We start from the raw sequence: 54709 nt of genomic DNA on the forward strand, positions 1-54709 counted from the left end.
CGAACACCTGCGCGGCTCCGCACTCGGGTTCCGCAACCTGACCAACTACATCGCCCGAAGCCTGCTCGAGACCGGCGGCTTCAGACCCCAACTCCTACACCCCCGATTGGGATGAGCCAGTTTGAGTTGCAGGGCGCCGTTGACACTGCGCAGGGCCATAGGTTCGGTGAAGCGTTGGGCTGCCGATGGGACAAACCCGGTATTTTCGGTCCAGAAAAGTCCGGCGCCGCCGGCGACGATGCTGACTGTTCCGAGACCACCGAGGATCAGGGCGTGTCGTCGGCTTATGGGCTCCATCAGGTTCCGTCACCGAGAACACGGATTCGTTCCTGATATTCCTCCGTCGTCAGATCCCCTCGGGCATACCGCTCATCGAGCAGCTGTCGGGCGCTGCTACTTTGCCTTGGCATGTTCTGCTCGTCGCGGCGGTCGCGCTTCACGCCACCTCCGAGGGAGCGAACCAAAAGAATGATCAGCAGAACGATCCCGGCGGCGATGAGCACCCCGAACAGCCATCCGCCACCCATCCCGATCCCGTTCATCATGATACGTTCGCCTTTCCTTGATTTTGCTTGGGCTCACCAGTCGGATGGTGGTTTTGCGGGAGCACCGCCATCGTGCTGGCCGGAGCCGAAGCCGAAGCCGAAGCAGGCGTGGGCCTGCTGAGCACCCGGTTCTCGTTCTTGCCCCTTATGGGGTGTGAAGTCTTGATCGGCAACTCGGCTCGGGTATCCGCATCCTCGAGCGCGTGCCCAGGATCGGTCGGGTGATCGCGGCCTTGTGAACGATCGTCGTGGTGACTTGGGCCGTGCCACTTTGATCCGCCGCCGCCGACGAACCGCACAGCCAGAATAGTCAACAGCACCACTGCGACTGCCACAAGTAAGCCGGCTGGCCAAAGACCGTTAATCGACAAGCCCTCAATCATGAGGCGTCTTCCTTTCGGTGAGTTTTAGCTAGGGGCGCACATATGCCCATCTCTCCCATTGGCCGCTGCCCGAGGTAAGCAACGGCGGAGGGCATAACGTCGATGCCAGGGCTCAGCCCGAAAGTGTCGACTCCAGCTGCCGCCATGCCGTTTTTACAGACCAACTCGCAATACCGCCGAAAGAGCGGACGAGTTTCGCCGAAAGCATGAATCAGGAAATGTTCCTTTGGCATGCGATCAGCTACGCCAGGGTAAGAAACAGTTTTTCGAGCTCATCAACGGTCAGGGGCTCGGCCGGGTCATCAGGCGAGGCGATACAGCGTTGCATCGCCGAGGACACAATAGTGAATCCGGCACGGTCGAGGGCTTTTGAGACGGCGGCCAGTTGGATGACGACGTCCCGGCATTGCCCTCCCGATTCGACGGCCGCGATCACGGCGCCGAGCTGGCCCTGTGCCCGGCGCAACCGGTTGAGCACCTTCCGCTGATTTTCTGCGGCGGTTGCCCCGGAAATGGTCATTGTCGCCGGCTGGTTCATGTTGTGCCTTTCGTCGGGTTGGGGTTAGCGGCCGGAAAAGAGCCGGGCGAAGAAACCACCCTTGGCAGACGGTTCGTTTTCATGGCCGCGGCATCGTTGAGCACTCGCAACGCCCCGCATGACCTGGTCAACGTGCTGCCCGCATCCTGCCCACGTTGTTTTCCCGCACTTCTTACACGTAACAGCCCTACACATGCGTTTCCCTTTCGCCTTGAAGTTCGCTCTGCGAATGAACGCGAGCAGAGCGTGAGATGGAGGACGCTCAACCTTTGATGAGGGCGACGCCCGCCGAGGCAGCGTCGGCGAACAGGGCATCAATATGCACAGGATCCTTGCCGCCTCGTTGCAGCAGGCTGGCTGCGATGCCCGCGCGGTAACCGGATCCGCAGTGCACCCAGAGCCGGCCGGCGGGGACCTCCCCGATCCTGGCCAGCAGTTCATGCAACGGGATGTTCACGGCTCCGGGGATGTGCGCGGCATCGTATTCGTCGGTGCGGCGCACATCGAGGATCGTCTCCTCCTCCGGCCGACCGGCGAGCATGCCTTGCCAATCGACACGCGGGTAGGAGGTGACACCGGCCATGGGTGCCAGAGAGGCCGGATCGGTGCCAATGGCGGTGTCCGGAGAATCGATGCCGATGCGGGAAAGATCGCGGATCGCGTTCTCCACATCTTCTCGGGCGCCGACGAGAGTGAGCTTTTTATCCCACGGCAAAATCCAGCCAAGATAGGTGGTGAAATTCGAGCCGTCGCCGTATTCGAAGCTCACCGTGCCCTCCAGATGAGTGCTGGCAAAAGCGACCCGATTGCGGAGATCGACCACCCATTCGTCGTCATCCAGACGACGACTAAGCTCATCCGGATCCAGTGACTCGGGAAGAGTCAGCTCCGCCGGACCGGGGCCCTGCGTGTTGGCCGGGCTCATGTGGGCATAGTACGAAGGGTATGCAGTAAGGTTCGCGATCAATTCCCGCACGAAGTGCTCTTCGTCAGGATCGGTGAGAGCATGATTGGCTTCGATCTGCTCGGCCACCGTGGAGGCGGACGCGCCCGTGGAGGGCCCGGAGGAGCAGAAGGATCCGAAGCCATGTGTCGGGTACAGTGCGGCCTCACCCGCGGCCTCCTGGGCCAGGCGGCGTGCCGAGGCGTATTGGTCGTGGGTGAGCGCAACGGTGTCATCGGCGCTGACCAGATCGGTGCGGCCCACCGATCCGTAGAGCAGGCTGCCGCCGGAAAATACCGCCTGCTCTTCCCCTGCTGTGACGATGTAGGACAAATGAGTGTGGGTGTGTCCGGGGGTCGCGACCGCCGTCACCCGCAGAGAGCCGACCGGGATTGTCTCGCCGTCCGTGATTGGCTGATGCTCAAACTGAACTTCATCCGCTGCGTTGACGAGGTAGACAGCATTCTGGCTTCGTGCCAGCACCAAACCGCCGGTCAGGTAGTCATTGTGCAAATGGGTTTCCGCGACGTGCGTGATTCTCACACCAGCATCCGCCGCAGCTTGCTCAATCCGGTCCGTATCACGTTGAGGATCGACGACCAACGCCACCTCCCCGTCATGCACGAGATACGAGCGGTCTCCAAGCTGAGGAGTATCAATCACAACCACATCCATAAGTTCCTTCTCCTCAACATGCACGAGCGGCCGGGGCAAGCATTGGTCTTTACAGGAAAAACGTTACCCCCCGGGGTATAGCGCTTCCTGTGAACAACAACCCCTACATCAAAGCGGGCTATTCCTGCAATGAAGAAAATCATCGTCGATTCGGTCCGCGACCGAATTCCGTGCACGACCGAAGGCAACGTCGGTGGTTCGGCTTATAGCACAGCGGACCGACCGGCGGCACCGCCATGGAAAGCCGAAAGAACACCGCCATCATTTGGCAAAAGCCACAGGGACAGCCCGCCAGGCGTGCCGTCGTTCCTCTCGATAAGTAGCGGTGGTGTCCGGTGAGGGTTCCCCTTACGGGCATGCAATCTGGGCTGACGCCTGTGACCGAGTGTTCAGTGCGCGCTGTATAGTTCAGTCCATGCTGACTATTGCTTCGCGTCTCGACGTGATGAACCGCCTGGGTCGTGCACTGGCCGACCCCACTCGATCCCGGATCATCTTGACCCTGCTCGACCATCCCGCTTACCCGGCGGAACTGGCCCGAGATCTGGACCTGACACGCCCGAACGTGTCCAACCACCTGGCATGCCTGCGCGATTGCGGGATCGTCGTCTCCGAGCCCGAGGGCCGTCGGACACGATATGAGATCGCCGATTCGCACCTGGCGCAGGCGCTGACGGCACTGGTCGATGCCACCCTGGCAGTGGACGAAGACGCCCCGTGCATCGATCCCGCCTGCTCGCTTCCCGGATGCGACGCAGCTGGGGAGGGCGCATGATCCTCACCTCGGTCTTGCAGGCGATGGGCCTGTTCGCAGCGACCAACATCGACGACATCATCGTGCTCTCCCTCTTCTTCGCGCGAGGGGCAGGCCAGCGCGGCACTACCGCCCGCATTCTGGCTGGCCAGTACCTCGGATTCGCAGGCATCCTCGGTGCCGCGGTCCTGGTGACCATCGGTGCCGGAGCATTCCTGCCCTCGGCAGCCATCCCGTACTTCGGTCTCATCCCTCTGGGCCTCGGCCTCTGGGCCGCATGGCAGGCCTGGCGCGGAGACGATGACGACGATGACGACGAGGCCAAGGTTGCCGGCAAGAAGGTCGGCGTGTGGACAGTCGCAGGCGTCACCCTTGCCAACGGCGGCGACAACATCGGCGTCTACACCCCTGTCTTCCTCAGCGTGGAACCTCTCGCAGTAGTCGCCTACTGCATCGTCTTCCTCGCGCTCGTCGCGGTCCTGGTGGCCCTGGCAAAGTTCGTCGCCACCCGCCCCCCGATCGCCGAAGTGCTCGAACGCTGGGAGCACATCCTCTTCCCCATCGTTCTCATCGGCCTCGGCATCGTGATCCTCGTCAGCGGCGGAGCCTTCGGACTCTGACGTAGCGGCAGCGATCCAAACGGCCCCGACCGGGCGCACCCCTCTCGGTTCAGACCGCGACACCTACCTGCAGCCAGTCCTGCGTGATCGCGGCAACAAGACCGCCACGGAGCGCTGCAAAAACCCCGCCACCAAGCGAACGAAGCCACAGGTCATGCCCTTGAACTCCGGATCCCGCGGCGGAGCCAACACGATCCGGGTCGCGAGGGTCCCCGCGAACGCGGCTGCCGCCGCGGTGACCTTCCCCTTCCCACCGATCGCGGCCTCCCGGTCCCAGACCAGCGTCTTGGACACCGCGCCGACCTGCGAGATCAGCTGCCACATTCCCGCTAGCAGATCCCCGGCCTGACGCGAGGGCAACATCACCGCGGTGAGGAACCGAGAAAACGTGAGCGTCATCACCAGAACCGGCAACATTGCCGCCTGCCCGAACCCGACCGGGATCCGCGGCTCAGGGAACCACAGGTCCATCTGCGCCGCGACGCCGGGCTCGTGCACGAGCCGGTCGGCCGGATCGACACCGACATACTCTGGACGGATCTGCCGCAGCCGGTCCTTGAGGATCGTGATCGAGTGTTCCCACCCGATCCGCTCCGCGATCACCGTCGCCGGCATCTTCGCGTCCACCATCAGCAGCTTCCGCACCTCCGGCTCCACGGCATCAACCAGCGACCCCCTCGAGGGCCGCTGATACGACGGCGGCCCCTCGGACGCCAACGCCGCACGCACCGTGTTCCGAGCGACCCCGAGATACCGCACGATCGCCTTGATCGGCATGCCCTCGGCCTTATGCAGTCGGCGGATCTCCGCCCAATCTTCCACTGAAATCACCCTCCAAGAGTGTCGGAGGGGTCAACATTCACCCGTCGCCACCGGGTCAGTATTCACGCGACGTCGACACCTGGTCCTGCCTCAATGGCTCGCCGGGTTTGGAGGAGACGGTGGGCGGGTGTTCGATGCGGTCGCGCTCGTTATTGGGCACGGTGTGCTCCTGTTCTTGGAGCACGGTGCTCCAAGTACTGATACGCCGTAGGAGCCGGAGTCACCACCTTGGTCTTCTCTGGCGCGGGGTGTTTAGCGCGCCCGCCCTCGAAGAAGGCCCGCTCCGGGCCTTCCGCGTTTAGCGCAGGCCTCGCTGTTTAGCGCGACGAGGCTTCAGCGTTCAGCGCATACGGAACACGTTTAGCGCGAACAGCGCCGAACCCCTGAGCAGGCAACTGCGCTTCGCTGATCCCGTGCCACCGGCGTGCCTTGAGAGATGGCACGACCCGGGTAAGCTGAACACTGCAAGAGGCCTGATAAATCAAGAAATAAGGCCCTTCGGGGATGTAGTTCAATGGTAGAACTTCAGCTTCCCAAGCTGATAGCGCGGGTTCGATTCCCGTCATCCCCTCTGACCCGCCGACAGTCATCTCGGCACACTGCTCGACGCGCAGACGCTCACCGCGTCTGCGGGGTTCGATTCCCGTCATCCCCTTTGTGTTTGCTTCTGGCTGCGCCGCCGCTCCTGCGGCTCAGTACGCTGCGGGCAAACCGATTCCGCGGGGGCACCGAATGACGGATGTTAGGGGAGGTCACCATGTCCAGGAGCACCGCACGCATCGTCGCCGGTGTTCTGGCTGTGCCGGCGCTGCTGTGGGGAGTCGCGCTGGTGGTGATCGTGACGGCGGACCTGCCGCCGCTCGGGGGAGCGGCCGCAGGCCTGCCGATCGCGAGCGTCGCACTTATGTCGCTGTCGGGAGCGATCGTTGCGGCCATCGTGGCGAGGCGGGGGCGTGAGCATCGGGGGGATGCTCCGCCCCGGCCCTTCGCCGCTGCGACCATCACGGCGAGCGCCGTCGTCGTCGCCTCGGCGATCGCCCTCGCGCTCGGGCCGGTGGTGACACCCGCTCCCGCCGTCGCCGACCCCGGGATCGGGACCGAGCAGCGCATCGTCTTCGGCGACCACAGCGGGCACGTCGGCTACGAGCCCTAGGCGCGAGAGTCCGCGCACGGGTCACCGCTACGCGGCGGGGCCGTCCACCGCTCGACCTATGAGGGGCTCGACGTCGGCCATGAAGCGGCGCACGTTGTCGTCGACGATGATGTCGCTCGGGCGCAGCGGGCGCGTGAGGTGCAGCCCCTCGAGCGATCGGATGCGGCTGAGCGCCACGTAGGTCTGGCCGGGAGCGAACGCGCGCGGGCCGAGGTCGACGATCGCCTGGTCGTAGGTGGAGCCCTGCGATTTGTGGATCGTGACCGCCCACGCGAGACGCAGGGGAAACTGCGTGAACTCGGCGATGACGTCCTTGCTCACCGACTTCTTCGCCGAGGAGTAGGTGTACTTGTACTTCTCCCACGTCGCCGGCAGCACCTCGTGGCTCTCGCCGTCGACTTCGACGCGCACCGTGCGACCGATGCTCTCGACCGTGCCGAGCGTGCCGTTCACCCACCGCGGCGGCCCGTCGCCGCTCGTGTCGTTGCGCAGGAACATCACCTGCGCTCCCACCTTGAGCTCGAGCTGCTCGTCCGCCGGGTAGCCGCCCGCCCCGCCGAACTCGCCGATGATCTCGGCACGGGCGGTCTTGGAGTCTCCGGGCAGGCGGCGCAGGGCATCCCGATTGATGCGCGTGACGGTCGCGTTCGTCGTCGCGAGGGTCAGCACGCCCTCCTCGGGTGCGGGGCGCGAGCCGGCCTCGTTGAGGGCGCGCCCGATCTCGGGCGTGACGGTGCCGTGGCGCACGGCGGTGAGCATGGCGCGAAAGTCGGCGTCCTGCTGACGGTGGATGGTCTGCAGCTCGACGATGCGCAGATCCGTGTACTGCCACACGGCCGCATCGAAGAACCACATCGAGCGGTAGTGGTCGGCGTAGTAGGCGCGCTCTCCCTCATCGCGGCCCGGCACGGGGGGGAGCTGGTACGGGTCGCCGAAGAGCACGACCTGAGCCCCGCCGAAGGGCTCGTGGCGACGGGCGCGCGACTGGCGCAGGCGACGGTCGATCGCGTCCATGAGGTCGGCGCTCACCATCGAGACCTCGTCGATGACGACGGTGTCGACGCTCGCGAGCAGCCGGCGCAGCTCCGGCGGATCGTCGAGGTCGTGATCCGCGATGAGCCCGATGGGCAGTCGGAAGAGTGAGTGGATCGTCTGCCCGCCCACGTTCAGTGCGGCGACCCCCGTCGGCGCGCACACGATCGCCGTGCGGTCCGTCGTCGTCAGGTAGGTCTCGAGCAGGGTCGACTTGCCGGTGCCCGCGCGGCCCGTGACGAAGACGTGGTCGCGCGTCGACTCAATGAGCTCGAGCACGGCGGACTGCTCGGGGCTCAGCGTGGTGCCGTCGGGCGAGCGCCTCGCGCCGTCCGCTACCGCGTCGGGTGCCGCCATGACGCTCCTGCCTGCGTTCGGGAGCCTCCACTGTATCCGGCGAGCTGCTGCACGAACCGTAGGCTGAGGGCATGAAGCGGGCACCCCTGGTCTGGGGAGGAGCGGTGGCGGCAGTGGCCGCAGCGGGCGCGGGCCTGCTCGCCCTCGTCATCGGCGCCACGGCCACGCCGGAGGCACACGTCGAGCGTTATCTGCAGGCGCTCGCGGCCGATGACCTCGTGACCGCCTCGCGCCTCGCCGGACTCCCCGAGGGGTCGCCCACCCCGGTCGGCGACGCCGGCGAGCCCGCCGTGCTCGCCGTGCTCGGCCGCATCGAGCGCGGAGACGACCGGGTCGCCATCATCGCGGAGTACGGGGGCCCCACGGATGCGGCCACCGTCATCCTCACCCTCGCCCCCGCCGAGCCCCTGCTCGGCATCATCCCGCAGTGGAGCTTCACGACCCCTCCCGTGCGCAGCCTCGAGGTCGGCGTGGACCAGCACGACGAGTTCCTCATCAACGACGAGCGCCTCGCCGCTGCCGCCGCGGGCGAGACCGCCCGCGTCACCGGGTTCGTGCCCGCGCGGCTCGAGATCGGCATCGCCGACCCCTACGTCGACGGTCGGTCGGTGAGCGTGCGCCTCACCGGTGCCGCGCCCCGCGTCGTCGTGCTCGAGGCCGAGCCGACCGCGCGGCTCGAGCGCGGCGTGCTGCAGGAGGTCGAGGCGTTCCTCGCCGACTGCGTCGAGCAGGAGGTCCTGCAGCCGGCCGGCTGCCCCTTCGGCCGAGCGATCGACGACCGCGTGCTCGGGCTGCCGCAGTGGGAGCTCGTGAGCGACCCGGTCGTGTCTCTCACCGCATCGTCGACTCCCGGCACGTGGGAGGTGCGTGCTCTCGCCGAGGTGGGCCTGCGCGTGACGGTGCAGCGCTTGTTCGACGGGCGCATCTCCGATGTCGACACGACCCTCACGGCCACAATCACGGGCGAGGTGGTCATGCGAGACGGCATGCCCCGGCTGACGATCGCCCCGCCGCGCAGCTAGATGATGCGCTGCTAGGAGGCGTCGAGCCTAGGAACGGGTGCGATCGGCGCGTTGCGCGAGCATGTCGTTGTAGGCATGCAGCTCGGCGTCGCCGTCGCGCTCCGCCTGCCGGTCGCGCCGCTTCGACTCGCGACTGTCGGATCGGCTCCACGACAGCATGACGAGCAGCGCGAGCGCGAGGGTCGGAATCTCGCCGACGCTCCACGCGATGCCACCGCCGGTCTGCTGGTCGGCGAGCGGCGCCTGACCCCACTCGCGGCCCATCGCTCCGTACCACTCCGGCAGCAGGAGGCCCGTGCCCGTGAGCAGGAAGAGTCCGAAGAAGGCGTGGAACGCCATGGTCGCCATGAGGATGAGCAACCGGATCGGGTACGGCGGCCGAGAGGGGGCGGGGTCGATGCCGATGAGCGCATTGACGAAGAGGAAGCCGCTCAGCAGGAAGTGCAGGATCATCCACTGGTGCCCCACATGATCGGTCACAGCCCACGAGAACAGGGGCGAGTAGTAGAACGCGAGGAGCGACACGGCGAACACGACGGCTGCGACGAGGGGGTGCCCGACGACACCGGCGAAGCGCGAGTGGACGATCGCGAGAATCCACTCCCGCGGCCCCCTCGACCCGTCGGTGCGCGCGTGGATCGCGCGCGCCGCGAGAGTCACGGGCGCGGCGAGCACGAGCAGCACGGGAATCGCCATGCTCAGCAGCATGTGCCCGAGCATGTGCACGCTGAACAGGTACGGCTCGTAGACGGCGAACCCTCCGCTCGTCACCGCGAACAGCATCGCCATGCCCGCGACCCACAGGATCGTGCGGTGCACGGGCCAGCGGTCGCCACGCCGGTGGAGTCGCCACGCGCCGGCCAAATAGAAGAAGGCGCCGAAGACGGCGAGGAGCGCCCACAGCAGGTTGAGATCCCACTCCGTCGCGAGTCGCCACGGCTCGAACGGCGGCGGCAGGGGCGAGCCCGTGAGCAGCTCGGCGGGCGTCGGGTCGGCGAGTTCCTCGGCGGGTACCTCCTCGACGGGAGGCGCGGTGCGCGCGAGCGCCGTGGCGATGCCGGAGGCCGCGCCCATGACGACGAGCTCGGCGACGACGATCGCCCACAGGGATGCTCGGGGCCGGACCGCGCGCTGCACGCGAGCGATGAGCACGCCGCGGTAGGCGGCGCCGAACGCCCCGAGTGCGACGAGCGAGACGACCTTGGCGATGAGGAGCGCGCCGTACGGCGTTGCGAGACCCTCGAGCGTGCCGACGCGGATCTGCGCGCTCACGAGCCCGGAGACCGCGACGACGATGAAGGCAATGAGGGCGAGGGTCGAGTAGCGCGCGAGCACAGCGCCGAGTCGATCGCCGAGAGCGCGGCGCGCGAGCACGAGAGTGAGCAGGCCCCCAACCCAGACGGCCGCGAAGACGCTGTGCAGGTACACGGCCGTGACCGCCGCGTCGTGGTCGGCCGTGCCGCCCGCGTGCCCCGTCTGCGCGACCGGCCACACGGCGGCGACGGCGAGCACGAGCACACCGGCCAGGAGCGCGGGCGAGCGCACGGCGAAGCACAGCACCGTGACGACGGCCGCCATGAGCGCGGTCGCGAGCCACGCCTGCCCGAGCTCGCGCTCGGTGAAGAATGAGGCGAGCAGCTGGCCGAAGCGGTCGTCGAGCGTGATCGGCTCGAGGAAGACGCTGAGGAAGATGAAGAACCCCGTGGCGCCGGCCCCGAGTGCCCACAGGGCCGCGCCCGCCGCCGCCACGTCGAGTGCGCGATCGTAGGCGGGCGTGTCGCGCGCGAGCGCGAGGAGTGACAGGAGGAGCGCGCCGATCGCGGCGGAAGCGCCGAGCGTCGTCGCGAGCTTCGCGATCGGCAGTCCGTAGCGCACGACCGGTCCGGGGTCGAGCACGAGGGGAGCCTCGGCGGCCCCACCGACGACGAGGGAGACGAGGAGGGCGAGGAGAGCGGCGGCGCCGAGGGCGACGATGGCGAGCACTCCCCACGGGAGGCCCTCGCGCTCGACAGGGCCCGAACCGGGGCCGCCGGGGGCGCGGCGCGCGGCAGCACTCTGCGTCGTGCGGGTCGCGGGTGGCGACGTCGTCATGCGGGCGGCCTTCCTACTCTCCTCGAGGCTAGACGACGCCGCTGAGGACGAGGCGAGCCGAGCATCCCGTCTCGCCGTCGTGAGCCGCCCGGCACCGCTGGCCACAGACTGCGCCCACACAAAAAAGGCGGCCCCGCGCGATGCGCGGAGCCGCCTGATCGTCAGGTACGGGGGTGAACCCTACTTGGCAGCGGCCTTGAGCTTGCTGCCGGCGCTGACCTTCACGCCGTAGGACGCGGCGATCTGGATCGTCTCACCCGTCTGGGGGTTGCGGCCCTGGCGCGCCGAGCGGTGGGTGCGCTCGAAAGCGATCCACCCGGGGATCGAGACCTTGGTGCCACTGGCGACGGCGCCGGAGACGACCGAGAACAGGGCGTCGACGGTGCGGTTGACGTCAGCCTGGCTCAGGCCGGACTCAGCGGCCACTGCGGCGACGAGCTCGGAACGGTTCATGGTGTCCTCCTCGGACCTCAGTTGTGCTGGAGACGACTCTCCAGCAGTGTGTGCTGTCGAGCCGCCTTGACGCTACCAGCTTGACTTGGTGATTCCGGGCAACTCACCACGGTGAGCCATATCCCGGAAGCGGACGCGCGAGATGCCGTACTTGGTGAGGACACCGCGCGGGCGGCCGTCGATCGCGTCGCGCGAGCGGACGCGGACGGGGGACGCGTTGCGGGGCAGCTTCTGCAGACCCTTGCGCGCGGCCTCGCGGGACTCGTCGGTGCCGTTCGGGTCGACGAGGGCCTTCTTCAGCTCGAGTCGCTTCGCGGCGTAGCGCTCCACGACGATCTTGCGCTGCTCGTTGCGCGCGATTTTGCTCTTCTTCGCCATGACTTAGCGCTCCTCGCGGAATTCGACGTGCTTGCGGATGACCGGGTCGTACTTCTTGAGCACGAGGCGGTCGGGGTCGTTGCGACGGTTCTTGCGGGTCACGTAGGTGTACCCGGTGCCGGCGGTCGACCGAAGCTTGATGATGGGACGGACGTCCTGCTGCTTGGCCACTAGATCTTCTCCCCGCGGGCGATGAGGTCCTTGACGACGGACTCGATGCCGCGCGCGTCGATCACCTTGATGCCCTTCGCCGACAGGGTCAGCGTGACGTTACGGCGAAGCGACGGCACGAAGTACGTCTTCTTCTGGATGTTCGGGTCGAACCGGCGCTTGGTGCGGCGGTGCGAGTGCGAGATGTTGTGTCCGAAACCGGGAACGGCTCCGGTCACCTGGCAGACGGCTGCCATGGCTCCTCTTTTCTTCTGGGCTACCGTGCGGCGAACGCCGCACCCAAGGTCACTTGTCGGCACGCAGATCTGAACCGGTTCCGGTCGTGTAGCGGGTGACCGGGGAACAGTGCGCACAAGGACGAGCGGATGTCCGCTCGGCACAATCGCCTAGCTTACGTCCTGCAGGGCCCGTGTCGCAACGCGGAGGCCGGGGCGCTCGGGGGCGCGGCTACTGCTGCCGGGCATCCGCGGTGCACTGCGGGCACAGGCCGAAGACATCCACGACGTGCTCGGCCGCCGTGAAGCCGTGCTCGGTCGCGACGCCGCGCGCCCACGACTCGACCGCGGCGGCCTCGATCTCGACCGTCATGCCGCAGCGGCGGCAGATGAGGTGGTGGTGGTGGCTGCCCGGCGTGCACGCGCGGTAGAGCGCCTCGCCCTCCTGCTGCAGCGAGTCGGCTTCGCCCTCCTCCGTGAGGTCGGTGAGCGCCCGGTAGACGGTGGCGAGGCCGATCGTCGAGCCCGAATCGCGCAGCGAGCCGTGCAGGGCTTGAGCGCTCACGAAACCCTCGGCCGTCGAGAGGGCCGTGCGTACTGCCTCGCGCTGCCACGTGTTCCGCTTCATGTCGCCTCCAGCGTACGCCGCGACGGTGCTGACAGGCGGCGCGAGGTCGCCGAGAGGCGACGGGAGCCGACGATGCGGCACACGACGTAGATCGCGAACGAGATGGTCGTGATGTAGGGGCTGATGGGGAGCGAGCCGCCGATCGCGAGCAGGATGCCCCCCACGGCCGAGACGAAGCCGAAGACCATGCTGAGCACGGGCACGAGCACGGGGGAGCTAGAGACGCGCAGAGCGGCGGCGGCCGGCGTCACGAGCAGGGCGAGCACGAGGAGCGCCCCGATGACCTGCACCGAGACGGCGACTGCGAGGCCCAGGAGCACCATGAAGATGAAGGAGAGCGGGCGCCCCGGCACCCCGCGAGCGTGGGCGACCTCGGGATCGAGGCTGTCGAACGTGAGAGGGCGCCACACGACGATCAGCACGAGGAGCACGAGCACGCTGATCGTGATGAGCAGTCCGAGCTGCGGGATGTCGACGCTGATGATCTGGCCCGTGAGCAGCCCGAACTTGTTGCCGCTGCGCCCCGGGTAGAGGGCGAGGAAGAGGATGCCGAGCCCGAGCCCGAAGGGCATGAGCACGCCGATGATCGAGTTGCGGTCGCGCGCCCGCGCGCCGAGGAGTCCGATGAGCGCGGCGGCGACGAGGGAGCCGACGAGGGAGCCCGCGACGACGTTGAGGCCCAGAAGGAGGGCAGCGGCAGCGCCTGCGAAGGAGAGCTCGCTGATGCCGTGCACCGCGAACGCCATGTCGCGCTGCATGACGAAGACGCCGATGAGCCCGCCGAGGATGCCGAGGACGGCGGCGGCGATGATCGAGTTCTGCACGAGCGCGAGCAGCTGCACGTACGTCTCCCAGTCGACCGTGATCATGCGATCACCTCGTGGTGGTGGTCGCCGTCGGGCACGCCCACGACGATGACACGGCCCCGCGAACGGATGACCTCGACGCTCGTGCCGTACAGGCCGCTCAGCACGTCGTCGCGCAGCACCTCGTCGGGAGTGCCGATCGTGAAGCGGCCCTGGGCGAGGTACAGGATGCGGTCGACCATGCCGAGCACGGGGTTCACATCGTGGGTGACGAAGACGACGGCTGTGCCGTGGTCGCGCCGACGCGCGTCGATGAGCTCGCTCACCTCGCGCTGGTGGTGCAGGTCGAGGCTCATGAGCGGCTCATCGCACAACAGCAGCACCGGGTCGTCGGCGAGAGACTGGGCGACCCGCAGGCGCTGCTGCTCGCCGCCCGAGAGAGTGCCGAGGGGTCGGTCGGCATAGGCGTCGGCTCCGACCGCGGTGAGCAGGGCATCCACGCGATCGTGGTCGGCGCGCGTCGCGATCGGCGGACCCCAGCGGTGACCGTTGACGCCCAGCATGACCAGGTCGCGGCCGCGCAGGGGAGTGCCCGGCGGCACGATCTTCTGCTGGGGAATGTAGCCGACGCGGCGTGCGCCACGACGAGCGGGATGCCCGGCCACGAGCACCTCGCCCGCGTCGAGCCGCTGCTGCCCGAGCATCGCGCGCAGCAGGCTCGTCTTGCCCGAGCCGTTCGCGCCGAGGACGGCGAGGAACTCGCCGGGCGCGATGTCGAGGTCGAGCCCGCTCCACAGCCCGCGGCCGCCGAAGCCGAGAGCCCCACCGCGGATGCTGAGAACCGGGGCGGGGCGTTCGGAGCCGAGAGTGTCGGGTGTCACGCGGCCGTCAGCGCCGACTCCACGGCCTCGACGTTCGCGCGCATCCATGACACGTAGTCTTCCCCCTCCGGGAGGGTTTCGACGAACGAGACCACCGCGATGCCCGCAGCCTCCGCGGCGTCGCGCACGCGCTGGGTCTCCGGGCTCTCGGTCTGCTCGTTGTAGGCGAGCAAGCGCACGTCTCCCGAGTCGATGAGGTCGAGGGTCTGCTGGAGCGCGAGCGGGGGTACGTCGGCACCCTCCTCGATCGCCTCGGAGAACTCCTCGGGCGTGCCGTCCTCGAAGCCGAGCTCGGCCAGCAGGTACACGGGCACGGGCTCCGTCGCGGCGACGGTGCCGCCCCCGAGGAAGCCGGCGAGCGCCTCCATGTCGGCCTCGAGGGACTCGAGGTCAGTCAGGAAGGCGGCGAGGTTGCTCTCGTAGGAGGCCGCGTTGTCGGCGTCCGTCTCCACGAGCGCCTCGGTGATGGCCTCGGCCACGTGCGCGATGCTGTGCACGTCGTACCAGACGTGCTCGTTGAGGCCCTCGATGTGGCCGTGGTCGTCGGCGTGATCGTCGGCGTGGTCGTCGCCGGCGTGGTCGTCGCTGTGGTCCTCGCCCGCGTGCTCCTCCTCGGCGTGGTCCTCGTCACCGTGAGCTTCCTCGGCGTGGTCCTCCTCGAGGAGTCCGCTCGCCTCGACGGCGGAGATGACGATCGCGCTCGAGCCGGAGCCGTCGACGAGCACGTCGACGAAGGGGTCGTAGCCGCCGCCGTTCTCGATGACGATGTCGGCGTTGGCGATCGCCAGCTGGTCTTGCGCACTCGCCTCGTAGCTGTGCGGGTCGATCGCGGCGCTCTCGATGATGCTCGTGACGGTCGCGAGGTCCCCCGCGAGCGACTGCGCGATGTCGCCGTACACGTTCGTGGAGGCGACGACGGAGAGGCCTTCGGCGTCGTCCGCGGGGGCGGGGCTCGCACAGCCGGCGAGGGCGACCGCGACGATGCCGCTCGTGAGGAGGGCGGGAAGGGAACGGGCGGAAGAGGTCATGGGAAGAGAGTAGGGCTTATCGAGAACGGTTGTCAAAACCATTCTCAATAGGGTTGTGCGATATTCGTCTGGGCGCTGCCTCAGGGTGCGCAGCTAGCGTTCGGGCATGTCCAACCGCCGGCTCATGCTCTCCCTGACCGGACTGCACCGCGCGCTCCTGCGCCTGACGGGCGGGCGCCTCGGCTCCAGGCTCGGCGCGATGCCCGTCATCGAACTGACGACGCGCGGCCGCCGCACCGGCGCCGAGCGCACGACGTTGCTGACCATCGCCGCGCGCACCGGCAACACGTTCGTGGTCGTGGCCTCCCGCGGGGGCGACGACGCGCATCCGGCCTGGTACCTGAACCTCGTCGACGACCCGAACGTGCGCGTCGGCTCGCCGGGCAAGGAGGCTCGCCCCATGCTCGCGCGCATCGCCGACGAGGCCGAACGCGAGCGACTGTGGCCCGAGGTGGTGCGCGCCTATCGCGGCTACGCCGAGTACCAGCGCAAGACGAGGCGGCAGATTCCGCTCGTGATCCTCGAGCCGCTCGCCCGCTCGTCGAGCACGAGCTAGTCGAGCAGCAGCGCCGGCTCCTCGATGATGCTCGCGACGTCGGCGAGGAAGCGGCTCGCGACATCCCCGTCGACCACGCGGTGGTCGAAGCTCGCCCCGAGCGTCGTCACGAAGCGCGGGCGCACCTCGCCGTCGACGACCCACGGCTTCTTCTTGATCGTGCCGAGCGCGACGATCGCGACCTCACCCGGGTTGAGGATGGGGGTACCGGTGTCCATGCCGAAGACGCCGATGTTGGTGATCGTGATCGTGCCGTCGGCCATGTCGGCGGGCTGCAGCTTGCCGTCGCGCGCCGTGAGCGTCATCTGCTCGATCGACTGGGCGAGCTCGCGCAACGTGAGATCCTGCGCGTTCTTGATGTTCGGCACGACGAGCCCGCGGGGCGTCGCCGCGGCGAAGCCGAAGTTCACGAAGTGGTGCACGATGATCTCGGTGTCGGTCCACGTCGAGTTCACGGTGGGGTTGCGGCGCACCGCCCACATCATCGCCTTCGCCATGACGAGCAGCGGCGAGACCTTGATGCCCGCGAAGTCGGGGCTGGCCTTGAGCCGCGCCACGAACTCCATCGTGCGCGTCGCATCGACGTCGACGAAAACGCTCACGTGCGGTGCGCTGAACGCGCTCTTGACCATGCCCGCGGCGATCGCCTTGCGCACGCCCTTGACGGGAATGCGATCCTCGCGGTCGCTCGGCCACTCGGGCGTCTGAATGTTGCGGAAGACGCTCGCCTGCTGCGCGTGGCGGATGACGTCGTCACGCGTGACCTCGCCCGCGAGGCCCGTGGCCGGCACCTCGGCGAGGTCGACATCGAGGTCTTTCGCGAGCTTCCTGATCGGCGGCTTCGCGATGACCGGCGCGGCGTCCGAGGCGGGCACGGAGCGCGGGCGGGGCGGTGCATCCTGCGCGGGCGGGGCGGACGCCGTCGCCGGAGCGGGTGCTCCGCTGCGGCGGCGGCGGGAGGCGACAGCACCCTTCGTGCCGTAGCCCACGAGCACGGCGCCGGGCTTCTCGTCTGCCTCGCGATCGATGGTCGAGGCGGTGTCGGCGACGGATGCTGCGCTCGCGTCGTCCGCGGGCGCTGCGGGAGCATCCCCCTCGCCCTGCGCCCCCCGCACCGTGATGATCGCCGTGCCGACCTCGACGGTCTGCCCCTCGTCGACGAGGAGCGACTCGACCGTGCCGGTGAACGGCGAGGGCAGCTCGACGAGAGACTTCGCCGTCTCGATCTCGACGAGCACCTGGTTGACGGTCACCGTGTCGCCCGGCTTGACGTGCCAGGAGACGATCTCCGCCTCGGTCAGGCCCTCCCCGACGTCGGGGAGCGGAAACTCTGAAACGCTCACGGTGCCTCCAGGGGGTTCGACGCGGCTTCGGTGCGCGGACTCGTGATCAGGCTAGTAGGCGAGCGCGCGGTCGACGGCATGCAGGATGCGATCGACGTCGGGCAGGTACGCGCCCTCGAGCTTCGCCGGCGGGAAGGGGGTGTCGTATCCGCTCACGCGCAGCACAGGCGCCTCGAGCGAGTAGAAGGCCTGCTCGGTCACGGTCGCCGCGATCTCCGAGCCGATGCTCACCGAGCCCGGCGCCTCCTGCGCGACGACCAGGCGGCCCGTGCGGCGCACCGACTCGAGCAGCGGGGCGTAGTCGATGGGGGAGAGCGACCGCAGGTCGACGACCTCGATGCTCGTGCCCTCCTCCTCGGCGAGCGCCGCCGCGTCGAGCAGCATGCTCACGATCGCGCCGTGCCCGACGACCGTGATGTCGGTGCCGACGCGCACGACGCGCGAGGCGTGCAGGGGCGCGCCCGCGTCGGAGAAGTCGACCTCGCCCTTGGGCCAGTAGCGGCTCTTCGGCTCGAAGAACATGACCGGGTCGGGGCTCGCGATGGCCTCCTGGATCATCCAGTACGCGTCGTGGGGCGTCGCGGGGCTCACGAGCCGCAAGCCGGGGGTGTGCGCGAAGTAGGCTTCGGGGCTCTCCTGGTGGTGCTCCACGGCGCCGATGTGGCCGCCGTAGGGAACGCGAATGACGATGGGCAGCTGCAGGGCTCCCTCGTGCCGCGCCGTGAGCTTCGCGAGCTGCGTCGTGATCTGGTCGAAGCCGGGGAAGATGAAGCCGTCGAACTGGATCTCGCAGACGGGGCGGTAGCCGCGCATCGCGAGGCCGATCGCCGTGCCCACGATGCCCGACTCGGCGAGCGGGGTGTCGAGCACGCGGTGCGCGCCGAACCGCTTCTGCAGGCCCTCCGTCACGCGGAACACCCCGCCGAGCGGCCCGATGTCCTCTCCCATGAGCAGAACCTTGTCGTCCGCCTCCATGGCGGCCGCGAGACCCTCGGTGAGGGCCTTCGTCATCGTGAGCGTCTGCACGGTCGCTGCGTCCTCCGCCATCACGCCTCCCCCTCGAACGAGGCCTCGTACTGGGCGAGCCACTCGCGCTGAGCATCCATGACGGGATGCGCCTCGCTGTACACGTGCGCGAACATCGACGCGGCGGCGGGCGGCTCGAGCGCGAGCGTGCGAGCCCGCGCGTCGGCGGCGACGTCCTCCGCCTCCTCGGCGACGCTCGCGAAGAAGGCATCGCCCTCGCCCTGCGCCCGAAGGTAGGTCTCGAAGCGGCTGATCGGGTCGCGCTCCTGCCAGTAGCGGAACTGCTCCTCGTCGCGGTACTTGCTCGGGTCGTCGCTCGTCGTGTGCGCCCCGATGCGGTAGGTGAGCGCCTCGATGAACCGAGGCCCGGCGCCGCTGCGCGCCGCGTCGAGGTTGGCTGCGGTCACGGCGTAGCTCGCGAGCACGTCGTTGCCGTCGATCTGCACGCTCTCGATGCCGAAGCCGCGCGGTCGAAGATACAGCGGTGTGCGCGACTGCACCCGCACGGGCACCGAGATCGCCCAGTGGTTGTTCTGCAGGAAGAACACCTGCGGCGTCTGGTAGCTCTGCGCGAAGACGTAGGCCTCGTTCACGTCGCCCTGGCTCGTCGCGCCATCGCCGAAGTAGACCATGACGGCCGTGTCGACGTCGGGGTCGCCCGTGCCGACCTTGCCGTCGAAGGCGACACCCATCGCGTAGCCGGTCGCGTGGAGCGCCTGCGAGCCGATCACGAGCGTGTAGAGGTGGAAGTTGCCGGTCTCCTCCGGCACCCAGCCGCCGTGCGTCTGGCCGCGCAGCATGGCGATGATGCGCACCGGGTCCAGGCCGCGGATGTAGCCGACGGTGTGCTCGCGATAGGCGGGGAAGAGGTGGTCCTGGGCCTTCGCGGCGAAGCCCGAGCCGGCCTGCGCGGCCTCCTGGCCGATGCTCGGCACCCACAGGGCCAGTTGGCCTTGGCGCTGCAGGTTGCCCGCCTCGACGTCGAAGCGGCGCATGACGCTCATGACGCGGTGGAACTCGCGCAGCTGGTCGTCGCCGAGCGCGTCGACGTAGGGAAGGTACTGCTCGGTGGCGTCGCTCGCGACGCGCTGGCCGTCGGGAGCCAGCAGCTGGAGGGTGTCGGCCGTGTACGACATGGATTCCACTCTAGGCCCGCGACGCGGTGCCCCGGTCAGAGGGTGCGGACAACCTCGCCACAGATTCTGAGGAGGGTCGCGACAGACTCCTCCTCGCCGATGGAGACGCGGATGCCCTCGGGCGGGAAGGCGCGCACGACGAGACCGGCGGCGCCGAGCGCCTCCGCGATGCGGGATGTTCCGTCTCCCGTCGGCAGCCACACGAAGTTGCCCTGGCTCACGGGCACGGCCCAGCCCTGCTCGCGCAGTGCCTCCTGCACGCGCGCGCACCGCGCGGCGAGCACGCCCACGTTCGCCAGCAGCTCGTCCTCCACCTCGAGCGCCGCGAGCACGGCGCGCTGCGCGGCCTCCGTGACGCTCAGGGGGATGGCCGCGCTGCGAGCGGCGTCGAGGATCGGCACCGGCCCGATGCCGTACCCCACGCGCAGCCCCGCGAGGCCGTAGGCCTTCGAGAAGGTGCGCAGCACGACGAGGTTCGGGTAGCGGCGCAGCAGCGCGGCGCCGTCGACGGCGCTGGAATCGCGCACGAACTCGGCGTAGGCCTCGTCGAGCACGACGAGCAGGCTCGGCGGCACGGCGGCCATGAGCTCGGCGAACTCCTGCGCCCCGACCACGGTGCCCGTCGGATTGTTGGGCGAGCAGATGATGAGCACGCGCGAGCGGTCGGTGATCGCGTCGCGCATCGCGGGCAGGTCGTGCCGGGCATCCTCGGTGAGTGGAACGCGCACGCCGACCGCACCTGCCACCGTGATGAGGCCCGGGTACGCCTCGAAGCTGCGCCAGGCGTGCACGACCTCGTCCCCGGCACCGGCGGCGGCAGAGATGAGCTGCGAGAGCACAGAGACGGAGCCTGCGCCCACGACGACCTCGTCGGTCGTGACGCCGTGCCGCGCTGCGAGGCGCTCGCGCACGGCGAGAGCCGAGGCATCCGGGTATCGATTGATGTCGAGGTCGCGAATCGCGGCAAGCACGGCGGGGTGCGGCGGGAAGGGGTTCTCGTTCGAGGAGAGCTTGAAGGCGTCGGCGGCGGCGGGCTTGCCCTGCTTGTAGGCGGGCAGCGCCACGATCTCGGGGCGCAGGCGCACGGCGCGCGCGGCCTCGAACAGGGCATCGGTGGGGGCGTCGGTGCGGGCGTCGGTCACGCCCTCAGCCTACGTCGCGTCGCCCGCGGTTCACCCGCTGCTCATTGCGGGCGCGGGGCGCAGGTGGGCATAGTGGAGTCATGAAGCGATTCCTCGTGCGACTGCTCATCAACTCGGTGGCCCTGTGGCTCACCACCCTCATCGTCACGGGGGTCGAGGTGGTCTCGTACGGCCCGCAGGGCGACACCCTCGCCTACGTACTCACGCTCCTGCTCGTCGCCTTCATCTTCGGCCTCGTCAACGGCATCATCGGCAATCTCATCCGCATCGTGGCCTTCCCCCTCTACATCCTCACGCTCGGGCTCATCGCGCTCCTCGTGAACGGCCTCCTGCTGCTGCTCGTCGCGTGGATCTCAGACCTCATCGGCTTCGGGCTCACGGTCGAGACCTTCTGGTGGGGCGTGCTCGGCGCGGTCGTGCTGGGTCTGCTGAGCTGGCTCATCGGCATCCTGCTGCGGCCCATCGTGGGGCGCTCGCGCTGACGCTGGCCTGACCCGCCCGGAGCCCGCGGGCCGGGAGCTCGGGGACTCCGGCGGCGCTCGCGTTCCTCGCGGTCATGACGGCGGGATGCGCGTGGCCGTGAACCGCAGGACGGTCCCCTCCGCGCCGCCCCCGCCCGAACCCGGCAGGGCATCGACGCGGGTGCGCAGCTCGTCGATCGTGGAGGCGTCCACGCGCTCAGCAGTCGCGCGGTAGCGGTCGAGGTCGTGCGCGGCGAGGGCGCCCGTCGCTCCCGCGGCGCTCGCGGTGCCGGCACGCAGCGCTTCGCTCTGCACGACGAGCGCCTCCGTCTCGCGACGCACCCCCGACAGCCCCGGCACGAGGTCTTCGCGGTGCTCGATGACGATCGCCGGATAGTCGCCGAGCACGGGCAGATCGCCGCTCGGCGAGCCGACCGTGACGAGACCGGCCGTGGTCCACTCGCCCGACTCGGCCAGTCGCGTCGCGATCGCGCCGCCCTGCGAGTAGCCGGTGAACACGACGCTCGAATCGCCCGTCGCGCCGGCCGTCGCGAGGGCGCTGCGCACCGCCTGCAGCGAGGAGGCGTCCTGGTCGGCGACGAGGGCGACGTTGCTCGCCATGTCCCACGGCTGCGCGCCGCCGAGAACCGCAGTCGAGTCGGTGCCGGCGATGTAGACCTCGAAGTGCGCCCCGTCGGGTCCTTCGTAGCGCTCGACGCGCACGGGGGCGCTGGAGTCGGGGATGCGGTGCACGCGCTCAGCGACCGAGCCCGGCGCTGCGATCGCCGTGCCCGCGGGAGCGCCGTCGGCGGTCGCACCGCCCGAGCGGCGCAGATCGGTGAGCACGGGCTCGACCCGCACGGGCGCCGTGCCGCGCACCCCCGCGAGCGTCGCGAGGCCGAGCACGGCCGTGGCCGCACCGGAGACGCCGGAGAGCCCGAGACCGGTCTCGCCCAGCGCGGCGACCAGGGGCGGGGGAACACCGACAGCGCCGAGTGCGGTGTCGTCGACGAGCGTGAGAACCCAGCGCATCGCCTCGACGAGTTGCGGTTCGCTGAGCGGGCGGTCGCCCCCGGGGGCCGCGGCGACGGCGGTCGCGACGAGCGCCTGGCGGTGCGATTCGGGCAGCAAGCGCCAGCCCGCGGCGATCATGCCCGCACCGGTGAGCACGCCGGGCAGGATCACGAGCCCGAGGCGGCTTGCGAGCCAGCCCGCTGCAGACGCATAGTGCGCGGCGAGGCTCTCGAGCCACGAGCCCAGGGTGCGCTCGGTCTGACCGGCGACCTCCGCCACAGACTGCACCGCGGCGGCGAGCCACGCCAGATCCTCCGCGAGGACGAGCAGCGCGTGCTCGTCCTGCTCGAGCTCGAGCGCGAGGCTCGCGTCGACGCTCGAGCGCACACCCCGCACGCGCACGGCCTGATCGCTGCAGACCGAGGAGGCCGCTCGCAGGGCATCACGGCGCGCGAGAAGCGCCTCGGGCGCGACGACAGTCGTGCCGCCTCCGCGGATGATGAGCGGAGCATCCTCGGTCGTCAGTGATGGCTGAGGGTGCGGCGCTCTGCCCGTCCTGTCCTCCTGCGGCCAGGCCGTCTCGGTCACGGGGCCGCCTCGAGGCGCCCGGCAGCACCGAGCAGGGCGTCGCTCGCGACCTCGCACGATGCCGCGACCCGGCGCACGCGCCCCAGCTGCACCATGAGGGCCTCCTCGAAGGCGCGCTGCGCGGGCCCGCGCCAGTCGCTCGCGACCTCGCCGGGCGGGAGGCGGGGCACGAGCTCGCGCAGGCTCGCCGCGACGTCGGCCATGATGCGCGATCGTGCGCGCAGAAGCTCTGCCTCGAGGGCACTCACGGGCTCTCCTCCCTGCCGGTTTCCGGTGCCGAGCGCGGGTGCGCCCCGCCATGGTGCCGAGCACGTGCGCTCCACGATCGCCACCCCGAGCGATGGGGAGGCGACGGCGGGCAGGGCCCGCGTGTGGAGGAGGGGGAACTGGGACACAATGGGGGCATGAGCTTCGACCGGGTGCAGCGGGAGCCCGGTCTGTTCTGCATCTGCTTCGTATGCACGGGCAACATCTGCCGCTCGCCCATGGCCGAATCGGTCTTCCGCTCCCTCATCCAGGCGCGCGGACTACAGAACCGTGTGAGCGTGCGCTCCGCTGGCACGGGGGAGTGGCACGTCGGCGAGCACAGCGACGATCGCACTCTCGCCTCGCTGCAGGCTCGCGGCTACGAGGGTCGCGGCCACCGCGCGCGGCAGTTCGACGTCGACTGGTTCGACGACCTCGACCTCGTGATCGCCTTCGACCGCAGCCAGGAGCGCATCCTCAAGAACTGGGCGCCGAGCGATGAGGCCCGGTCGAAGGTGCACCTCCTCATGAGCTTCGACCCCGACAACGGCGGCGTGCTCGACGTGCCCGACCCCTACTACTCCGACGCCGCGATGTTCGACACGGTGCTCGGCATGATCGAACGCGCGTGCGAAGCGCTGTTCCGCCAACTCGAACCCGGACTTCGACAGGGAGCCTCATGAGCCCGCTCAGCATCCAACCCCTCAGCCCGCTCGACGGCCGCTACCGCGAGCAGGTCGCGGGGCTCGGCGAGCACCTCTCCGAGGCGGGCCTCAATCGGGCGCGCATCCAGGTCGAAGTCGAGTGGCTCATCCACCTCACCGACCACGGGCTGTTCGGGGCGCGTCGACTCACCGCCGACGAGGCGCGCCAGCTGCGCCACATCGTCACCGACTTCGACGACGCTGCGATCGACGACCTCGCGCGGCGAGAGGCCGTCACGCGGCACGACGTCAAGGCTGTCGAGTACTACGTGCGCGACCGCCTCGCCGACCTCGGGCTCACCGAGATCGCCGAGCTCACCCACTTCGCCTGCACGAGCGAAGACGTCAACAACCTCGCCTACGCCCTCACGATCCGCGCCGCCGTGCGCGACGTCTGGATGCCCCGCGCCCGCGAGGTCGTCGCCGCGCTGCGCGAGCGCGCGCTCGCGCTGCGCGAGACGCCCATGCTCGCCCACACGCACGGTCAACCGGCGACGCCGACGACCGTGGGCAAGGAGCTCGCGGTGACCGTCCACCGCCTTGAGCGCCTGCTCGCCTCGGTCGACGAGGTCGAGTACCTGGGCAAGTTCTCCGGTGCGACCGGCACGTTCTCGGCGCACCTGGCCGCGGACCCCGAGCACGACTGGATCGGAGCATCCCGCGATTTCGTCACGGGGCTGGGCCTCACCTGGAACCCGCTCACGACCCAGATCGAGTCTCACGACTGGCAGGCGCAGCTCTACCAGCGCATCGCGCACACGGGTCGCGTGCTGCACAACCTGTGCACCGACGTGTGGACGTACATCTCGATGGGCTACTTCCGGCAGATCCCGCAGCCGGGTGCGACCGGGTCGTCGACGATGCCGCACAAGATCAACCCGATCCGCTTCGAGAACGCCGAGGCGAACCTCGAGCTCTCGGCGGCGCTGCTCGACTCCCTCGCCACGACGCTCGTCACGTCGCGCCTGCAGCGCGACCTCACCGACTCGACGACGCAGCGCAACATCGGCGTCGCCCTCGGGCACTCGGTTCTCGCGCTCGACAACATTCTCAAGGGGCTCGGCGAGATCGCGATCGATGAGGATGCCCTGGCTCGCGATCTCGAGGGCAACTGGGAGGTTCTCGCCGAGGCCATCCAGACCGTCATCCGCGCCGAGGTGACCGCGGGGCGCAGCTCGATCGCCGACCCCTACGCGATGCTCAAGGAGCTCACGCGCGGCCATCGCGTCGGCGGCGATGAGCTGCGCGCCTTCATCGAGCGGCTCGACATCCCCGCCGAGGCGAAGGCTCGACTGACCGCGCTGAGCCCCGCCACCTACGTGGGCCTGGCCTCGCAGCTCGTGGACTACATCGAGCCGGCAGGCGGGTAGCGACGCGCGGGAGTCCTCGCTGCGGAGACTGCTCTAGTCGTGCGGGGTGTCCGGCGGCGCCTCGCCGTCGGCGGGCTTGTTGGGCGTGACCGCAAGCATGAGCATCGCGAGCACGACGAGGTCGAACACGAAGGTGCCGCCGAAGAACAGCAGCGACAGCACGAGGTCGCGCGTGACGAGGAAGATCACGCCGCCGAGGAAGACGGCGACGAGCGCGGCCAGGCCGACGAGTTCGGCGGGGCGCAGCTTCTCGCGCCGGCGGGGTTCAGTCATGACGCGGTGTGCTCCTTCAGCTGTGTAGACCACCGCGCGCTCAAGCCCGCGATGACGAGGAAGACGCCGAGGACGACGGCGTAGGCGCCGAAGAAGCCGACGGCGCTCACGGGGTCGCCGACGAAGGCGAGCACGACGGCGAGCGCGAGCGTGCCCGCTCCGATCACGACGGCATCGCGGGCGAGCGCGCTGCGGTCGCGGTGACGGATGCCCCACACGAGTTCGAGGCCCCCCGCGAGCACGGCGAACCCGCCGACGAGCAGCACGAGCATGCCGAGCCCCGCGGTCGTGGTGGTCGCGACGACGAGGAGCGCGAGGAGGCCCGCGATACCCGTGATCACCGCGAGTCCGCGGTGGAGGAGCTTGAGGGGCTCGCCCCGCCGCATGCGCACGTCGGTGAGGACGAGGACGGCCGCCGTGGCGAGGCCGAAAGCGCCGAGCATGATGAGCCCGATGAGCGCGGAGTGGTCGGCGATGAAGGTGATGCTGAGCCCGACGATGAGGGCGGGGACGGCGCGTAGGACGGGGGCCAGCCAGAGAGAACGGGGGGCGGCGCTCGCGTCGGCGGAGGGCGCGGTGGTCATGGGCCCATCGTAGAGCCGCGCGCCGAGAGGCACCTGCGCGTGCTTCCGGGTTCAGGCGGGCCGCAAGCGCTCTACACGCGAGGCATGTCGGCGAAGCGCGACAGGTGGCCCTGGAAGGCGACCGTGATCGTGTTGGTGGGGCCGTTGCGGTTCTTCGCGACGATGAGGTCGGCCTCGCCGGGGCGGGCGCTCTCCTTCTCGTACGCGCTGTCGCGGTGCAGGAGGATCACCATGTCGGCGTCCTGCTCGAGCGATCCCGACTCGCGCAGGTCGCTGAGGGCGGGCATCTTGTCGGCACGCTGCTCGGGCCCGCGGTTGAGCTGCGAGAGAGCGACGACCGGCACCTGCAGCTCCTTGGCGAGGAGCTTGAGTGCACGGGAGAACTCGCTCACCTCCTGCTGGCGAGACTCGACACGCTTGCCGCTCGTCATGAGCTGCAGGTAGTCGATGATGACCATCTTGAGACCCACGGTCTGCTTGAGGCGACGGCACTTGGCGCGAATCTCGGGCAGCGTCATGTTGGGGCTGTCGTCGAGGTAGAGCGGGGCATCCGCAATGCGACCGCGCGTCGCGGCGATCTTCGTCCAGTCGTTCGTCTCGAGCGTGCCCTTGCGCATGGAGTGCAGCGGAATGGCCGCCTCGGCCGAGAGCAGGCGCATCGCGATCTCGCTGCGCCCCATCTCGAGGGAGAACACGATCGTGGGCAGGTCGTGCTTGATCGCGGAGGAGCGCGCGAGGTCGAGCGCGAGCGTCGACTTGCCGAGCGCGGGTCGGGCGGCGATGAGCACGAGCTGGCCGGCGTGGAGGCCGTTCGTGAGGGCGTCGAGGTCGTGGAAGCCGGTCGGCACGCCCGTCATCTTGCCGTCGAGCCCGCGAGCGGCCTCGATCTCATCGATCGCCTCGCCGACCGCCTCGGTGAGCGGCACGTAGTCCTCCGACTGCGAATCGCCGGAGACGTTGTAGATCTCGGCCTGCGCGCTGTTGACGAGGTCGGTGACCTCGCCCTCGCTCGCGTAGCCCATCTGCACGATGCGGGTGCCGGCCTCGACGAGTCGGCGCAGCACCGCCTTCTCGGCGACGAGAGAGCCGTAGTAGCCCGCGTTGGCGGCGGTCGGCACGATGCCCGTGAGGGTGTGCAGGTAGTCAGCGCCGCCCGCCTTCGTGAGCGACGCGGTCTTCGTGAGCTCGTCGGTGACCGCGATGACGTCGGTGGGCTCGCCGTGCGAGTACAGCGAGAGGATCGCCTCGAAGATCACCTCGTGCTTGGGCAGGTAGAAGTCGAGGCCGCGCACGGCCTCGATGACGTCCGCGACGGCGTCCTTGCTCAGCAGCATGCCGCCGAGCGCGCTCTGCTCGGCGAGGAGGTCGTGCGGCGGGACGCGATCGGCGGATCGATACTCGGCGGTGCCCCGCGACTCGGAGGAGCCGCGACCGTCGGTCGCGGTGGAGATGTGTGCGATGGACACTGCTTCCCCTCCCCGGTGCGACGCAGGGCCCTCGTCAGGAAGGGCCCGTCGCGCGTGACGTGTCGTGTGGTGGACACCAGTGTGCCCAGGTTCGTTCTACTCCCCGCCGCCGACATTCCGATCGCGGAAGAAGAGTGGGAGGGGGAGAGACGGTTCACTGTAGGGACGGGCGCGGGAACCCCTCAAATCGGCCTGTGGATAACTCTGTGGAGGGATTCCGCGAAACGCCGGTGATGATGTGAGCAGTCTGTGGACTGGCCTGTGGAGTATCCGTGGATTTTTTCGAGCAAATGCCACTTGATCAGGGTTTTTTCTCTCACACCTCTGTGTGCAGAAAGAGGTCTCAACCCCCACCTGAACCTTCGGGCGGTCGCCGTCCCTACTGTGCACAAACACGCCGTTGCACACTTGACAGCGGGCATGCAGAAGGGGTACCCGCCACCAGGCGGATACCCCTTCGAGGTCGTGCTGCGGCGGCTAGGACGCGGCGACGACGCGCAGAGTGATCGTCGCGACGATGCCGTCGCGCAGCTTGAGGATCGCCTCGTGGTCTCCCGTCGACTTCACGGGGGAGACGATCTCGATCATGCGCTTGTCGACCTGTCCGTGGCCGGCAGCGGCCACGGCATCCGCGACATCGCCGGTCTTGACCGAGCCGAACAGGCGACCCTCGGAGCCCGCCTTGACGGCGAGCGTCACGGGGTTGGCCTCGAGCCGTGCCTTGAGATCCTGAGCCTCCTCGATCGTGGCGTGCTCGCGCGCGGCGCGAGCGGCCTTGATCGTCTCGATCTGCTTCTCGCCACCGCGCGACCACGCGACGGCCAGACCCTGAGGGATGAGGTAGTTGCGGGCGTACCCGTTCTTGACCTCGATGACATCACCGGGGGCGCCGAGGCCCGTGACGTCCTGCGTGAGGATGAGCTTTGACATCGTGTGCTCCCTAGCGTCCCGCGCCTGCGTACGGCAGCAGGGCCATCTCGCGCGCGTTCTTGACGGCGCGGGCGATGAGGCGCTGCTCCTGCACGGAGACTCCGGTGATACGGCGGGCGCGGATCTTCCCGCGCTCCGAGATGAACTTGCGGAGGGTGGCGACGTCCTTGTAGTCGATGATGCCGACCCGGATCGCCTTCGCGGGCGCGGCGTTCTTCGCGCCCTTGCCACCGCGTGGCTTGCGGCGGTCGCCGCTGCTCTTTCCTGCCATGGTGTTGTTGTCCTTCGGTACTAGTCGTGAGGTTGTCGGTAGGCCGCCGTCGAGGCACGCGGCCTAGAAGGGGGTGTCGTCAGAGAACGAGCCGGGCGTGTTCCACACGTCGCCGCCGGACGCCGACTGCTGACCCGAGTTCGCGGGAGCATTCGATGATGCGCCCCACGGCTCGTCAGCAGGAGCGCCGCTGCGCGCGCCGCCGGCGCCGCCGCTGCCACTGCTCGTGCGCGTGACCTGAGCCGTCGCATAGCGGAGGCTCGGGCCGATCTCGTCGATGTCGAGCTCGATGGAGGTGCGCTTCTCGCCCTCCTTCGTCTCATACGAGCGCTGCTTGAGGCGGCCCTGCGCGATGACGCGGCTGCCCTTCGTCAGGGTGCTCGCGACGTGCTCGGCGAACTCGCGCCAGACGCTCGCGCGCAGGAAGAGGGCTTCGCCGTCCTTCCACTCGTTCGACGCGCGGTCGTAGGTGCGAGGAGTCGACGCGATCGTGAAGTTCGCCACCGCGAGCCCGCTCTGCGTGTACCGCAGTTCAGGGTCGGCCGTGAGGTTGCCCACGACGGTGATGATCGTCTCGTTCGCCATGACTACTCCGCTGCCTTGGCGGCGGGCGCCTTCCCCGCGGCTGCGGCGCGTGCCGCCTTGGCCTCGGCGCGCGCGGCGTTCTCAGCGTTGATCGACTCGGCGCGCGCGGCGGCCTCCTCGGAGCGGAGGACCTTCGTGCGCATGACGGCCTCGCTGAGCTTGAGCTGACGATCCAGCTCCTGCGTCGTGGCCGAGGTCGCCGTGAAGTTCACGACGGCGTAGATGCCCTCGTTCTTCTTGTTGATCTCGTAGGCCAGTCGGCGGCGGCCCCAGATGTCGACGTTCTCGACCGTTCCGCCGTCGTTGCGCACGACTCCCAGGAACTTGTCGAGGCTCGGAGCGACAGTGCGCTCATCGATCTCGGGGTCGAGAATGACCATCAATTCGTACTGATGCATGACTCACCCACCTCCTTCGGACTCGAACGGCTGCAGACGGTCTGCAGCAGGAGGGTATGGCATCGTGTCGCCGGGCAGAGCCCGGACAACCTTCGCAGTCTAGTCCGATGCCTCTCGGGACTCAAACCACCGGCGCAACCGCCGCTCCGCCTCCTCCTCGCCGAGCGGTCCCTCGTCGAGGCGCAGCTCGAGCAGGAACCGGTAGGCCTCACCGACGAGGGGCCCGGGGGGCACGTCGAGAACGGCCATGATGCGCTCGCCGTCGAGGTCGGGCCTGATCGCGGCGAGCTCCTCCTGCTCCGCGAGCCGCGCAATGCGCTTCTCGAGCTCGTCGTAGGCGCCGCGCAGTCGGGCCGCCTTGCGCCGATTGCGCGTCGTGACGTCCGCACGGGTGAGGATGTGCAGTCGCTCGAGCTCGTCCTCGGCGTCCCGCACGTAGCGGCGCACACCCGAGTCGGTCCAGGGCGCATCGCTGTACCCGAAGAACCGCAGGTGCAGTTCGATGAGCCTGCTCACGCGCTTGATGGTGTCGTTGTCGAAGCGCAGCGCCGTCAAGCGCTTGCGCGCGAGCTTCGCGCCGACGACGTCGTGGTGGTGGAAGGTCACGACGCCGCCCGATTCGACTCGCTTGGTCGCAGGCTTGCCGATGTCGTGCAGCAGAGCGGACAGCCGCAGGACGAGATCGGGAGGTGTCACGGAGCCGGTCGTCGCGCCCGCTCGAGCACCCTCGAGCTCGATCGCCTGGTCGAGAACCGTGAGCGAGTGCTCGTAGACATCCTTGTGATGCGCGTGCTCGTCGACCTCCAGGCGGAGGGCGGGCAGCTCGGGCAGCACGACCTCCGCGATGCCCGTCGCCACGAGCAGTTCGAGTCCCCGTCGCGGGGCCGCTGTCAGGAGTAGCTTGGTGAGCTCGTCGCGCACGCGCTCCGCAGAAATGATCTGCAGCCTCTCCCGCATGCTGTGCATGGCGACCACGACCGCGTCGTCGACGTCGACCTCGAGCTGCGCGGCGAATCGCGCTGCACGCAGCATGCGCAAGGGGTCGTCCCCGAATGACGACTCGGCCGTGCCCGGTGTCGCCAGCCGGTGCTCGAGAAGGTGCTCAAGGCCCCCCGTAGGGTCGACGAGGGTGAGCTCCGGCAGGCGCAGGGCCATCGCGTTGATCGTGAAGTCGCGACGCCCGAGATCCCCCTCGAGGGTGTCGCCGAAGGCCACCTCGGGCTTGCGCGAATCCGCGCCGTACGCATCGCTGCGGTAGGTCGTGATCTCGACGGTCGTGCCGCCCAGGCGCGCGCCGATCGTGCCGAAGGCCCGCCCGATGTCCCAGTGGGCATCCGCAACGGGGCCCACGATCCTGACGATGTCGTCGGGGCGCGCCGAGGTGGCGAAGTCGAGATCGTTGACCGGTCGCCCGAGAAAGGCATCGCGCACGGGGCCGCCCACGAGCGCCAACTCGTGACCCGCCGACTGGAAGCGCTCGGCGAGAGCCAGAATGGCGGGATCCGAGGCCAGGGTCTGCAGTCGGGTGACGGCCGCAGCCACGCTCTCCATAGTCACCAGAGTCTAGACTTCATCGCATGTCGGTCGAGCGGGGGCACAGGGGCTCCCGCGCGACATCTCCCCGAATCGCGTCGAGCGCTGTCACCCTTCTGCTCGCGGTGGGCGTCGCCCTCGGAATTTTTCCTCTCCCCCCGGTTGCTCCCGCAAGTGCGACGGTGTCAGATGCCGAGGCCGACGGCATCGCGGTCGTCGCCGCGCCGGCCGAGGCAGGGCTCGTGCGCCAGGGCACGATGCTCACCGTGCGCGTCACCGTGCGCAACGACACCGCACAGACCCTCCCCGCCGGCGAGGTCGTGCTCTCCGTCGACCCCGCGGTGGCGACCGGCCGGGAGCTCTCGGCGTGGTTCGATGAGGATGCTCCGCCCGCGCTCGACCGCGCGGTGGCCCGCGACACGGTGAGGGCTCTCGAGCCCGGCGCGGTCGCGGTGCTCGATCTGCGGGTCGGGGCCGGTGAGCTCGGCGTCGACGATCGCTCGGGACCGCGCCGAGCCCTCGTCGAGCTGCGCGCCGATGGCGCCGTGCTGGGTTCCGACCCGACCTCGGTCGTGTGGCTGTCCGCAGCAGAACCTCTTCCGGTAGGACGGTCGGCGATCGTCCTGCCGCTCACGACTCCTGGCATCGAGACGGCGCTCCTCTCCACGGAGCAACTCGCACGGCTCACGGCGGAGGGCGGTTCCCTCACGAGAACCCTCGACGCGGCGGCCGAGCATGACGTCACGCTCGCACTGGACCCGCGCATCGTCGCCTCGACGCGCATCCTCGGCGAGGACGCACCTGAGAGCGCGAGCGCGCTGCTCGAGCGGCTCGAGGCCAGCGAGGGGGACTCCTTCGCCCTCGCCTGGGCCGATGCCGACCCCGCGCTCCCCGTCCTCGCCGGTGCCGCGCCGCTCGAGGCCCCTGATCGCGCTCCCGAGGGGGACGCGCAGTCGTCACGCGAGGATTTCGCCGCGTGGACGCACGCGACGACCGCGGTCGCCTGGCCCTCCGCGCCCACCACCTCCGATGAGGCCCTCGCCGCACTCGTCGAATCCGGAGCGCAGACGATCCTCGCGCCGAGCTCTCGCCTCTCGAGCGGGGGACCGCTGCTGACCGTCGAGGGCTCCCGCGTGCTCTCGGTCGACAGTGCCCTGTCCACCGCGCTCGCCGACGCCGCGTCAGCGCGATCCTCCCAGGCCTGGACGAACGCGGTCGCTCGCGCGAGTGCGCTGCTCGCGGCCGCCGCCGCCGAGGAGCGGGACGTCATCGGCGCCGTCGACCGCGACGCGAGGAGCGCCCTGCGTCTGACCGACCTCCTCGACGCGCTCGACGCGCTGCCGTGGCGCACCTCCGCGTCTCTCTCGACCCTCCTGCTAGGCACACCCAGTGGCGCGGCCGACGTGAACGACGAACCAGCCGACGACGCACTCACCGAGGCCATCGCGAGCGCACTCGCCGCCGAAGAGGCCGATCGCGCTTTCGCGAGCATCACGGCTGATCCGGCAGCACTCATCGCGGAGCGGCGCCTCGAGCTGCTCGCCGCGTCCTCGCCCGGGTGGGCCCACGAGCGCATGGATGCCCTCGCCGGCTTCGTCGCGTCCTCCGAGCGACTGAGGTCGTCGGTTCAGGTCGTCGACAGCAGTCCGATCCTGCTGCTGACTGACCGCACCTCCGTGCCGATCACGATCCAGAACGCGCTCGATACAACGGTGACCGTGTTCGTGAGCGTTGCCCCCGCCACGGGTCAGCTGCGCGTGCTCGACCAGCGCGTCGAGGTCACGCTCGAGCCCGACTCGAGCGCTCAAGCGCTCGTTCCTGTCCAATCGCTTACCAACGGCACCGTCGACATCACCGTATCGTTGCGCGACTCCGAGGGCCGCCCTGTCGGAGAGTCCACGAGCTTCGAGCTCAATCTGCAGGCCGGATGGGAGACCGCGGGCACCATCGCCATCGCCGCCGTCATCGCCCTGCTCTTCGCGATCGGCATCATCCGCAACATCCGCAAGCGCCGCCGCCGCCGCGCGGCGAATGAGCGGGAGACGGAGGACGCGTCGTGAGCGCGACACCGTCCCCCGGGGAGCCTGGGCCCGGGGAGCCGGGACCAGAGGCACCGGTGTCAGGGGAGCCGACACCCGGCCCACCCTCGGAGAGCTCGAGCCTTCGACGGGCGAGTCTCATGCTCGCTTCCGGCACGGTCGTCTCCCGTCTCCTCGGCTTTGTGAGCGCCGTCATGCTCACGCAGACGATCGGCGCGCTCGGGTCGGGGGCGAACACCTTCGCTCTCGCGAACCAGTTGCCCAACAATATCTACGCGATCATCGCGGGCGGCGTGCTGAGCGCCGTTCTCGTGCCGCAGATCGTGCGAGCCCACAGCCACGCCGACGGGGGTCGCGCCTACCTGAACCGCCTCATCACGGTCGGGCTCGTGGTCTTCCTCCTCGCCGCCGTCTTCGCGACCCTCGCCGCGCCCGCCCTCGTCGCGCTGTACGCGAGCCCCGCCGACGGCGCGACCGGTCGAGGATTCACCGAGCAGGAGCTCGCCCTCGCCACAGCCTTCGCCTACTGGTGCCTGCCCCAGGTGCTGTTCTACGCCCTGTACACGCTGTTCGGCGAGGTGCTCAACGCCCGCAAGGTCTTCGGCCCCTTCACGTGGGCCCCGGCGCTCAACAACGTCGTCACGATCGCGGGCCTCCTCCTGTTCGGCGTGCTCTTCGACGCCGACGTGCGCGATGCAGCGCAGTGGACCCCCGACATGATCGCCGTCCTCGGAGGCTCCGCCACGCTCGGCGTCGTCTGCCAGGCTCTCGTGCTCCTGCTCTTCTGGCGACGCGCGGGGCTGACGTTCCGCCCCGACTTCCGCTGGCGGGGAGTGGGGCTCGGGGCCACGGGGCGCGCCGCCGGGTGGGTCTTCGCGATGATCGTCGTGATGCAGCTCGGCGGGCTCGTGCAGACGCGCGTCGCCTCCGAGGCGGCCACGGCCGATGATGCCTCGCTCATGGTCATGCGCACGGCGTGGCTGCTGTTCATGCTGCCGCACTCCGTGGTCGTCGTCTCGATGGTGACGGCGTACCTCACGCGCATGAGCGCTCGAGCCCGAGACGGCGACATCGCGGGCATTCGCGAGGACACTCGCACCGCGAGCATCCTCACCGTCCTCTTCATGGCCCTCGCGGCCACTGGCCTCATCGCTCTCTCCGTGCCCATCGCCCGCATCTTCAGCGCCCCCGCCGTCGACCAGATCGCCATCGTGATCGCGGCCTTCGCGGTCGGGCTCGTGCCCTTCAGCGCCTACTTCGTCATCCAGCGCGTCCTCTACGCGCTCGACGACACCCCCCTCGCGTTCTGGCTGCAGGCCGCCCACACCGGCTTCTTCGTCGCCGGAGCGCTCGCGTGCCTCGCGCTGCCCACCGCGTGGATCGTTCCCGGAATCGGTCTCGTCACCTCCGCCGCGGGGGCCTTCCAACTCGTCCTCGGCGCGAGCGCCCTCTCCCGGAGGATCGGCGCCTTCGGCATGAGGACGGTGTGGCTGCGTGTCCTGCAATCGACCGGCGCGGGCGTGCTCGCCCTCGTCGTCGGGCTCCTCGCGAGCGGCGCGCTCGGGGCCTTCGCGCCGGGAGGGTTCGCGCGCGAGACGATCCCGGGTGCGATCGTCACGATCGCGGCCGTCGGCCTCCTCATCGTCGTCGTCTACGCGCTCACGCTGTGGGTGCTGCGGGTTCCGGAGGCCACGCGTCTCGTCCGTCACGCTCGAGAGCGAGCTCGTCGCCGCCGCTGACATGGCCATCCGGTGAACAGCGCCGGGGCCGGAATAGCGCCGACCTAGACTGTGTTGGCACGGATAGCGTGTCGCACAGCGCGCACGAATCGGCAGTCGAGGGGAATCATGCGTCAGGTCATCATCATCGGGTCCGGCCCCGCCGGCTACACCGCGGCCATCTACGCGGCGCGCGCCAACCTCGAGCCCTTGCTCATCGCCTCGTCCGTCGAATTCGGCGGCGAGCTCATGAAGACGACCGACGTCGAGAACTTCCCCGGCTTCCCCGAGGGCATCATGGGCCCCGACCTCATGACGCGCATGCAACAGCAGGCGGAGCGCTTCGGCACCGAGATCGTCTACGACGACGTCACCGAGCTCGAGCTCGGCGGCGACGTCAAGGCCGTCACCCTCGGAAACGGCGACCGCCACGAGGCGCTCGCGATCATCTACGCGACCGGCTCGGCGTACCGCAAACTCGGCCTCGAGGACGAGGAGCGTCTGAGCGGCTACGGAGTCTCGTGGTGCGCCACGTGCGATGGTGCCTTCTTCCGCCAGAAGACCGTCGCGGTCGTCGGCGGCGGCGACTCGGCCATGGAGGAGGCGACCTTCCTCACGCGCTTCGCCGACAAGGTCTACGTCATCCACCGCTCCGAGACGCTCAGGGCCTCCCCGGCGATGCAGGATCGCGCCATGAAGGACCCGAAGATCGAGTTCCTCTTCAACAAGAGCGTTCAGCACATCTACGGCGGCGACCTCGTGACGGGTGTCGGCCTCGTCGACACGATCACGGGGGAGGAGTCGACTCTCGATGTGAGCGGACTCTTCATCGCGATCGGCGCCGACCCGCGCACTCACCTCGTGCACGGCTCCCTCGAGCTCACCGAGCACGGCACGATCGCCGTCGAGGGCCGATCCTCGAGGACGAGCCTTCCCGGCGTCTTCGCAGCGGGCGACGTTCTCGACCCCACCTACCGGCAGGCGGTCACCGCCGCGGGCAGCGGCACGGTCGCGGCACTGGATGCCCAGCACTACCTCGAGGGACTGACCGACGAGCTGCGCGCTCCCGTCGAGTCCGTTCCCGCCTGATCAGCGCACCACGACACCGAACCCCGCACGAGCTAAGGAGATCCCATGTCCACACGAGACGTCACCGACGCCACCTTCGAGTCCGAGGTCCTGCAGAGCGAGAAGACGATCATGGTCGACTTCTGGGCGGAGTGGTGCGGCCCGTGCCGCGCTGTCTCGCCGATCCTCGACGCCATCGCGACCGAGAACTCGGAGAAGATCGATATCGTCAAGCTCAACGTCGACGACAACCCCGAGACGGCGATGAAGTACCAGATCACGTCCATCCCCGCCATGAAGGTGTTCCGCGGAGGCGAGGTCGTCAAGACCGTCATCGGTGCGAAGCCCAAGCCGGCGCTCGAAGCCGATCTCGCCGAGTTCCTCGCGTAGAGCGCGCTCCTCGACATCGCGACGCGTCCGCGCGCACCGAAGGCCCGCCCCCGATCCAGGGAGCGGGCCTTCTGCGTGTCTGCGCCTATCCTGGGGAGGGAGCACGACACCTGACGTCGGACCGAACGGGATGCACGACCATGACCATTTCGCGTGAGGGCACGAACCTCGACCCCTGGTACGGGCACTATGCCGAGCGCACCGCCGGCCTGAGCGCCTCCGAGGTGCGCGCACTGTTCGCGGTGGCCTCACGGCCCGAGGTCGTCTCTCTCGCGGGCGGGATGCCCGCCGTCTCGGCCCTGCCGCTCGACACCGTCGCGGCCTCGATGGAACGCGTCATGACCGAGCGCGGCCCCGCGGCCCTGCAGTACGGCTCGGGTCAGGGGACCCCCGAGCTGCGCGAGCACATCCTCGAGATCATGGCCCTCGAGGGAATCCGCGCCGGCGTCGACGACGTCGTCGTCACGACGGGCTCCCAGCAGGCCCTCGACCTCGTCGCAAAGCTCTTCCTCAACCCCGGCGATGTCGTCATCGCCGAGTCGCCCTCCTACGTGGGAGCGATGGGCATCTTCCGCTCGTACCAATCGGAGGTCGCCCATGTACCGATGGACGACGACGGGATGATCCCCCACGCCCTCACGGAGCGCATCGCCTCCCTGCGCGCGGCCGGCCGGTCGATCAAGCTCCTGTACCTCATCCCGAACTTCCACAACCCTGCCGGGGTGACTCTGTCGGCCGAGCGCCGCCTCGAGATCCTCGATATTGCGCGCAAGAATGACATTCTGATCATCGAGGACAACCCATATGGGTTGTTGTGGTTCGATCGACCGGCTCCGCAGGCGATGCGCTCCGTCGACGACGAGGGCATCGTCTACCTGGGCTCGTTCTCGAAGACCTTCGCGCCGGGGTTCCGGGTGGGGTGGGCGCTCGCACCGCACGCCATCCGCGAGAAGCTCGTCCTCGCCGCCGAGTCGGCCATCCTGAGCCCGAGCTCGCTCAATCAGATGATCATCAGCGACTACCTCGATCGTGCCGACTGGCGCGGCCAGGTCGACGTGTTCCGCGGGCTCTATCGCGAGCGCCGCGACGCGATGCTCGATGCCCTCGACCACTACTTGCCCGACCTCACCTGGACCGTGCCCAACGGGGGCTTCTACGTGTGGCTCACGCTGCCCAGCGGTCTCGACTCCAAGGGCATGCTGCCCCGCGCCGTCAAGGAGCTCGTCGCCTACACACCCGGCACGGCGTTCTACGCCGACGGCTCCGGCCGCGAGGCCCTGCGTCTCGCCTTCTGCTATCCCGAGGCCGACCAGGTGCGGGAGGGCGTGCGTCGACTCGCGACCGTCGTGCGCAGCGAGACGGAGCTGCTGCAGACGTTCTCGCCCACCGGTCCCATCGAGACCGTGCACCGACCGCACGCGAGCGCGCCCGCTCCGCAGTCAGAGCCCCTGCACCCGGCCGAGCGGGGCCCGCGATGACGGGGGGCGGCCCGCGGGCCGAACGCGTCGTCGTGCTGGCAGGAGGGATCTCCCACGAGAGAGACATCTCGTTGCGCTCCGGCCGACAGGTCGCCGACGCTCTCGCCGCCCACGGTCTGCACGTCGAGCTGCGCGACCCTGACGCCTCCCTGCTGCCGAGCCTCATGGCGGAGCCGCCCGACGTCATCTGGCCGACGCTGCACGGAGCGAGCGGCGAGGACGGCGCTCTGCGCAGCCTCCTCGAATTCCTCGGCCTGCCGTACGTCGGCTCCTCCGCGAGCGCGACGCGACTCGCCTGGGACAAGCCCACGGCCAAGTCGCTCGTCGGCCGGGTCGGGGTGCCCACACCGCACTCGATCACTCTCACGCGGGACGCCTTCCGCGAGCTCGGTGCCGAGAGCGTGCTCGACGTCGTGCGCGGCGAGCTGCCGCCTCCTGTCGCCGTCAAGCCGGCCCAGGGCGGCTCGGCGCAGGGCGTCAGCCTCGTCGACACCGACGAGGAGCTGAGGCGGGCCATGGTGCTCGCGTACACGTACTGCGACGTCGCCCTCATCGAGCAGCGCATCCGCGGCACCGAGGTCTGCATCGGCGTCATCGACACGGGGGATGGCCCCGTGGCGCTGCCCCCCGTCGAGATCGAGCCGCTCTCGGGCTTCTACGACTTCGAGGCGCGCTACAACGCGGGAGCGACGCGGTTCTACGCCCCCGCCCGCATCGACGGCGCCGTCGCAGAGCGCGCCACCGAGGTAGCCCTCGCCTCGCACGAGGCTCTCGGCCTGCGCCACCTCAGTCGCATCGACCTCATCATCGACGGCACGGGCACGCCGTGGTTCCTCGAGGCGAGCGTCATGCCGGGGCTCACCGAGACCTCGACCCTCGCGCTCGCGCTCGACGCCGCCGGGCACGATGTCGGGTGGGTCTACGCAGAGCTCGCGCAGGCAGCGGTGCGCGACGCGCGGCGCTGAGCGAGGGTCGCCGCGGTTCAGCGGAAGCCGGGTTCGCCCAGCTCGCCCAGGATGCGATTGAGGTCGGCCACGGTCGCGAAGTCGATCACGACCGTGCCCTTTTTCTGACCGAGGGAGATCGCGACCCGAGTGTCGAGCCGATCGCCGAGGCGCTCCGCGATCTCATTGAGCTGACCCTGGCGGCCGCCGGCCGCGGGCTTGCGCTTCGCCGCGCCTCCCGCCGCACCCTTGCCGGTGACCGCCTGGGCGGCCGCCTCGGCTTGACGCACCGAGAGCTCCTCGTTCACGATCTTGTCGGCAAGGCGAGCCATGGCATCGACCGACCCTGTGGAGAGGATCGCGCGCGCGTGACCCGCCGAAAGCACCCCGGCGGCGACGCGGGACTGCACGGCCTCGGGCAGGCGCAGGAGACGCAGGGTATTGGTGATCTGAGGGCGCGAGCGGCCAAGGCGCTCCGCCAGCTGCTCCTGCGTGATACCGAAGTCCTCGAGCAACTGCTGGTACGCGCTCGCCTCCTCGAGCGGGTTCAGCTGAGCGCGATGGAGATTCTCGAGCAGAGCATCCCGCAGCATGGCGTCGTCGGCGGTATTGCGCACGATCGCGGGGATCGCGTCGAGACCGGCGAGGGTGGATGCTCGCAGTCGACGCTCGCCCATGATGAGCTCGTAGCGCGGCTCGCCGGCACCCGCTCCCGTGCGCTCGCGCACCACGATGGGCTGCAGCACCCCGAACTCGCGCACGGAGTGCACGAGCTCCTCGAGCGCTTCAGGGTCGAACTCGGTGCGCGGCTGCTGCGGGTTGGGCACGATGTCGGCCGGCGCGATCGCCGCGAGGCGGGCCCCGGGAACGGCGGAGAGATCTCCCTCCGCCGGTGCTGGCTGAGGGAAGAAGACGTCGACCGGCCGATCGCCGTCGGCCATCGGAATGAGCGCGCCGATGCCGCGGCCGAGCCCCGTTCTCTTGGTCGCCATCAGGTTGCCGCGCCTCTCTGTGCGATCTCGGCGGCCGCCTCGAGGTACGAGAGGGAGCCGGGGGAGCTGGTGTCGTAGCTGATGACGCTCTGCCCGTAGCTGGGCGCCTCGCTGATGCGGACGGAGCGGGGGATGAGGGTCGTGAGCACCTGGTCGGGGAAGTGCTGGCGCACGTCGTCGGCGACCTGGTTCGCGAGGTTGGTGCGCGAGTCGTACATCGTCAGCAGGATCGTCGAGACGCGCAGCTCGGGGTTGAGGTGCTTCTCGATGAGTTCGATGCTGTTGAGTAGCTGGCTCAACCCCTCGAGCGCGTAGTACTCGCACTGAATGGGGATGAGTACCTCGCGAGCCGCGACGAACGCGTTGATCGTCAGGAGGCCGAGCGAGGGGGGGCAGTCGATGAAGACGTAGTGCACGGGCTCATCGAGCTGAGCGAGGTACGCGTCGAGCGCGGTGCGCAAGCGCTGCTCGCGTGCGACGAGGGAGACGAGCTCGATCTCCGCCCCTGCGAGATGGATCGTGGCCGGCACGCAGTAGAGGTGCTCGAACTCGGGGCTCTTCTGCACGACGTCCTGCAGGGCAGAGTCGCCCACGACGACGTCGTAGACGCTCGCGGTGTCGGCGCGGTGCTCCACACCGAGAGCCGTCGAGGCGTTGCCCTGGGGGTCGAGGTCGATCACGAGCACTCGTGCACCCGACCGGGCGAGGGCCGCCGCGAGGTTCACGGTCGTCGTCGTCTTGCCGACACCGCCCTTCTGGTTCGACACGGTGATGACGCGCGTCGACTCGGGCAGCGGAAAGGCGCGAGCCTCGAGCGCCATGCGCCGACGGGTGATGTCGGCGATCTCCCGTGCCAGCGGCGTGGTGTCGTCGTAGGTGCCGTCCGTCGTCACCGATGAGCCTCCCGCTCGAATGTTTCACGTGAAACGGGCGCTGTCCTCAGCGCCCGTCCTGATCCCTGGGCGATGCGCCTCAGGATGCCCCGACCACTGTAGCCCGAAACAACCGGGTCGCCTCCGGCAGGAGGTCCCCGCCGAGCTCGAGCACCTCGTGCTCGTGAATGCCGTGCCGTCGCAGCACGGATCGCGCCGCCGTGATCTCCTCGTGGATGCGCGCCCCCTTGAGGAAGAGCAGCTGGCCACCGGGGGGGAGGAGCGGAACGGTCAGGGGGACGAGCTTGGTCAGAGCGCTCACCGCTCGGGCGGTCACCTGGTCGAACGGGCCGGCTTCCACGGCGTCCTCGGCGCGCGCTCGCAGCACCGTGACGTTGCGCAGGCCGAGGCGTTCGGTCTCCGCGAGGAGCCACGTCGTGCGCCTCTCCATGGGCTCGATCAGCACGAGCTCGACATCCGGTCGCGCGATCGCGAGCACAAGACCGGGCAGACCGGCGCCGCTGCCGACGTCTGCGACCCGGGCGCCGGCGGTCAGCAGAGGGGCGACGAGCGCGCAGTTGAGGAGGTGGCGCGACCACAGTCGAGCGGCCTCCAGCGGTCCGATGAGACCGAGCTCGTCACCCTCCTCCGCGAGGTGCTCCGCGAACTCGCGGGCGTGCTCCAGACGATCGCCGAGGATCTGGCGTGCGCTCTCCGGTTCAGGCTCGAGATCAGTCGTCATGTTTCACGTGAAACATGCGCGCTAGGCGCGACGGATGACCGTGTGCCGCTCCGCGCCCTCGCCCTCGGACTCCGAGGTGAAGCCGCGCTCGGCGACGAGATCGTGCACGAGCTTGCGCTCGTAGCTCGACATCGGCGGGAGGGCGGCTGAGGAGGCCCCCTCCTCGATGCGCTCGACGGCACGATTCACGAGACGCTGAAGCTCTTCCGCGCGGGCATCGCGCGAGCCGGCGATGTCGAGGATGAGACGAGAGAACTCGCCCGTGCGCGCGAGCACCGCGAGTCGCGTGAGCTCCTGGAGGGCGGAGACGGTCTCGGGCTTCGAGAGCGTGCGCAGAGCATCCGGCTCCTCGGCCGCGACCGAGAGGTACACCCGACCCGCACGCTCCTCGATGTCGAGGTCGCCGTCGAGGTCGGCGATGTCGAGAAGCTCCTCGAGATAGTCGGCTGCGACCTCGCCCTCATCGAGCACGGGGTCGATGGTCGTGGGGGTGGCGTCGTCGCTCATGACTTCTTCTTCTTCGCTCGTTGCTTGCTCACGGGTTGCTGGCGCTGCGGCTTCTTCGGCTCCTCGACGGCGACCGTGCCGGGTGCCTCATCGTCGGGGTCGGGGATGCCCTTGCGCTGGCGCTTCCGTGCCAGCCGTGCCTCGCGGGCCTGCGCCGCCTCGCTGCCCGGGGTCGGCATGTTCCTGATCACGATGAACTGCTGCACCATCGTCCAGATGTTGGAGGTGAACCAGTAGAACATCACGCCGATCGGGAACGCGAAGCCGGAGAAAACGAAGACCAGCGGCAGCAAGTAGAGCATGATGCGCTGCTGCCGGTACATCGGCGACGCCTTCATCTCGGGCGACTGGTTCTTCGACATGATCTGCAGCTGCGTGATGAACTGCGATCCGGTCATAAGGATGACCAGGATGACGGCGATGATGATGACCGCGACGTTGCCCTCGGAGCTTGCGATCGAGCTGCCCAGGGGTGCGATGCCGAAGAGCTCCGCACTGCCGAACTCGGCCGAGAGTCGTGCATCGAGCAGGCCGACGCCCGGACGGTCTGCGTAGGCGTCATTGAGGACGGAGAAGAGACCGAAGAAGATCGGCATCTGCAGAAGAAGCGGCAAGCACGATGAGAGCGGGTTCGTGCCGTGCTTCTTGTACAGGGCCATCGTGTCGCGCGACATGGCCTCGCGCGAGAACTGGTCCTTCTTGCCCTTGTACTTGTCTTGGATCTTCTTGAGCTCGGGAGAGATCTCCAGCATCTTGCGCTGGCTCTTGATCTGGCGGACGAAGACCGGGATGAGCGCTGCGCGCACGACCACCACGAGACCGCAGATTGACAGTACCCAGGTGATGCCTGCCGCCGATTCCATGCCCGCCATCGTGAGGAGGGAGTGGAAGCCGACGAGGATCGCCTCGATGACCCACTTGATGGGCCAGAGGATGCCACCGATGATGTCCATGCGGAGGGCTACGCCTTTCTCTCGAGAGTGATGAAGCCGAACCGGGTGCGCCGGTAGGGGGAGTGTGCGGGAAGGGGGACGTCATCGATGCCGCCCTCCGCCCAGGGGTGACAGCGAGCGAGCCGGCGGGTCGTCAGCCAGGCGCCCTTCAGGACGCCGTGCTCCTGCACCGAGCGCAGACCGTAGGCGGAGCAACTCGGGTAGTACCGGCAGACGTCGCCATAGAGAGGAGAGATGACAGCCCGGTAGACGTGCAGCACGGCGACCACCGCGTTGCGGGGGATGAGCGCGATCACCCGGAGCACGCGCAGCACGCCCGTACTCCTCACGTCATCACCACCCGTCGAAGACCACCCTCGATGTCAGAACGCAGGGTATCCCAGCCAGCGTCGACAGCCCCTGGGAGTGCGCGGATCACGATGTCCGCCGTGGTCGGCACGAAGGATGCCGCCGCGCAGATCGCGCGCAGACGACGACGCACGCGATTGCGGTGCACCGCGTTGCCGACCTTCGAGGACACGATGAAACCGAAGCGGGGGCCCGCCTCCTCGTCGCTCGGAGCGCAGTAGATCACCGCGACGGAGGAGGATGCGCGACGACCACGACGCACGATGCGGCGGAAGTCCTCACCGCGCAGAATGCGGTGCGCGCGCGCGAGCACCCCGAGGGCTCGACTAGGCCGAGAGCTCGGTGCGCCCCTTGCGGCGACGAGCCCCAAGGATCGCCCGACCGGCGCGCGTGCGCATACGGAGGCGGAAGCCGTGCACCTTGGCGCGACGGCGATTGTTGGGCTGGAACGTGCGCTTGCTCATGATCTGATCTCCTCGGCCCGCGAGGGCTGCGACGACGGAAGGGAAAGCTGTCTGCCACGGTCGACGACGAGCGCAGACAGAAGTCAACCGGTTAACAATAGGTCCGCCGGGTCGGGCGGTCAAACCGTACAGCGCGAGGGCGAACATTATCCCCATGATCACGCTGATCGTTGGTCACGACATGCCCGGTCGAACTACAGTAGGCAGACGGTCCGCAACTCGCCCGCGAGCAGCCCAGGCTGCACGCCTCCTGCCGGCCAGCCCCCTTCACGACCACACCAGAGATGAGGACATCCGTCATGACGGACGACACTGAGTCACCACAGGAGCTGTGGAACTCAGTGCGCACCGCGCTGACAACGGATGAGCGCATCACGCCGCAGCTGCACGGGTTCATCAACCTCGTCGAGCCGCGCGGCATCATGGCGGGCACCCTCTACCTCGAAGTGCCGAACGAGCTCACGCGCGGCATGCTCGAGCAGCGCATCCGGTTGCCCCTCCTCACCGCCCTCACGACCGTCGCCGGCGACAACGTCTCGAGCTTCGCGATCGTCGTGAACCCCGAGATCCAGAACGAGGGCCTCGAGGCCTCCCTCGAGACGACCGACTCCTCGGCCCCCTACATCGAGCAGTCGACCACCCCGCCGCCGAGCGAGGCGGGCGGGCGCCGCGGTGACAGCCGGCTCAACCCCAAGTACAGCTTCGACAACTTCGTCATCGGCGGCTCCAACCGGTTCGCCCACGCCGCGGCCGTCGCCGTCGCGGAGGCCCCCGCGAAGGCGTACAACCCCTTGTTCGTCTACGGGGAGTCCGGGCTCGGCAAGACCCACCTCCTGCACGCGATCGGGCACTACGCCGAGAGCCTCTACCCGGGCATTCGCGTGCGGTACGTCTCGAGCGAGGAGTTCACGAACGACTTCATCAACTCGATCGCGAACAACCGGGCCAGCGTCTTTCAGTCGCGCTACCGCGAGATCGACATCCTGCTCATCGACGACATCCAGTTCCTGCAGGGCAAGGACTCGACGCAGGAAGCGTTCTTCCACACCTTCAATACGCTGCACGACCACAACAAGCAGGTCGTGATCACGAGCGACCTGCCGCCCAAGCACCTCACGGGGTTCGAGGACCGCATGCGCAGCCGCTTCGAGTGGGGTCTCATCACCGACGTGCAGGCGCCCGACCTCGAGACCCGCATCGCGATCCTGCGCAAGAAGGCGCAGAACGACCGCCTCCAGGTTCGCGACGACGTGCTCGAGTACATGGCCTCGAAGGTGTCGAGCAACATCCGCGAGCTCGAGGGCACGCTGATCCGCGTCACCGCGTTCGCCAACCTCAACCGCACGCCCGTCGACCTGCAGCTCGTGCAGACCGTCCTCAAAGACCTCATCACTCTCGATGAGGACAATGTCATCGCGCCGGTCGACATCATCAACCACACCGCGGCCTACTTCAAGCTCACGGTCGACGACCTCTACGGGTCGTCCCGCTCGCAGGCCGTCGCGACCGCGCGCCAGATCGCGATGTACCTGTGCCGTGAACTCACCAACCTCTCCCTCCCCAAGATCGGTCAGCTGTTCGGCAACCGAGACCACACCACGGTCATGTACGCGAACAAGAAGATCAGCGAGCTCATGAAGGAGCGCCGGTCGATCTACAACCAGGTCACCGAGCTCACGAGCCGCATCAAGCAGAACAACCGCTACAGCTGAGCGCACATCGCAGCGACGTGTGTCTGCCCTTCGCCCGCCGGGGCGTCTGCCGAGCACGTACCAGCGTGGTGATGTGACGCACAGCCGCGCCGCGTCAGTGACTTTTCGCACACTGGGGACAGCCTGTGGATAACTGCCCCGGTAGTGGGGAGCGATTGTTGAATGACAACGCGAGGCTGTGGGCTCCCGCTCTGCGCCACCCCGCGGAGTGCACGGATTCCCTCTCCCGTTCCCACTACTCCTCCACAAGTTACACACATGTGGTTCAGCCAGCCCCCGCGGCCCCTGCAGGGTTATCCACACTGTGCACAGTGGTTAACACTGTTGTTCTTGATTCTCTTCAGGGAAATGGCGAGAGATAACTTTTCCCCGCCCGCCGAACGACACATCCGCTGTGCCAGTATGGGAGACCCGGGATTCCGGTGAGGGACGACCGAGAGGCAGCCGCGTGAAGTTCCAGGTCAATCGCGACGTTCTGAGCGACGCCGTGTCGTTCGCCGTCAAGCTCCTTCCCCAGCGCACTACTCTGCCGATCCTGAGCGGTGTTCTCGTGCGGGCCGAGAACGGCGCCGTCACCCTCTCCTCGTTCGACTACGAGGTCTCGGCGCAGACGACGATCGCCGCCGACGTGACAGAGGAAGGCACGATTCTCGTCTCGGGCCGGCTGCTCGCCGACATCGCGTCGCGGCTCCCGGCCGCGCCCGTGGAGTTTGTCACGACCGAGTCGAAAATCGCCGTCACGTGCGGCTCGGCCCGCTTCACTCTCTCGAGCATGCCCGTCGAGGAGTACCCGAGCCTGCCCGATGTCGACGGCCCGAGCGGCATGCTGCCGGGCGAGGACTTCTCCGACGCCGTCGGTCAGGTTGCCGTGGCCGCCTCGCGCGACGATGTCACGCCCGTCATCACGGGAGTGCAGCTCGAGATCGTCGAGAACCGGCTCTCGCTCGTCGCCACCGACCGCTACCGCGTCGCCGTGCGCGAGATTGACTGGGAGTCGACCGCCGTGGACGTCGGTGTCACGGCTCTTGTGCCGTCGCGCACGCTCTCGGAGATCGGCAAGATCTTCGCTCACAGTTCGGCTGTGACGGTCACGATCGTCACGGGCGGAGACCGTGAGCTCATCGCGTTCTCCGCCGACAAGAAGACCGTCACCTCGTTGCTCATCAAAGGCAACTTCCCGCCCGTCAAGCGGCTCTTCCCCGAGACCGTCGACAACTACGCCGTCATGAACACCGCTGAGCTCGTCGAGGCCACACGCCGCGTCGCCCTCGTGCTCGAGCGCGACGCCGCACTGCGGTACTCCTTCAGCGATGACGGTCTGACCCTCGAGGCCATCGGCTCCGAGAACGCTCAGGCCTCCGAGACGATCGATGCGCACGTGACGGGCGGCGAGACCACCGTCTCCCTCAAGCCGCAGTTCCTCATCGATGGACTTGCTGCCGTGCACAGCGAGTTCGTGCGACTGTCGTTCACGAAGACCGACAACCCCAACAAGCCGGGGCCGGTGCTCATCACGAGCCAGTCGTCGAAGGATCAGCCCGGGTCAGACAACTACCGCTACCTGCTGCAGCCGAACCTGCTTCTGCGCTGAGTCGCGTGCACGTCACGCACCTCACGCTCGTCGACTTCCGCAACTACGCGCGGGCCGATGTCGAGCTCTCACCCGGCACGACCCTCTTCGTGGGGCGCAACGGGCAGGGCAAGACGAACCTCATCGAAGCCATCGGCTATCTGAGCACGGTCTCCTCCCACCGGGTGTCGACCGACCAGGCACTGGTGCGAGCCGGTCAGGAGTCGGCGATCGTGCGCATGCGCGTGCAGCACGAGGAGCGCGCGCTCGTCATGGAGCTGCAGCTCAACCGCACGGGGGCCAATAAGGCCCAGGTGAATCGCGGCGCGGTACGCACTCGAGAACTGCCGAGATATTTCGCGAGCGTACTCTTCGCACCCGAGGATCTCTCGCTCGTGCGCGGCGAGCCCTTCGGTCGCCGCGCCTATCTCGACGCCCTCGTCGTGCAGCGATCGCCGCGGTTCGCGGGCATCATCTCGGACTACGAGAGGGTTGTGCGGCAGCGCAACTCCCTCCTCAAATCGGCACGTGCCTCTCGGCTGCCCGCCGACTCCCTCACGACGCTCGACGTGTGGGACGACCGTCTCGTGGAGCTCGGCACCGCTCTCATGGTGGCGCGGCATGAACTGGTCGAGCAGCTGCGGCCGCGCATCTCTCAGGCGTATCGCGCGGTCGCCGGCGATGAGCACGACACCGGCGTGAGCATCCAGCGCAGCATCGATGCGGATGCTCCCACCGACGCTGCGACGACAGCCCCCGTCGAGGCTGCCGAGGCCGGGGGAGACCCCGTGATCGTCGCCGCGGCCTTCCGGGAGCGCCTCGCATCCCGACGCCGCGACGAACTCGATCGTGCGGTGACGCTCGTGGGGCCCCACCGCGATGACCTCGTGCTCGACCTCAACGGGCTGCCCGCACGCGGCTACGCGAGTCACGGCGAGAGCTGGTCGTTCGCCCTCGCCCTCAAGCTCGCCTCGGCGGAGGTGCTGCGCGTGGATGCTGTCGCCGGCGATCCCGTGCTCGTGCTCGATGATGTCTTCGCCGAGCTCGATGAGGGGCGCCGCGAGCGTCTTGCCGATGCGATCGTCGACTACGAGCAGGTGCTCATCACCGCCGCCGTCGGCCGCGACGTGCCGGAGCGACTGCGCGCGACCACCGTGCGCATCGCGGCGGGCGCGATCGTGGAGCCCGATGCGGAGGTGGCTCCTACCGAGGGGGCTGCACACGGCGGGCGCGATGAGTGACGACGCACCACCCCCGGAGTCGGAGGCGAGTGCCGTCTACCGGCGCATGCGGCGCGTCTTCGGCGACCCCTCGATGCGGTCGTCGGATGCTCGCAAGCGTGCGGCGGGGGCGCGCACGCGAGGAGCGTCATCACCGTTCGGTGCGGGGCGCGAGCCCGCGGGACTCGACGACGTCATCGATTCACTCACGCGCGTCATGGGGTGGACCTCCCCGCTCGCTCGCGGCGAGCTGCTCTCGGCGTGGTCGAGCATCGTGGGGGAGGACGTCGCGGCGCGGTCGCAGCCCGTGGGCATCGAGGAGGGTGTGCTGAGCATCCAGTGCGATTCGACCGCGTGGGCGACGCAATTGCGCATGATGCAGGGCGATATCCTGACCTCGATCGTGCGCACGTTCCCCGACGCCGGCGTCGCGAGCGTGCGGATTCTCGGCCCGGGCGCGCCCAGCTGGAAGCGCGGCCCGCGGTCGGTGCCCGGTCGTGGCCCACGGGACACGTACGGCTAGGAAGGCGAATCACTCCACCACAGCGTCAAAATCTCCCCAGAGGGCCTTTCTGGCGCCTCTGAGTACGCGTTTCTTGGTAGGATGGACACGTCGTCGGGGACCCAATTCTTGGGCCCGTGATCGGCCACCACGATCGACTCGGCGGGAGCACCCACACGCACATGACAGCCTCGACTTCGCACTCGGACAACGGATACGGCGCCGGCGACATCCAGGTACTCGAGGGGCTCGAGGCGGTACGCAAGCGGCCGGGCATGTACATCGGGTCCACCGGGCCGCGCGGTCTGCACCACCTCGTGTACGAGATCGTCGACAACTCCGTCGATGAAGCTCTTGCCGGCCACTGCGACACGATCCACATCACCCTGCTCGAGAACGGCGGCGTGCAGGTCGTCGACAACGGCCGCGGCATCCCCGTCGACGAGCACCCTGTCGAGAAGCGGTCGACCGTCGAGGTCGTACTGACGATCCTCCACGCGGGCGGCAAGTTCGGCGGCAGCGGCTACGCCGTCTCGGGCGGACTGCACGGCGTCGGCAGCTCCGTCGTCAACGCGCTCTCCTCGCGTCTCCAGGTCGAGGTGCGGCGGCAGGGCTCGATCTGGCGGCAGAGCTATCAGCACGGTGTTCCGGATGCCCCGCTCGCGCAGGGCGAGGCGACGACCGAGACCGGCACGACCATCACCTTCTGGCCGAACGACGAGATCTTCGAAACAGTGCAGTTCGACTGGGACACGCTGCGCACGCGATTCCAGCAGATGGCCTTCCTCAACAAGGGTCTCCGCATCACCATCACCGATGAGCGCGTCGCGACCGAGGGCGAGACGATCGTCGCCAAGGAGGCGGGCGACGAGCCGCTGCGCGAGGAGTTCTACTACGAGCAGGGGCTCGTGGACTACGTCGAGTTCCTCAACTCGGCGAAGAAGACCGAGGTCGTGCACCCCGAGATCATCTCCTTCGAGTCGGAGGACACCGAGCGCCGCATCGCGCTCGAAGTCGCGATGCAGTGGACCAACGGCTACAGCGAGTCGGTCCACACCTACGCGAACACCATCAACACGCACGAGGGCGGCACCCACGAGGAAGGCTTCCGCGCTGCGTTGACGACACTCGTCAATCGGTATGCGCGCGAGAAGGGCATCCTCAAGGAGAAGGACGAAAACCTCTCGGGCGATGACGTGCGCGAGGGCCTCACCGCGGTCATCTCCATCAAGCTCGGCGAGCCGCAGTTCGAGGGCCAGACGAAGACCAAGCTCGGCAACACCGAGGCGAAGTCGTTCGTGCAGAAGGTCACGGGCGAGCACCTCTCCGACTGGTTCGAGCGCAACCCCGTGCAGGGCAAGGACGTCATCCGCAAGGCCATGCAGGCCGCGGCGGCGCGACTCGCGGCGCGAAAGGCGCGCGAGCAGACTCGCCGCAAGGGCCTGCTCGAGTCGGGCGGCATGCCCGGCAAGCTCAAGGACTGCCAGTCGAAAGACCCCTCGCTCAGCGAGATCTTCATCGTCGAGGGCGACTCCGCTGGCGGCTCGGCTGTCCAGGGGCGCAACCCCGAGACTCAGGCGATCCTGCCGCTGCGCGGCAAGATCCTCAACGTCGAGAAGGCGCGACTCGACCGCGCGCTCGGCAATGCCGAGGTGCAGGCGATGATCACGGCCTTCGGCGCGGGCATCGGGGAGGACTTCGACCCCGACAAGGTGCGCTACCACAAGATCGTGCTCATGGCCGATGCCGACGTCGACGGCCAGCACATCACGACGCTCCTGCTCACGCTGCTCTTCCGCTACATGCGGCCGCTCATCGACCTCGGCTACGTGTACCTCGCGCAGCCGCCCCTGTACCGCCTCAAGTGGACCAACGCCGATCACGAGTACGTGTTCAGCGACCGTGAGCGCGACGTGCTTATGGAATCCGGGCTCGCGAGCGGCAAGCGCATCCCGAAGGACAACGGGGTGCAGCGCTACAAGGGCCTCGGCGAGATGAACCACCAGGAGCTGTGGGACACGACGATGAACCCCGTGAGCCGCACCCTCCTGCAGGTGACGCTCGACGACGCCGCCATGGCCGACGCGGTGTTCTCCACCCTCATGGGGGAGGACGTCGAGTCGCGCCGCACCTTCATCCAGCAGAACGCGAAGGATGTGCGGTTCTTGGACATCTGACCGCGCCGCGCGTGATCGAGCAGCGCGAACCGGCACCCCCACTCCACCACCACCGAAGGCAGCAGCACCATGGCAGACGACAGCACCGGCACCGGGCCGATGGACGCTGAGGCGACCGACCCCATCGACTACGGACCCGGCGGCCGGGTCAACCAGGTCGACCTGCAGCTCGAGATGCAGCGCTCGTACCTCGACTACGCGATGAGCGTCATCGTCGGGCGCGCCCTGCCCGACGTGCGCGACGGCCTCAAGCCCGTGCACCGTCGGGTGCTGTACGCGATGTTCGACGGCGGCTACCGGCCCGACAAGGCCTTCTCGAAGTGCTCGCGCGTCGTCGGCGACGTCATGGGTCAGTTCCACCCGCACGGCGACTCGGCGATCTACGACGCCCTCGTGCGCCTCGTGCAGCCGTGGTCGATGCGCTACCCGCTCGCCGCCGGCCAGGGCAACTTCGGCTCGCCCGGCAACGACGGCGCCGCCGCCCCGCGGTACACCGAGACCAAGATGGCCCCGCTCGCCATGGAGATGGTGCGGGACATCGAGGAAGACACCGTCGACTTCCAGGACAACTACGACGGCCGCACGCGCGAGCCGAGCATCCTGCCCTCGCGGTTCCCCAACCTCCTCGTCAACGGCTCCGTCGGCATCGCCGTCGGCATGGCGACCAACATCCCTCCCCACAACCTGCGCGAGGTCGCCTCCGCGGCGCTGTGGCACCTCGAAAACCCGGAGGCCGACCGCGAAGAGCTGCTCGAGGCGATCCTGCAGCGCGTCAAGGGCCCCGACTTCCCGACCGGCGCGCAGATCCTCGGCGTCAAGGGCATCCAGGACGCCTACCGCACGGGCCGCGGCTCGATCACGATGCGCGCCGTCGTCACGGTCGAGGAGATCCAGGGGCGCACGTGCCTCGTCATCACCGAACTGCCGTACCAGGTCAACCCCGACAACCTCGCGATCAAGGTCGCCGACCTCGTGAAGGAGGGCAAGCTCGCGGGCATCGCCGACATCCGCGACGAGTCCTCCGGCCGCACCGGCCAGCGCCTCGTCATCGTGCTCAAGCGCGACGCCGTCGCGAAGGTCGTGCTCAACAACCTCTACAAGCACACGCAGCTGCAGGACAATTTCGGCGCGAACATGCTCGCGATCGTCGACGGCGTGCCCCGCACCCTGCCGATCGACGGGTTCATCCGCCACTGGGTGACCCACCAGATCGAGGTCATCGTGCGGCGCACCGCGTTCCGGCTCGCGAAGGCGGAGGCGGACGCCCACATCCTGCGCGGGTACCTCAAGGCACTGGATGCTCTCGACGAGGTCATCGCGCTCATCCGACGCTCGCAGACCACCGAGGAGGCGCGCGACGGGCTCATGCAGCTCCTCAGCGTCGACGAGCTGCAAGCCACTGCCATCCTCAACCTGCAGCTGCGCCGCCTCGCCGCGCTCGAGCGGCAGAAGATCCAGGAGCAGGCGGAGGAGCTCGAGCGGCTCATCGCCGACTACCAGAGCATCCTCGCGAGCCCCGAGCGTCAGCGCACCATCGTCGGCGAGGAGCTCACCGAGATCGTCGACAAGTACGGGGACGACCGCCGTACCGAGATCATGTTCGGCTTCGACGGCGACATGAGCGTGGAAGACCTCATCCCCGTCGAGGAGATGGTCGTGACCGTCACCCGCGGCGGCTACATCAAGCGCACGCGCAGCGACAACTACCGACCTCAGCACCGCGGCGGCAAGGGAGTGCGCGGAGCGCAGCTGCGCGCCGACGACGTCGTCGAGCACTTCTTCGTCACGACCACGCACCAGTGGTTGCTGTTCTTCACGACGACGGGGCGCGTCTACCGGCTCAAGACCTACGAGATCCAAGAGGGCAGCCGCGACGCCAAGGGCCAGCACGTCGCCAACCTTCTCGCCCTCCAGCCGGACGAGCAGATCGCCCAGATCCTCGACATCCGCGACTACTCGGTCGCCCAGCACCTCGTGCTCGCGACTCGCAAGGGCCTCGTCAAGAAGACCGCGCTCACCGAGTACGACACCAACCGCACGGGCGGCATCATCGCCGTCAACCTGCGCGACGGTGACGAGCTCGTGTCGGCCATGCTCGCCGACGAGTCGGACGACATCCTCCTCGTCTCACGACTGGGCATGTCGCTTCGGTTCACCGGCGACGACAGCGCCTTGCGACCCATGGGCCGCTCCACCTCCGGGGTCACCGGCATGAAGTTCCGCGCCGGTGACGAGCTGCTCGCCGCCGCCGTCGTCGGCGACCGCGGCTTCGTCTTCGTCGTGACCGGCGGAGGCTACGCCAAGCGCACCGCCGTCGACCAGTACCGCATCCAGCAGCGCGGCGGCCTCGGCATCAAGGTCGCCAAGCTCAACGACGACCGCGGCTCCCTCGCCGGCGCACTCATCGTCTCCGAGGACGATGAAGTGCTCGTGGTACTCCAAAACGGCAAGGTGGTACGCTCTGCCGTGGCTGAGGTGCCTGCCAAGGGGCGCGACACCATGGGAGTCGTGTTCGCTCGGCCGGACGACGACGACCGCATCATCGCCATCGCTCGCAACAGCGAGCGCCATCTGGTGGATCCCGATGCCGACCCGGCGACGGAAGCCGATACTGACAATGCCGCTCCGGCCGCGACCGCGACCGAGGCCGGGAAGGACCACAGCTCGTGAGTACAGTCGCCGAGAAGCTGCAACGCAAGTCGCAGCGCAGCGCCCCCGTCAAGCAGGTGCGCCTCAAGCTCGTCTACATCGACTTCTGGTCGGCGGTGAAGCTCTCCTTCCTCGTCGCCATCTGCCTGTCGATCGCGCTCCTCATCACGACACTCATGATCTGGGTCGTGCTCTCCTCGCTCGGCATCATCAACGACCTCGACGCGCTCTTCGCCGAGATCCTCGGAGAAGATGCCCTGAGCCTCGCCGAGATCCTCTCGCTCGGGCAGGTCATGTTCTTCGCGAGCATCGTCGCCGTCCTCAACGCCGTCGGCGGCACCGTGCTCGGAGCCGTGAGCGCGCTCATCTACAACCTCAGCGTCAAGCTCACCGGCGGCCTCCTCGTCGGATTCACCAACAACTGAACGACCCCTCCCCGCATCGCCTCGGCGCGAATTGGGGGAGGGTGACCGGGTGCTGTACAGTCGTATCCGGTCTCACGGGGATATAGCTCAGGCGGTTAGAGCGCTTCGCTGATAACGAAGAGGTCCGAGGTTCAAGTCCTCGTATCCCCACGCATTGTCTGTCACGCCGCCGCTTCTGCGGCGTGACGTCGGTTCCGCGAGGCGCGTGCGAGCGCCTCGCTTCGCGAATCGGCGCTCATGGGCCGACGAGAGCGGCGCGACAGGTTCGCTAAACTGAAGACCGCGGGGCCTTAGCTCAATTGGTAGAGCGCCTGCTTTGCAAGCAGGAGGTCAGGAGTTCGATTCTCCTAGGCTCCACGTTTTTTCTGTCACGCCGCCGCTTCTGCGGCGTGACGTCGCTTCCGCGAGACGAGCGCGGTCGTCTCGCTTTGCGGTGCGGCTCACCCTGCTGGGGCACAGCGCGCTCATGCTCGACGCGCGACCGCATGCTTTGCGGTGCACAGGCACTGCTCACGGAGGCGTGCCACTCTGGGGCGCGAGCCCGAGCGGGGCTCCCGGACGAGGCATCCCGTACCCGGACAGCGACAAGACGGGTCGAGGAGACTGCGTCATGTCGTGGATCATTCTGGTGGCATCGGGGATGCTCGAAGCCGTCTGGGCAACGGCCCTCGGCGAGTCGAAAGGCTTCACCCGGGTTGGGCCGACCATCGTGTTCGGCGTTGCCCTCGCCCTCAGCATGGTGGGCCTGGCCTACGCGATGCGCGAGATACCCACGGGCACGGCCTACGCCGTGTGGGTAGGCATCGGCGCAGGGCTCA

General features: G+C 68.6%; 58 protein-coding genes, 3 tRNA genes, 1 pseudogene and 1 riboswitch (1 of these 63 cut by a window edge). Of the genes and pseudogenes, 25 read left to right on the forward strand and 37 right to left on the reverse strand.

Annotated elements, in window-relative coordinates; translation table 11 throughout:
* Nucleotides 1-296: 296 nt before the first annotated feature.
* The 4 genes from FK219_RS05340 to FK219_RS05355 all read right to left on the reverse strand — a co-directional run bounded on the left by FK219_RS05340 (nt 297) and on the right by FK219_RS05355 (nt 3084).
* On the reverse strand, nt 297-545 hold the full coding sequence (locus FK219_RS05340; protein WP_152583276.1) for an SHOCT domain-containing protein: 249 nt from the start codon (nt 543-545) through the stop codon (nt 297-299).
* Entirely contained in the window at nt 542-928 is a 387-nt protein-coding gene (locus tag FK219_RS05345) for a hypothetical protein (protein ID WP_152583277.1), read from the reverse strand. Before FK219_RS05345 ends, FK219_RS05340 begins: the two co-directional genes overlap by 4 nt.
* Before the next feature lie 241 nt (nt 929-1169).
* The gene (locus FK219_RS05350; RefSeq protein ID WP_235923775.1) at nt 1170-1466 is read right to left on the reverse strand and encodes a metal-sensitive transcriptional regulator; all 297 of its coding nucleotides are present in this window, start codon (nt 1464-1466) and stop codon (nt 1170-1172) included.
* 262 nt (nt 1467-1728) lie between these two features.
* Entirely contained in the window at nt 1729-3084 is a 1356-nt protein-coding gene (locus FK219_RS05355; protein ID WP_152583279.1) for an MBL fold metallo-hydrolase, read from the reverse strand.
* A gap of 415 nt (nt 3085-3499) precedes the next feature.
* Between FK219_RS05355 and cmtR the strand changes: the two genes are divergently transcribed.
* Together cmtR and FK219_RS05365 are read left to right on the forward strand one after the other, a co-directional pair.
* A complete protein-coding gene (gene cmtR / locus FK219_RS05360; RefSeq protein WP_006590980.1) occupies nt 3500-3859 on the forward strand; it encodes a Cd(II)/Pb(II)-sensing metalloregulatory transcriptional regulator CmtR in 360 nt (119 codons plus the stop codon).
* On the forward strand, nt 3856-4458 hold the full coding sequence (locus FK219_RS05365; protein ID WP_016997609.1) for a cadmium resistance transporter: 603 nt from the start codon (nt 3856-3858) through the stop codon (nt 4456-4458). Before cmtR ends, FK219_RS05365 begins: the two co-directional genes overlap by 4 nt.
* A 522-nt stretch (nt 4459-4980) precedes the next feature.
* Here FK219_RS05365 and FK219_RS14240 read toward each other — a convergent pair.
* A pseudogene (locus FK219_RS14240) lies at nt 4981-5289 on the reverse strand (helix-turn-helix domain-containing protein); the annotation flags it as partial.
* Between the two features lie 491 nt (nt 5290-5780).
* Between FK219_RS14240 and FK219_RS05375 the strand changes: the two are divergent.
* Both FK219_RS05375 and FK219_RS05380 read left to right on the forward strand, forming a co-directional pair.
* Nucleotides 5781-5851: transfer RNA gene (locus tag FK219_RS05375), tRNA-Gly, on the forward strand.
* Between the two features lie 186 nt (nt 5852-6037).
* Nucleotides 6038-6433 carry a hypothetical protein gene (locus FK219_RS05380; RefSeq protein WP_152583280.1) on the forward strand — a complete coding sequence of 132 codons (396 nt, stop codon included), beginning with the start codon at nt 6038-6040 and terminating at the stop codon, nt 6431-6433.
* Between the two features lie 27 nt (nt 6434-6460).
* Here FK219_RS05380 and FK219_RS05385 read toward each other — a convergent pair whose 3' ends face one another.
* Entirely contained in the window at nt 6461-7822 is a 1362-nt protein-coding gene (locus tag FK219_RS05385; RefSeq protein WP_152583281.1) for an ATP-dependent DNA helicase, read from the reverse strand.
* Nucleotides 7823-7893: 71 nt separating this feature from the next.
* Between FK219_RS05385 and FK219_RS05390 the strand changes: the two genes are divergently transcribed.
* Nucleotides 7894-8844 (forward strand): hypothetical protein, encoded by a 951-nt coding sequence (locus tag FK219_RS05390; protein WP_152583282.1) that lies wholly within the window; start codon nt 7894-7896, stop codon nt 8842-8844.
* Nucleotides 8845-8871: 27 nt separating this feature from the next.
* On the opposite strand, the gene FK219_RS05395 is transcribed toward FK219_RS05390, so the two are convergent.
* The 9 genes from FK219_RS05395 to FK219_RS05435 form a co-directional block, all read right to left on the reverse strand.
* On the reverse strand, nt 8872-10935 hold the full coding sequence (locus FK219_RS05395; RefSeq protein ID WP_165638060.1) for a cytochrome c oxidase assembly protein: 2064 nt from the start codon (nt 10933-10935) through the stop codon (nt 8872-8874).
* A 180-nt stretch (nt 10936-11115) separates the two neighbouring features.
* Complete coding sequence (locus FK219_RS05400; protein ID WP_152583283.1) at nt 11116-11388, reverse strand: HU family DNA-binding protein; 273 nt, start codon at nt 11386-11388, stop codon at nt 11116-11118.
* Nucleotides 11389-11460: 72 nt separating this feature from the next.
* The gene (gene rpsN / locus FK219_RS05405) at nt 11461-11766 is read right to left on the reverse strand and encodes a 30S ribosomal protein S14 (protein ID WP_100823748.1); all 306 of its coding nucleotides are present in this window, start codon (nt 11764-11766) and stop codon (nt 11461-11463) included.
* A 3-nt stretch (nt 11767-11769) separates the two neighbouring features.
* Nucleotides 11770-11937 carry a 50S ribosomal protein L33 gene (gene rpmG, locus FK219_RS05410; RefSeq protein ID WP_055857761.1) on the reverse strand — a complete coding sequence of 56 codons (168 nt, stop codon included), beginning with the start codon at nt 11935-11937 and terminating at the stop codon, nt 11770-11772.
* A complete protein-coding gene (rpmB, locus tag FK219_RS05415) occupies nt 11937-12173 on the reverse strand; it encodes a 50S ribosomal protein L28 (protein ID WP_152583284.1) in 237 nt (78 codons plus the stop codon). Before rpmB ends, rpmG begins: the two co-directional genes overlap by 1 nt.
* Nucleotides 12174-12384: 211 nt before the next feature.
* Nucleotides 12385-12780 carry a Fur family transcriptional regulator gene (locus FK219_RS05420; RefSeq protein WP_152583285.1) on the reverse strand — a complete coding sequence of 132 codons (396 nt, stop codon included), beginning with the start codon at nt 12778-12780 and terminating at the stop codon, nt 12385-12387.
* The gene (locus tag FK219_RS05425) at nt 12777-13649 is read right to left on the reverse strand and encodes a metal ABC transporter permease (RefSeq protein WP_152583286.1); all 873 of its coding nucleotides are present in this window, start codon (nt 13647-13649) and stop codon (nt 12777-12779) included. Before FK219_RS05425 ends, FK219_RS05420 begins: the two co-directional genes overlap by 4 nt.
* Nucleotides 13646-14515 (reverse strand): metal ABC transporter ATP-binding protein, encoded by an 870-nt coding sequence (locus FK219_RS05430; protein ID WP_152583287.1) that lies wholly within the window; start codon nt 14513-14515, stop codon nt 13646-13648. The genes FK219_RS05425 and FK219_RS05430 overlap by 4 nt, the downstream gene beginning before the upstream one ends.
* Complete coding sequence (locus FK219_RS05435) at nt 14464-15495, reverse strand: metal ABC transporter solute-binding protein, Zn/Mn family (RefSeq protein WP_152583288.1); 1032 nt, start codon at nt 15493-15495, stop codon at nt 14464-14466. The genes FK219_RS05430 and FK219_RS05435 overlap by 52 nt, the downstream gene beginning before the upstream one ends.
* Nucleotides 15496-15601: 106 nt before the next feature.
* On the opposite strand from FK219_RS05435, the gene FK219_RS05440 reads away from it, so the two are divergent.
* Nucleotides 15602-16051 (forward strand): nitroreductase/quinone reductase family protein, encoded by a 450-nt coding sequence (locus FK219_RS05440; protein WP_152583289.1) that lies wholly within the window; start codon nt 15602-15604, stop codon nt 16049-16051.
* Here the strand turns inward: FK219_RS05440 and FK219_RS05445 are convergent.
* The 4 genes from FK219_RS05445 to FK219_RS05460 are packed head-to-tail and all read right to left on the reverse strand — an operon-like array spanning nt 16048 to nt 20698.
* Nucleotides 16048-17394 carry a dihydrolipoamide acetyltransferase family protein gene (locus FK219_RS05445; protein WP_152583290.1) on the reverse strand — a complete coding sequence of 449 codons (1347 nt, stop codon included), beginning with the start codon at nt 17392-17394 and terminating at the stop codon, nt 16048-16050. The two genes, FK219_RS05440 and FK219_RS05445, sit on opposite strands and share 4 nt — an antisense overlap.
* A gap of 51 nt (nt 17395-17445) precedes the next feature.
* Nucleotides 17446-18441, reverse strand: a complete 996-nt coding sequence (locus FK219_RS05450) for an alpha-ketoacid dehydrogenase subunit beta (RefSeq protein ID WP_152583291.1) — start codon at nt 18439-18441, stop codon at nt 17446-17448.
* Nucleotides 18441-19556, reverse strand: a complete 1116-nt coding sequence (locus tag FK219_RS05455; protein WP_152583292.1) for a thiamine pyrophosphate-dependent enzyme — start codon at nt 19554-19556, stop codon at nt 18441-18443. The genes FK219_RS05450 and FK219_RS05455 overlap by 1 nt, the downstream gene beginning before the upstream one ends.
* A 35-nt stretch (nt 19557-19591) precedes the next feature.
* The gene (locus FK219_RS05460) at nt 19592-20698 is read right to left on the reverse strand and encodes a histidinol-phosphate transaminase (protein ID WP_407941884.1); all 1107 of its coding nucleotides are present in this window, start codon (nt 20696-20698) and stop codon (nt 19592-19594) included.
* A gap of 80 nt (nt 20699-20778) precedes the next feature.
* On the opposite strand from FK219_RS05460, the gene FK219_RS05465 reads away from it, so the two are divergent.
* Nucleotides 20779-21180 (forward strand): phage holin family protein, encoded by a 402-nt coding sequence (locus tag FK219_RS05465; RefSeq protein WP_152583293.1) that lies wholly within the window; start codon nt 20779-20781, stop codon nt 21178-21180.
* Between the two features lie 72 nt (nt 21181-21252).
* Here the strand turns inward: FK219_RS05465 and FK219_RS05470 are convergent, their stop codons facing one another.
* Together FK219_RS05470 and FK219_RS05475 are read right to left on the reverse strand one after the other, a co-directional pair.
* A complete protein-coding gene (locus FK219_RS05470; protein WP_152583294.1) occupies nt 21253-22761 on the reverse strand; it encodes an alpha/beta hydrolase family protein in 1509 nt (502 codons plus the stop codon).
* Nucleotides 22758-23009: a hypothetical protein gene (locus FK219_RS05475; protein ID WP_152583295.1), complete on the reverse strand. Its 252-nt coding sequence runs from the start codon at nt 23007-23009 to the stop codon at nt 22758-22760. The genes FK219_RS05470 and FK219_RS05475 overlap by 4 nt, the downstream gene beginning before the upstream one ends.
* A gap of 156 nt (nt 23010-23165) precedes the next feature.
* Here FK219_RS05475 and FK219_RS05480 point away from each other — a divergent pair, with 156 nt between their 5' ends.
* Nucleotides 23166-23690, forward strand: a complete 525-nt coding sequence (locus tag FK219_RS05480; RefSeq protein WP_152583296.1) for a low molecular weight protein-tyrosine-phosphatase — start codon at nt 23166-23168, stop codon at nt 23688-23690.
* Nucleotides 23687-25081 carry an adenylosuccinate lyase gene (purB, locus tag FK219_RS05485; RefSeq protein ID WP_152583297.1) on the forward strand — a complete coding sequence of 465 codons (1395 nt, stop codon included), beginning with the start codon at nt 23687-23689 and terminating at the stop codon, nt 25079-25081. Before FK219_RS05480 ends, purB begins: the two co-directional genes overlap by 4 nt.
* A 33-nt stretch (nt 25082-25114) precedes the next feature.
* Here purB and FK219_RS05490 read toward each other — a convergent pair whose 3' ends face one another.
* The 8 genes from FK219_RS05490 to FK219_RS05525 form a co-directional block, all read right to left on the reverse strand.
* Nucleotides 25115-25354, reverse strand: coding sequence for a hypothetical protein (locus FK219_RS05490; RefSeq protein WP_152583298.1), 240 nt, complete (start codon nt 25352-25354; stop codon nt 25115-25117).
* Nucleotides 25351-25938: a hypothetical protein gene (locus tag FK219_RS05495; RefSeq protein WP_152583299.1), complete on the reverse strand. Its 588-nt coding sequence runs from the start codon at nt 25936-25938 to the stop codon at nt 25351-25353. The genes FK219_RS05490 and FK219_RS05495 overlap by 4 nt, the downstream gene beginning before the upstream one ends.
* Before the next feature lie 71 nt (nt 25939-26009).
* Nucleotides 26010-27404, reverse strand: a complete 1395-nt coding sequence (dnaB, locus tag FK219_RS05500; RefSeq protein WP_152583300.1) for a replicative DNA helicase — start codon at nt 27402-27404, stop codon at nt 26010-26012.
* A 477-nt stretch (nt 27405-27881) separates the two neighbouring features.
* Nucleotides 27882-28334, reverse strand: coding sequence for a 50S ribosomal protein L9 (rplI, locus tag FK219_RS05505; RefSeq protein ID WP_152583301.1), 453 nt, complete (start codon nt 28332-28334; stop codon nt 27882-27884).
* Nucleotides 28335-28344: 10 nt separating this feature from the next.
* Nucleotides 28345-28605, reverse strand: coding sequence for a 30S ribosomal protein S18 (gene rpsR / locus FK219_RS05510; protein WP_100823727.1), 261 nt, complete (start codon nt 28603-28605; stop codon nt 28345-28347).
* Nucleotides 28606-28668: 63 nt separating this feature from the next.
* Nucleotides 28669-29190 (reverse strand): single-stranded DNA-binding protein, encoded by a 522-nt coding sequence (locus FK219_RS05515; RefSeq protein WP_152583302.1) that lies wholly within the window; start codon nt 29188-29190, stop codon nt 28669-28671.
* 2 nt (nt 29191-29192) lie between these two features.
* Complete coding sequence (gene rpsF, locus FK219_RS05520; protein WP_152583303.1) at nt 29193-29588, reverse strand: 30S ribosomal protein S6; 396 nt, start codon at nt 29586-29588, stop codon at nt 29193-29195.
* A gap of 99 nt (nt 29589-29687) precedes the next feature.
* Complete coding sequence (locus tag FK219_RS05525; RefSeq protein WP_152583304.1) at nt 29688-31139, reverse strand: CCA tRNA nucleotidyltransferase; 1452 nt, start codon at nt 31137-31139, stop codon at nt 29688-29690.
* Nucleotides 31140-31165: 26 nt separating this feature from the next.
* Between FK219_RS05525 and FK219_RS05530 the strand changes: the two genes are divergently transcribed.
* The 6 genes from FK219_RS05530 to FK219_RS05555 all read left to right on the forward strand — a co-directional run bounded on the left by FK219_RS05530 (nt 31166) and on the right by FK219_RS05555 (nt 38779).
* Nucleotides 31166-33181 carry a DUF6049 family protein gene (locus FK219_RS05530; RefSeq protein WP_235923776.1) on the forward strand — a complete coding sequence of 672 codons (2016 nt, stop codon included), beginning with the start codon at nt 31166-31168 and terminating at the stop codon, nt 33179-33181.
* A 119-nt stretch (nt 33182-33300) separates the two neighbouring features.
* Nucleotides 33301-34899 carry a murein biosynthesis integral membrane protein MurJ gene (murJ, locus tag FK219_RS05535; protein ID WP_152583306.1) on the forward strand — a complete coding sequence of 533 codons (1599 nt, stop codon included), beginning with the start codon at nt 33301-33303 and terminating at the stop codon, nt 34897-34899.
* A gap of 108 nt (nt 34900-35007) precedes the next feature.
* Complete coding sequence (gene trxB, locus FK219_RS05540) at nt 35008-35967, forward strand: thioredoxin-disulfide reductase (RefSeq protein WP_152583307.1); 960 nt, start codon at nt 35008-35010, stop codon at nt 35965-35967.
* 45 nt (nt 35968-36012) lie between these two features.
* Nucleotides 36013-36336 carry a thioredoxin gene (gene trxA / locus FK219_RS05545; protein WP_152583308.1) on the forward strand — a complete coding sequence of 108 codons (324 nt, stop codon included), beginning with the start codon at nt 36013-36015 and terminating at the stop codon, nt 36334-36336.
* A 140-nt stretch (nt 36337-36476) separates the two neighbouring features.
* Nucleotides 36477-37814 carry an aminotransferase-like domain-containing protein gene (locus tag FK219_RS05550; protein ID WP_152583309.1) on the forward strand — a complete coding sequence of 446 codons (1338 nt, stop codon included), beginning with the start codon at nt 36477-36479 and terminating at the stop codon, nt 37812-37814.
* Nucleotides 37811-38779, forward strand: a complete 969-nt coding sequence (locus FK219_RS05555; protein WP_152583310.1) for a D-alanine--D-alanine ligase family protein — start codon at nt 37811-37813, stop codon at nt 38777-38779. Before FK219_RS05550 ends, FK219_RS05555 begins: the two co-directional genes overlap by 4 nt.
* Before the next feature lie 17 nt (nt 38780-38796).
* Here FK219_RS05555 and FK219_RS05560 read toward each other — a convergent pair whose 3' ends face one another.
* The 8 genes from FK219_RS05560 to rpmH form a co-directional block, all read right to left on the reverse strand.
* Nucleotides 38797-39750: a ParB/RepB/Spo0J family partition protein gene (locus FK219_RS05560; RefSeq protein WP_152583311.1), complete on the reverse strand. Its 954-nt coding sequence runs from the start codon at nt 39748-39750 to the stop codon at nt 38797-38799.
* A complete protein-coding gene (locus FK219_RS05565) occupies nt 39750-40571 on the reverse strand; it encodes a ParA family protein (protein ID WP_152583388.1) in 822 nt (273 codons plus the stop codon). The genes FK219_RS05560 and FK219_RS05565 overlap by 1 nt, the downstream gene beginning before the upstream one ends.
* 151 nt (nt 40572-40722) lie before the next feature.
* Complete coding sequence (gene rsmG, locus FK219_RS05570; RefSeq protein WP_152583312.1) at nt 40723-41364, reverse strand: 16S rRNA (guanine(527)-N(7))-methyltransferase RsmG; 642 nt, start codon at nt 41362-41364, stop codon at nt 40723-40725.
* Between the two features lie 21 nt (nt 41365-41385).
* A complete protein-coding gene (locus FK219_RS05575) occupies nt 41386-41871 on the reverse strand; it encodes a Jag family protein (RefSeq protein ID WP_152583313.1) in 486 nt (161 codons plus the stop codon).
* A complete protein-coding gene (gene yidC, locus FK219_RS05580; RefSeq protein ID WP_152583314.1) occupies nt 41868-42824 on the reverse strand; it encodes a membrane protein insertase YidC in 957 nt (318 codons plus the stop codon). The genes FK219_RS05575 and yidC overlap by 4 nt, the downstream gene beginning before the upstream one ends.
* An 8-nt stretch (nt 42825-42832) precedes the next feature.
* Nucleotides 42833-43138, reverse strand: a complete 306-nt coding sequence (gene yidD / locus FK219_RS05585) for a membrane protein insertion efficiency factor YidD (protein ID WP_152583315.1) — start codon at nt 43136-43138, stop codon at nt 42833-42835.
* 11 nt (nt 43139-43149) lie between these two features.
* Complete coding sequence (rnpA, locus tag FK219_RS05590) at nt 43150-43485, reverse strand: ribonuclease P protein component (protein ID WP_152583316.1); 336 nt, start codon at nt 43483-43485, stop codon at nt 43150-43152.
* Between the two features lie 13 nt (nt 43486-43498).
* Nucleotides 43499-43636, reverse strand: a complete 138-nt coding sequence (gene rpmH, locus FK219_RS05595) for a 50S ribosomal protein L34 (RefSeq protein ID WP_010204566.1) — start codon at nt 43634-43636, stop codon at nt 43499-43501.
* A 299-nt stretch (nt 43637-43935) separates the two neighbouring features.
* Here rpmH and dnaA point away from each other — a divergent pair, with 299 nt between their 5' ends.
* The 10 genes from dnaA to FK219_RS05645 all read left to right on the forward strand — a co-directional run.
* Nucleotides 43936-45348: a chromosomal replication initiator protein DnaA gene (gene dnaA, locus FK219_RS05600; RefSeq protein WP_152583317.1), complete on the forward strand. Its 1413-nt coding sequence runs from the start codon at nt 43936-43938 to the stop codon at nt 45346-45348.
* Nucleotides 45349-45796: 448 nt separating this feature from the next.
* The gene (dnaN, locus tag FK219_RS05605; RefSeq protein ID WP_152583318.1) at nt 45797-46939 is read left to right on the forward strand and encodes a DNA polymerase III subunit beta; all 1143 of its coding nucleotides are present in this window, start codon (nt 45797-45799) and stop codon (nt 46937-46939) included.
* 5 nt (nt 46940-46944) lie between these two features.
* Nucleotides 46945-48159 (forward strand): DNA replication/repair protein RecF, encoded by a 1215-nt coding sequence (gene recF / locus FK219_RS05610; protein ID WP_152583319.1) that lies wholly within the window; start codon nt 46945-46947, stop codon nt 48157-48159.
* Nucleotides 48152-48661 (forward strand): DUF721 domain-containing protein, encoded by a 510-nt coding sequence (locus FK219_RS05615; protein WP_152583320.1) that lies wholly within the window; start codon nt 48152-48154, stop codon nt 48659-48661. The genes recF and FK219_RS05615 overlap by 8 nt, the downstream gene beginning before the upstream one ends.
* Before the next feature lie 161 nt (nt 48662-48822).
* Complete coding sequence (gene gyrB, locus FK219_RS05620) at nt 48823-50817, forward strand: DNA topoisomerase (ATP-hydrolyzing) subunit B (RefSeq protein WP_152583321.1); 1995 nt, start codon at nt 48823-48825, stop codon at nt 50815-50817.
* Nucleotides 50818-50916: 99 nt separating this feature from the next.
* Complete coding sequence (gene gyrA, locus FK219_RS05625; RefSeq protein WP_152583389.1) at nt 50917-53487, forward strand: DNA gyrase subunit A; 2571 nt, start codon at nt 50917-50919, stop codon at nt 53485-53487.
* Entirely contained in the window at nt 53484-53891 is a 408-nt protein-coding gene (locus FK219_RS05630; RefSeq protein ID WP_152583322.1) for a DUF3566 domain-containing protein, read from the forward strand. Before gyrA ends, FK219_RS05630 begins: the two co-directional genes overlap by 4 nt.
* Before the next feature lie 76 nt (nt 53892-53967).
* A tRNA-Ile gene (locus FK219_RS05635) sits at nt 53968-54041 on the forward strand.
* Between the two features lie 134 nt (nt 54042-54175).
* Nucleotides 54176-54248 (forward strand) — tRNA-Ala (locus FK219_RS05640).
* A gap of 177 nt (nt 54249-54425) precedes the next feature.
* A riboswitch (guanidine-III (ykkC-III) riboswitch) is annotated at nt 54426-54489 on the forward strand.
* 12 nt (nt 54490-54501) lie between these two features.
* Nucleotides 54502-54709, forward strand: partial view of a DMT family transporter gene (locus tag FK219_RS05645; protein ID WP_165638061.1) — the 5' portion only. It continues 119 nt past the right edge of the window; only the first 208 of its 327 coding nucleotides appear in the window; the start codon lies at nt 54502-54504; its stop codon lies beyond the right edge, outside the window.

This window comes from Microcella pacifica (genome assembly GCF_009371975.2).
Classification (GTDB): Bacteria; Actinomycetota; Actinomycetes; order Actinomycetales; family Microbacteriaceae; genus Microcella; species Microcella pacifica.

Coding starts and splice junctions, on each gene's coding strand:
- FK219_RS05340 (WP_152583276.1), bottom strand. CDS start 545: ATGATGAACGGGATCGGGATGGGTGGCGGATGGCTGTTCGGGGTGCTC.
- FK219_RS05345 (WP_152583277.1), bottom strand. CDS start 928: ATGATTGAGGGCTTGTCGATTAACGGTCTTTGGCCAGCCGGCTTACTT.
- FK219_RS05350 (WP_235923775.1), bottom strand. CDS start 1,466: ATGAACCAGCCGGCGACAATGACCATTTCCGGGGCAACCGCCGCAGAA.
- FK219_RS05355 (WP_152583279.1), bottom strand. CDS start 3,084: ATGGATGTGGTTGTGATTGATACTCCTCAGCTTGGAGACCGCTCGTAT.
- cmtR (WP_006590980.1), top strand. CDS start 3,500: ATGCTGACTATTGCTTCGCGTCTCGACGTGATGAACCGCCTGGGTCGT.
- FK219_RS05365 (WP_016997609.1), top strand. CDS start 3,856: ATGATCCTCACCTCGGTCTTGCAGGCGATGGGCCTGTTCGCAGCGACC.
- FK219_RS05380 (WP_152583280.1), top strand. CDS start 6,038: ATGTCCAGGAGCACCGCACGCATCGTCGCCGGTGTTCTGGCTGTGCCG.
- FK219_RS05385 (WP_152583281.1), bottom strand. CDS start 7,822: ATGGCGGCACCCGACGCGGTAGCGGACGGCGCGAGGCGCTCGCCCGAC.
- FK219_RS05390 (WP_152583282.1), top strand. CDS start 7,894: ATGAAGCGGGCACCCCTGGTCTGGGGAGGAGCGGTGGCGGCAGTGGCC.
- FK219_RS05395 (WP_165638060.1), bottom strand. CDS start 10,935: ATGACGACGTCGCCACCCGCGACCCGCACGACGCAGAGTGCTGCCGCG.
- FK219_RS05400 (WP_152583283.1), bottom strand. CDS start 11,388: ATGAACCGTTCCGAGCTCGTCGCCGCAGTGGCCGCTGAGTCCGGCCTG.
- rpsN (WP_100823748.1), bottom strand. CDS start 11,766: ATGGCGAAGAAGAGCAAAATCGCGCGCAACGAGCAGCGCAAGATCGTC.
- rpmB (WP_152583284.1), bottom strand. CDS start 12,173: ATGGCAGCCGTCTGCCAGGTGACCGGAGCCGTTCCCGGTTTCGGACAC.
- FK219_RS05420 (WP_152583285.1), bottom strand. CDS start 12,780: ATGAAGCGGAACACGTGGCAGCGCGAGGCAGTACGCACGGCCCTCTCG.
- FK219_RS05425 (WP_152583286.1), bottom strand. CDS start 13,649: ATGATCACGGTCGACTGGGAGACGTACGTGCAGCTGCTCGCGCTCGTG.
- FK219_RS05430 (WP_152583287.1), bottom strand. CDS start 14,515: ATGGATGCGCGCGAACGTCGAGGCCGTGGAGTCGGCGCTGACGGCCGC.
- FK219_RS05435 (WP_152583288.1), bottom strand. CDS start 15,495: ATGACCTCTTCCGCCCGTTCCCTTCCCGCCCTCCTCACGAGCGGCATC.
- FK219_RS05440 (WP_152583289.1), top strand. CDS start 15,602: ATGTCCAACCGCCGGCTCATGCTCTCCCTGACCGGACTGCACCGCGCG.
- FK219_RS05450 (WP_152583291.1), bottom strand. CDS start 18,441: ATGGCGGAGGACGCAGCGACCGTGCAGACGCTCACGATGACGAAGGCC.
- FK219_RS05455 (WP_152583292.1), bottom strand. CDS start 19,556: ATGTCGTACACGGCCGACACCCTCCAGCTGCTGGCTCCCGACGGCCAG.
- FK219_RS05465 (WP_152583293.1), top strand. CDS start 20,779: ATGAAGCGATTCCTCGTGCGACTGCTCATCAACTCGGTGGCCCTGTGG.
- FK219_RS05480 (WP_152583296.1), top strand. CDS start 23,166: ATGAGCTTCGACCGGGTGCAGCGGGAGCCCGGTCTGTTCTGCATCTGC.
- purB (WP_152583297.1), top strand. CDS start 23,687: ATGAGCCCGCTCAGCATCCAACCCCTCAGCCCGCTCGACGGCCGCTAC.
- FK219_RS05490 (WP_152583298.1), bottom strand. CDS start 25,354: ATGACTGAACCCCGCCGGCGCGAGAAGCTGCGCCCCGCCGAACTCGTC.
- FK219_RS05495 (WP_152583299.1), bottom strand. CDS start 25,938: ATGACCACCGCGCCCTCCGCCGACGCGAGCGCCGCCCCCCGTTCTCTC.
- rplI (WP_152583301.1), bottom strand. CDS start 28,334: ATGTCAAAGCTCATCCTCACGCAGGACGTCACGGGCCTCGGCGCCCCC.
- rpsR (WP_100823727.1), bottom strand. CDS start 28,605: ATGGCAGGAAAGAGCAGCGGCGACCGCCGCAAGCCACGCGGTGGCAAG.
- FK219_RS05515 (WP_152583302.1), bottom strand. CDS start 29,190: ATGGCGAACGAGACGATCATCACCGTCGTGGGCAACCTCACGGCCGAC.
- rpsF (WP_152583303.1), bottom strand. CDS start 29,588: ATGCATCAGTACGAATTGATGGTCATTCTCGACCCCGAGATCGATGAG.
- FK219_RS05525 (WP_152583304.1), bottom strand. CDS start 31,139: ATGGAGAGCGTGGCTGCGGCCGTCACCCGACTGCAGACCCTGGCCTCG.
- FK219_RS05530 (WP_235923776.1), top strand. CDS start 31,166: ATGTCGGTCGAGCGGGGGCACAGGGGCTCCCGCGCGACATCTCCCCGA.
- murJ (WP_152583306.1), top strand. CDS start 33,301: ATGCTCGCTTCCGGCACGGTCGTCTCCCGTCTCCTCGGCTTTGTGAGC.
- trxB (WP_152583307.1), top strand. CDS start 35,008: ATGCGTCAGGTCATCATCATCGGGTCCGGCCCCGCCGGCTACACCGCG.
- trxA (WP_152583308.1), top strand. CDS start 36,013: ATGTCCACACGAGACGTCACCGACGCCACCTTCGAGTCCGAGGTCCTG.
- FK219_RS05550 (WP_152583309.1), top strand. CDS start 36,477: ATGACCATTTCGCGTGAGGGCACGAACCTCGACCCCTGGTACGGGCAC.
- FK219_RS05555 (WP_152583310.1), top strand. CDS start 37,811: ATGACGGGGGGCGGCCCGCGGGCCGAACGCGTCGTCGTGCTGGCAGGA.
- FK219_RS05560 (WP_152583311.1), bottom strand. CDS start 39,750: ATGGCGACCAAGAGAACGGGGCTCGGCCGCGGCATCGGCGCGCTCATT.
- FK219_RS05565 (WP_152583388.1), bottom strand. CDS start 40,571: ATGGCGCTCGAGGCTCGCGCCTTTCCGCTGCCCGAGTCGACGCGCGTC.
- rsmG (WP_152583312.1), bottom strand. CDS start 41,364: ATGACGACTGATCTCGAGCCTGAACCGGAGAGCGCACGCCAGATCCTC.
- FK219_RS05575 (WP_152583313.1), bottom strand. CDS start 41,871: ATGAGCGACGACGCCACCCCCACGACCATCGACCCCGTGCTCGATGAG.
- yidC (WP_152583314.1), bottom strand. CDS start 42,824: ATGGACATCATCGGTGGCATCCTCTGGCCCATCAAGTGGGTCATCGAG.
- rpmH (WP_010204566.1), bottom strand. CDS start 43,636: ATGAGCAAGCGCACGTTCCAGCCCAACAATCGCCGTCGCGCCAAGGTG.
- dnaA (WP_152583317.1), top strand. CDS start 43,936: ATGACGGACGACACTGAGTCACCACAGGAGCTGTGGAACTCAGTGCGC.
- FK219_RS05615 (WP_152583320.1), top strand. CDS start 48,152: ATGAGTGACGACGCACCACCCCCGGAGTCGGAGGCGAGTGCCGTCTAC.
- gyrB (WP_152583321.1), top strand. CDS start 48,823: ATGACAGCCTCGACTTCGCACTCGGACAACGGATACGGCGCCGGCGAC.
- gyrA (WP_152583389.1), top strand. CDS start 50,917: ATGGACGCTGAGGCGACCGACCCCATCGACTACGGACCCGGCGGCCGG.